This window comes from Kaistia sp. MMO-174, assembly GCF_037147815.1.
In the GTDB taxonomy this organism is placed as follows: Bacteria; Pseudomonadota; Alphaproteobacteria; order Rhizobiales; family Kaistiaceae; genus Kaistia; species Kaistia nematophila.
Genome location: NZ_JBBCUO010000001.1, coordinates 1,028,311 through 1,082,741, shown reverse-complemented (window position 1 = coordinate 1,082,741; position 54,431 = coordinate 1,028,311). Strand labels below are relative to the sequence as shown.

The window sequence follows — 54,431 nt, the reverse complement described above, 5'->3', positions numbered from 1 at the left end:
CAAGACCATCGATCGAGGGCAGCAATCGCAGGTTTTCTTTGAACGAATCCGTCGGCTGGATCACCGTTAAATCCTCTGGATGGCGTTGAAATGCGCGGGCAGGTCTAGCAGGTCCCTGCTTTCGGGCGAAGCCGGGGTACGGCGTTGCGCCCGGATCGTTGCCGATCCTCTGCTCTCACACGAAGCCCGCCACCGAATGGGGGACATAGGCCGCCTCCAGCGCGGCGATCTCGAATTCGTCGAGCCGGACCGACAGCGCCGACGCGGCGTCGTCGAGATGCTGCATCTTCGTCGCGCCGACGATCGGCGCCGTGATCACCGATTTCGACAGCACCCAGGCGAGCGCGATCTGGGCGCGCGGCAGGTCGCGCTGGGCCGCGACATGCGCGACCGCCTCCACCACCAGCTTGTCGGCGTCGGCGGTGCGGGAATAGAGGCCCTTGCCGAATTCGTCGGTCTCGGCGCGCGCCGTCTTCGCATCCCAGTCGCGCGTCAGCCGGCCGCGCGCCAGCGGGCTCCACGGAATGACGCCGATGCCCTCCGAAGCGCAGAGCGGCAGCATCTCGCGCTCCTCCTCGCGGTAGAGCAGATTGACGTAGTCCTGCATCGAGACGAAGCGGGCGAGACCGCGGTTTTCCTGCATCGCCAGCATCTTGGCGAATTGCCAGGCATGCATGGACGAGGCGCCGATGTAGCGCGCCTTGCCCATCTTCACGACCTCGTCCAGCGCCTCGATCGTCTCCTCGATCGGCGTGCCGTAGTCGAAGCGGTGGATCTGGTAGAGATCGACGTAGTCGGTGCCGAGGCGGGTCAGGCTGGCGTCGATCTCGTGCAGGATCGCCTTGCGCGACAGGCCGGCGCCATTCGGGCCCGGGCGCATGCGGCCATGCACCTTGGTGGCGATCACCACCTCCTCGCGCCGGGCGAAATCCTTCAGAGCCTTGCCGACGATCTCCTCGCTGGAGCCGTCGGAATAGACGTTCGCCGTATCGAAGAAATTGATGCCGAGCTCGAGCGCCTTCTTGATGAAGGGGCGGCTCTCGGCCTCCGGCAGGGTCCAGGCGTGGTTGCCGCGCGCGGGGTCGCCATAGCTCATGCAGCCAAGGCAGAGGCGGGAAACTTCGAGGCCGGTGCGACCGAGGCGGGTGTATTCCATGGCGGGCTCCTTCGGCGGCGATCCGATCCGGCGCGGAGGGCGCGCCGGCCGTGGATCGTCAAGGCTGCCACTGTGAACCCAAATCCCCCCGGCGCGCCACCGGTGGTTTCGCCCTCGCGGCATTGAGCCCCACCGAACCATGGATCCCTGCTTTCGCAGGGATGACGACGGAGATTGACGATTTCGAGGGAACAAGGGCGCCGACAGAGGATCGAAATCAGCCACGTCCGCGCCCGGTTCCGAGGGCTTTGCACATCACTGCCCGCAACCAACCCGCCGTCATCCCTGCGAAAGCAGGGATCCATGCAGCCGCGCCATCGCGAACCCCGGCACAAGACGACGCAGTCTGTCGCTGCAGCAGGACCGCCGGCCGCGAACGATCCGCGACCGGCGGGGCGAGGCACAGCCTCAGGCCGCGCGGCGGGCCTCGACGTCGAGGGCGGCGAAGTCCTCGTCGGAAAGCTTGATCGAGGCCGCGGCGGTGTTTTCCTCGAGATGCCTGACGCTGCCCGTGCCCGGAATCGGCAGCATCACCTTCGAGCGCTTCAGGAGCCAGGCGAGCGCCACCTGGCCCGGCGTGGCGCCGAGCTTGCCGGCGATCTTGGTCAGCGCCGAGCCCGGCCGCGCGAGATCGCCGGAGGCGAGCGGCGCCCACGGGATGAAGCCGATATTATTGGCCTCCGCGAAATCGAGCACCGCCTCGCTCTTGCGATCGACGAGGTTGTACTGGTTCTGCACGGTCGTGACCGGGAAGAACTTCTGCGCCGCCTGGATGTCGGCGACGGAAACTTCCGACAGGCCGACATGGCGGATCAGCCCTTCGCGACGCATGTCGGCGATGACCTGGAACTGCTCGTCCTTCGGCACGCGCGGATCGATGCGATGCAGCTGCCAGAGATCGATGCGCTCGACCTTCAGCCGGCGCAGGCTCATCAGCACGCACTGGCGCAGATATTCCGGCCGGCCGACCACCTGCCAGATATTCGGACCATGCCGGGTCAGCGCCCCCTTGGTGGCGATGACGAGCCCCTTGTAGGGATGCAGCACCTCGGCGATCAGGTCTTCGCTGACATAGGGCCCGTAGCTGTCGGCCGTATCGATCAGGTCGATGCCGAGTTCCGGCACGCGCTTCAGCGTCCGCTTCGCCTCGGCGATATCCTTCGGATCGCCCCAGATTCCGTCGCCGGTGATCCGCATGGCGCCGAAGCCGAGCCGGTTGACGGTGAGATCGCCGCCGATCTTGAACTGGCCCGAAGCGGCCGCGTTGATGTCGTTTGGCATGGTGTCGTCCTTCGATGAGGAGACCGGACCGGATCACCCATCGAGGCATGATCGTCCAGCCGGGACCGAAATCCGCCGCGGGGCCGGGAATGGCTGCAAGCCTGGCAGCGGCGCGACGGATACCCCTGGGAAGGGTCCCCGAGAGATGGGCGCGCCGGAACCGAAGTTAAGGGGAACGCCGATCACGGACGCGTGAACGGGTGCCGGAGGCAGGAAGCAAGTCCCTCCCCCAACCCTCTCCCGCAAGCGGGCGAGGGCTTTTCGGCCGGCGTTTTTTTTTCAACGGCGCGGCGTTCATCTACGAAGGACGCCAGCGAACCAGCAAAGGCGCAGGCGCGCGGGAAAGGCTCAGTCGATCCGGGAAAGCGCACAGGCGTGCTCCCTCTCCCGCGCGCGGGAGAGGGTCGGGGTGAGGGTCTTCCCGTCCCTATTCGTTCCAGCTCTTCAGCCCCAGCAGCTTCTCGCCGAGCGGCGTCAGCGTCGCCACTTCGGCGTTGTGCTTTTCCCAGTCGCGCGGGTCGCCCGGGAAGGCGTCGCGATGCGGATGGTCCTGTTCGCGCCAGAGACGGATGCGCTCGGTGCGCTCGGCGAGATTCGCCTCCTCGGCCGGGTGCATGGAAATGTACTGCGCCATGCGGACACGGCCGTCGGAATGGTTGGGCCGCACGCCATGGGCGAGCAGCGAGTTGAAGATCAAGAGATCGCCCGCCTCCATCTCGATATTGGTGATCGAGAGCCCCGCCGTGTCGGGATGCATCGGGTCGCGGTCCTCCGGCTGGGTCTTCACCCAGTCGTCGAAGCCGGCGAAGAGCTCGGGAATGCACTGGAAGCCGCCGACGTCGCCATCCTGCTTCTTCAGGCTCAGCACGCCCTGCACGCCGATCGGCGGGGGAACGAGCGAGGTATCGGCGTCCCAGTGGATAAAGCCGTTCGGGTTGCCCTTCACCTTCTTCGGCGGGTTCAGGTTGGCGCGGTCGATCGTCACCCAGAGATCCTCGCGGTCCCAGATGTCGACGAAGGCGTCATAGACCCGGCGCTCCTGGCGATTGTCCCAGAGATGCTGGTGATTGTAGATCTCCAGCATGCCGGTGCCATTCAGCTCCTTCATGATGTGGTCGCGGCGCTGCGGCGCGTACCAGGTCGCCGGGTCGGCCGGGTCCTTCTCGTCGAAGGCCCAGAGCGTCTCGACCAGCCGCGCGACATTTTCCGCCGGCACGGCCTGACGGACGATGACGTAGCCGCGCGTCACCCAATGCTGCCAGTCGGCCTCGGAGAGCACGCGCAGCGGCAGCGTCTTCACGATGTCCTTCAGCTGCGTTTCCTGATGCGTCGTCGGGTGGCTGTCGCGCTTGATTGCGGTTCCCATTCCAGCGGCCATGGTCATGCACTCTCTCCCTGATCACCCACATCCCTCGCGGATGCTTCTCGAGAAAGACTAGCGATCCCTATGGACGGGTGTTCGCCGATCCCGGCGAAAACTGATACGATTCCAGCGTCAGAAGACCCACGAGATCCAGATGAAGCCATTTCTCGAACGTCTGGCGCTCCCCGACGGCGCATCCTGGGCGACGCTGAACCGGCGCCTCGACGGCGAAATTCCGTTCCAGTGGCATCACCATCCCGAATTCGAGCTGACGATGACGCTGAACTCGCGCGGCCAGCGCTTCATCGGCGACCATATCGGCAGCTATGACGACGGCGACCTCGTGCTGGTCGGGCCCAACCTGCCGCATAGCTGGTGCTCGGCCGCCAAGGTCGAGGAGACGGCGCCGCATGTCGCCCTGGTGATGTGGTTCCTGCCGCAATGGGCGGCGCCGATCGGCGGCGTCTTCACCGAGCTCCGCGCCGTCGCCGCCATGCTGGAGCGGGCCCGGACCGGCCTCAAATTCTCGGACACCGCGGCGGCCGAGGCGCGGCCGCTGATCGAGGCGCTGTTCGGCCTGCCGCCGGACGAGCGGCTGATCCAACTGCTCCGCGTGCTGGCGCTGCTTTCACGCGACGCCGGGGCCGAGCCCCTCGCCTCGCCGCTTGCGGTCGCCGCCGACCAGCCGGCGAACCGGGGCCGGATCGACCGCGTGCTCGACCATGTTCACCGCCGCTATGCCGAGAAGCTGAGCCTGGAGGCGCTCGCCGATATCGCGGCGCTGAGCCCTTCCGGCCTGCACCGGCTGTTCCTGCGCCATACCGGCCAGAGCGTGACGGGCTATCTGGCACGGCTCCGGATCGGCGCCGCCTGCGCGCTGCTCTCCGGCGGCGACAGGCCGATCGCGACCATCGCCGCCGATGTCGGCTACGACTCGCTCGCCAACTTCAACCGCCAGTTCAAGGCGCAGCGCGCCGTGACGCCGAGGCAATACCGGCAGCGGTTCCGGGTCGGGGGATAACGTCCCTCGCCGTCGTCTTCCCGCAGTCCGCCACGACGCGCTCCCGTCATCCCTGCGAAAGCAGGGATTCGTGTGGCGGAGAGATGGAGAGGTTGGCGGGGAACCCGGGAGACCTGGATCCCGGGTCAGGCCCGGGATGACGGCGAGCGTGGGAAAGTCGTTTCGGCAGGCCCGGCCAAGCGTGGCGTACTGGCCAAGAGTGGCGCACTCATCTACCTCTCCCATGGGGAGAGGTCGACGGCCGCAGGCCGGCGGGTGAGAGGTTGAGGCCTCACAGGCAAGATCGCATCCCCTCGCCCGGCTCTTCGAGCCGACCTCTCCCCATGGGAGAGGTGAAGAAGGGGAAAGTACCCCTACCCCTTCGGCTTCTCCGGCTCCGGCAGTTCGCCCGGCCAGGAGACGATGTAGTCCTCGTATTCCTCGACGGGGATGTCGCTTTCGCTGATGGTGCGGCCGGAAGTCGAGATGCCGGCCTCGTGCACCGTCTCCGGGTCGCCGGAGACCAGCGGATGCCACCAGTAGAGGTCACGGCCCTCGGCGATCAGGCGATAGCCGCAGGTCGGCGGCAGCCAGGTCAGCGTCCGCACCGTCTTGGGATCCAGCGGGATGCAGTCCGGCACGAAATCATGCCGGTTCGGATAGTCGCGGCAGCGGCAGCTATCCTCGTCCAGCAGTTCGCAGGCGATCGCCGTCCAGACGATCTCGCCGGTGTCCCAGTCCTCGAGCTTGTTCAGGCAGCAGCGGGCGCAGCCGTCGCAGAGCGACTCCCACTGCTCCGCGCTCATTTCCTCCAGCGTCAGGCGCTTCCAGAACGGCACCGCCTCGGTTTCGGGCGCGGATGCGGCTGCGGCATCCTGTTGCGCGGAGGTCGCAGCGTCGTGTGCGTCCTTTCCTTGCAAGGGCATGGAGATTGCGTATCCTTCGTCGATCGGCGAGAACCGGCCAGGGCTGGGGGCGGTCCGTTCACCGGGCATTCCGAATGGCGCCATATAGTGCCGGAATGCGATGTTTCGACTGCCTTTTAGAACCATTCGACCCCTAATGGAACAGCCCTTGCGCAAGCTTCAGGATCGGATCTCGGGGTGGCTGGGCGGCCTGAAGCCCGGCGAGGCCCCCTCCGCCGGCCCGACCGGCGACGAAGCTCCGACGGAAGCAAGCGCTCCGGCGACGGAAAAGACGGGCGACGCGGCGCCGGATCCTTCGGCGCCGAGGACGCCGTGGCTGCGGCTGATCGAGATCGACGCCTTCATCGATTCCGCGCTCTACCGGATCTGGACCGGGCTCAAGGACGCCGCCGAGGCGCTGTCGCGCTTCGCCCGCCATTTCCGCATGACCGGCTGGCGGCGGGCGCCGTTCGAGATCCTCGGCGACGGCCTGACCATGGCCGCCGGCGGCGCCGTGGTGATGCTGACGCTGGCGCTTCCCGCCTTCGAGGCCACCAAGCAGGACTGGCTGGCGCAATCGGACTATTCCGTCACCTTCCTCGACCGCTACGGCGCCGAGATCGGCAAGCGCGGCGTGCGCCATTCGGAATCCGTACCGCTCGAGGAAATGCCGGACAGCCTGATCAAGGCGACGCTCGCCACCGAAGACCGGCGCTTCTACACGCATTTCGGCATCGACATCATCGGCACGGCGCGCGCGCTGATGGAGAATTTGCGCAACGACGCCGTGCGCCAGGGCGGCTCGTCGATCACCCAGCAGCTGGCGAAGAACCTGTTCCTCTCGAACGAGCGCACGCTCGACCGCAAGATCAAGGAAGCGTTCCTCGCGCTCTATCTGGAGAGCAACCTGTCCAAGCACGACATCCTGCAGCTCTATCTCGACCGCGCCTATATGGGCGGCGGCAATTTCGGCGCGGCGGCGGCGGCCGAATTCTACTTCGGCAAGAAGGTCACCGACATCAACCTGGCCGAGGCGGCGATGCTGTCCGGCCTCTACAAGGCCCCTGCCCGCTACGCGCCGCACATCAACCTGCCGGCGGCGCGCGCCCGCGCCAACGACGTGCTCACCAACATGGTGCAGGCCGGCTTCATGACCGAGGGCCAGGTGATGGGCGCGCGGCGCAAGCCCGCCGACGTCGTCCGCAAGGCCGCCGACACCGCGCCCGACTATTTCCTCGACTGGGCCTTCGACGAGGTCAAGAAGCAGGTGCCGGACGGCGACCGCAGCCTGATCGTCCGCTCGACCGTCGACATGAACCTGCAGAAGACGGCGGACGAGGCGATCGAGGGCGCGCTGCGCGATTCCGGCGAGCGCTACCGCGTCAGCCAGGCGGCGATGGTCGTCGCCGAGCCGGATGGCGCCGTCCGCGCCATGGTCGGCGGCCGCGACTATGGCGAAAGCCAGTTCAACCGCGCCACCGACGCGCTGCGCCAGCCCGGCTCGTCGTTCAAGCCCTTCGTCTACACGACGGCGATCCAGCACGGCTACACGCCGAAGAGCATCGTCGTCGACGCGCCGATCTCGATCGGCAACTGGTCGCCGAAGAACTATGGCGGCCGCTACATGGGCTCGATCCAGCTCACCACGGCGCTGATCCATTCGCTGAACACGGTGGCGGTGCGGCTCGCCGGCGCGGTCGGCCGGCCGGCGATCATCGACCTCGCCCACCGCATGGGCATCACCACCAACATCATCAATTCGAAGTCGCTGCCGCTCGGCGCCACCGACGTGCGCGTGCTCGACATGACCGGCGCCTATGCCGTCTTCGCCAATGGCGGCATGAAGGCGACGCCCTATGCCTTCACGCAGATCCTGAACAGCCAGGGCGAAGTGGTGTTCGACCGCAAGCGCGACGTGCCGCCGCCCGAGCGCGTGCTCGACGAGAAGACCGTCGGCATGATGAACTACATGCTCGGTCAGGTGCCGGAGCGCGGCACCGGCCGCGCCGCCAAGCTGCAGGGCATCAAGACGGCCGGCAAGACCGGCACCACCAACGCCTATCGCGACGCCTGGTTCATGGGCTTCACCGGCAATTATGTCGGCGGCATCTGGTTCGGCAATGACGACTTCACCTCGTCCAACAAGATGACGGGCGGCTCGCTGCCGGCGCAGACCTGGAACCGGGTCATGACCTACGCCCATAACGGCATCGAGTTGAAGCCGATCCCGGGCATCGACGAGCCGGCCTCGGATGGTCCGCGGCCTGCGCCGGCGATTGCCAGCAACGACGCCGACCAGCGGCCGCTGTCGCTTTCCGCCCGGACGACGGAGCGGCTGATCGCGCTGGAAAAGCTGTTCGACACCGCGCCGCCCCTGAAGCCGCAGAACGCCGTCTCCTTCGAATCCGGCGAAACGGTCCGCGCCGCCGCGCTGGAAGGCGACGACACCGCCGCACGCTGACGGACCGGACTGCGCGCCGCCTCTTCCCATGACCACGAACGCCCGCCGCCGGCCGGCGCGGAACCTCCTGGGACCCGGATTCGGTCGCGAAAACGGGAACTTTCCTCTGCGAAATATGACGCAACGTTCGAATCACCGGCGCGAGTCGACCGATTCCAAGGCTCCAGTCGAGCCGGTCGCATGCCCTCCCGATACCCTCCAGCGTTGTTTTGACGGCCTGTTGCATGCAAGCAACAGTGGGTTTAACCCCTTCGCCACAAGCAGAATTGGAGTGACAAATATTCGATTGTTTCAAATGCTTGGGCGTTTTTCGCTAATTCTCACATACTATAGACTCTATGGGGCCGGAGCGACGCTACGGAATGCCGGCCACCTGTGATGCAGCGATGCAACAGCCAATGCGCCGAGGATGCACTACTGCTTGGACATCGGCGGAGCAGACGGGCTTCGCGAAATTCCGGCTCGAGGGGCTAAGCATGAAATTCGTTGTACGCAGCATCACGATGGTTTCGGTTCTGGCGCTCGGCGTTGTTGCCGCCCATGCCGCGGACTTGACCGAGGAACCGGTTCCGGTCGCTCCGGCCGTGTTCAACTGGAACGGCTTCTATGTCGGCGTGCATGCCGGCGCCGCCGTCGGCGACTTCAAGTATCCCTTCGACGCCTATCTGGGCGGCGACTTCACGATCAACGGCGAACTGAAGCAGAGCGCCAGCGGCGCCTTCGGCGGCGCGCAGATCGGCTACAACTGGCAGTTCAACCCGAACTGGGTCCTCGGCGTCGAGGCCGACATCGCGGCCTCCTCTTATGAGGGCAAGGTTTCCGCCGACGTCAACGCCGGCAACTTCAGCGCCAACCTTTCGGCTGGCACCGAGGTCGAATGGTTCGGCACGGTCCGCGGCCGCATCGGCTACGCGATGGACAATGTCCTGCTCTACGGTACGGGCGGCTTCGCCTATGGCGACGTGAAGTCGTCGATCTCGGGCAATATCATCGGAAACATCGATGAATCGACGTCCGACACCGAGTATGGCTGGACCATCGGTGCCGGCCTCGAATACGGCATCACCCAGAACATCACCTTCAAGACCGAATACCTGTATGTCGATCTCGGCAGCCAGACCCTGCTCGACCTCAACGACGGCGACTTCTACGCCCACATCGACTCCGAGACCAAGTTCCACACCCTCAAGGCCGGCCTGAACTACAAGTTCTGATCTGCCTCGACAGGAAGATGCGAAGGGCGGCCGCTTGGCCGCCCTTTTCTTTTTTTGGCGCCGTCTTTGATCGCGCCAACAGGCCCCGCACACGCCGTAACCGGCGCTTCGGCCAGGCCATGCGCCCCTACACCCCCTCCGGTTGTATCGCCGCAGTCCGAAGATCGGCATCGGCGCCGGGCCCGCAATCTCCCTTCGCACCCTTTTCGACCCCGCCGTGAGGCTTTCTCACTCTCGAGACAGCAATATTTCACCACTTTCGCGACCGCAGACCCCAAGGCGTGATAAATCAGCGCGGACAGCCATCACAACCACCGGTTAATTCGAATTTCAAAACACTTCTTGAATTACCTAAGGTAATATCACGCCGGATTTACGATCAAGCATCGAGGTTATTGTTAATCTATATTTATCGCCTCTATTTCATACATGACCTAATGGATCGGTTGTTGCCTGTACGCTACAGACATCGGCGCCGATCCGGGATATTTAACGATCCAGTCGGCATGGAGAGCGACATGAAGAATACCGCACTCGGGCTTTTGATCGCAGTCGGCCTGGCCGGCGCCGCGCAGGCCGCCGACCTGTCGACACCCTACGAACCCGTTCCGCCGCCAGCGCCTGTCTTCAGCTGGACCGGCGTCTATATCGGCGCCCATGGCGGCTACGCCTGGAGCGACTTCACCTCCGAACCCACCGACGCCTATGGCGGCGTGAAGCCGGATGGCTGGTTCGGCGGCGGCCAGGGCGGCTTCAACTACCAATTCTCGAACAACCTCGTGCTCGGCATCGAGGCCGACGCCTCGTTCGGCGACCAGAAGGACGGCATCTCGACCCTGCTCGGCGATCCGACCGAAAACGCATTCGCGCTCGACTACTCGACCAAGATCGACTCGTTCGGCACCGTCCGCGCCCGCGCGGGCTACGCCTTCGACCGCTTCCTGCCCTATGTCACGGGCGGCCTGGCCTGGGCCAATGCCGAACTGGACTTCCACCAGCAGGTAACCGCCGATGGCAGCGTCGTCGTCGACAACAGCGCCTCGGACAAGCAGACCTTCACCGGCTGGGCGCTCGGCGCCGGCCTGGAATATGCCGTGACCAACCATGTCACCGCGAAGGTCGAGTACCTCTATGCCGATCTCGGCTCCAAGGATTTCGATCTCGGCACGCCGGTCCGCGCCGACCTGACGACGCAGACAATCAAGCTCGGCCTGAACTACAAGTTCTGATCAAAGCCGATCGACGCCACCAGGGGCCTCCGCGCAGATCCGCACGGAGGCCCTTTTTCCATTCGCCGCCGTCCGCGCATTCCGAAAGGTCATGCCGGGCAATCTTTGTCGGTTCAAAGGCTTGCGCAGGCGCCCGCTCCTGATTCATTCTGTCGGCCCACTTTCCGCCCGGAGTTCTTCATGGCCGCCGTCGACACCGCAACTTCCGCCGCCCAGGACAAGCGCGCCGCCCGGCTCGACGCCGTGATCGATGCAGCGATCCGCGACGGCGTTATCGTCGGCGCGGTCGTGCTGGTCGCCGAAGACGGCGAGCTCGTCTACCGCCGCACGGCCGGCCATGCGGACCGCGAGGCTGGACGCCGCACGACGGAAGACACGATCTTCCGCCTCGCCTCCGTCACCAAGCCGCTGGTCGCCGCCGCGACGCTCTCGCTCGCCGAGGCCGGCGTCCTTGGCCTGGATGATCCGGTGACGCGCTTCCTGCCCGATTTCCGGCCGAAGCTCGTCGATGGCAGCGAGACGGTCATCACCATCCGCCAGTTGCTCACCCACACCAGCGGCCTGATCTACGGCTACCCGAAGGAAGCCGGCATCTCCGAGGGGCTCGACCAGCCGGGCCGCGGCATGGACGAGAACCTCGCCAGGATCGCCGCCCAGCCGCTTGCCTTCGCGCCAGGCACGTCCTGGTTCTATTCGGTCGGCATCGACGTTCTGGGCGGCCTGCTCGAAAAGGCGACGGGCAAGGCCCTGCCCCAGATCGTCGCAGATCAAGTCACCGGGCCGCTCGGCCTCGCCGACACCGGCTTCCTGCCGAGCGCCCCCGCCCGGCTCTCCGTCGCCTATGCCGATGGCGATCCGCGGCCGATCGTGATGGCGGAATACCAGCCGGTCACCGGACTGGCGATCGAGGGCACGGTCAATTTCGCGCCGTTCCGCAATTTCGATCCGGGCTCGTTCCCCTCGGGCGGCGCCGGCATGTTCGGCACGGCGGGCGACATTCTCGCCTTCCTGGAGGCGATGCGCCGGGGCGGCGCGCCGATCCTTTCGGCGGAAAGCCTGGCGCTGCTGTCGCAGAACGCGATCGGCAAGTTCGACACCGGCGTTCCCGGCCGCGGCTTCAGCCTCGGCTGGTCGATCGCCTGGGATCCGGCCGCCAGCGCCTCGCCCTTCTCGCCGGGCACCTGGCAATGGGGCGGCGTCTACGGACACAACTGGTTCGTCGATCCGGTCCGCAAGCTCTCCGTGGTGTCGTTCTCGAACACGGCGTTCGCCGGCGTCAACGGCCCTTATCCAGACGCCATCCGCGCCGCCGTCTACGGCTGATTTTTTCGGCGCGCCGAACCCGCTTCACCTTCCCATGGGAAGAGGCGAAGGAAGCCAGCCTGCCCTCAGGCGGCCGCTTCCGCCTCGTTGCCGACGCGGCCTTTGGTCACCGCGTCGGGAAGGCCAAAGATCGCGTCGAACGCCCAGTTGAAGACGAACATGTAGATCGGGAAGAAGACGATCAGCGCCGTATCGAGGATCAGTGCCTGGAGAATCGTCATCTCCATCCACCACGCCATCAGCGGAATGAGGAACACCAGCAGCGTGACCTGGAAGCCGACCGCGTGCAGGATGCGGCGGCCGAGCGAGCGCGACCGCGCCGCGCGCCCCGCCTCCCAGCGCTCGAACAGGCTCGTATAGGCAAGGTTGACGGTGATCGCGAGCGCCGAGGTCATCACGGCGAGCGGGCCCGTGTGCGAGGGCGCCGTGCCGGAGAGATAGGCCAGGATGAGGGCGGATATGATGATCCCGCTGATCTCGAAGGACGAGATATAAACCACTCTGCGAAGAACACCCTGCACGACCAAACCTCTTGCAACCCGCCGGACCGCCGGCTCGAGGCGGTGCTTATAGGCGAACTCGCAGACAGGAAAAGTTGCCAGCTATCAGTTTGACTGATAGAAAGCGGTCATGCTCTTCTCCAGCGAGACGATCGCGCTCTTCCTCGCCGTCATCGACCACGGCTCGTTTTCGGCCGCCGCGCGGGCGCTCGGCCGCGTGCCCTCCGCCGTCAGCATGGGGATCGCCAATCTCGAGGCCGAACTCGGCTATGCGCTCTTCCTTCGCGAGGCGCGCCAGGTGCGCCCGACGGCGGCGGCGCTGGCGCTCGTGCCGCATGCCCGCGTCATCGCCGAGCAGCTCGAACAGCTGGCGGCGCATGCGACCGAACTCTCGGACGGGCTGGAGACGCGGCTCGCCATCGGCATCGCCGCCGACATCGACAATGCGCGACTGATGAAGGCCATCTCGGCCGTCTCGGCGCGCCATCCGCTGCTCGCGATCGAGATCACCACGGCACCGCAGGACGATGTCGTCGAGCGCCTGAAATCCGGCCGCGTCGACCTCTGCATCGCCTATGGCGGGCTCGAAACCAGCCAGAAGGAGGACTTTCATTTCATCGGCACCGAAACGCTGGTCGCCGTCGTCTCGACGCGGCACGGCTCGGAGCTGATCGACGTCGAGAGCCTCAAGCTCGACGACCTGTTCCACCACCGGCAGATCCTGATCGCCAGCACGGAGCACCCGATCACCGATTTCCGTCAGCTGATCGCCGGTTCCTACTGGCGCACCGACAGCCTCGCCACCGCCGTCAACATGGTGAAATCAGGACTCGGCTGGTCCAATCTGCCGCTCTCGGTGGCATCGCCGCTCGCCCGCGACGGCGACGTCCGCATCCTGCCCTTCTCGAATGTCGCGAACGGCCTGAAGCTGCCGCTGCATCTGCGCTGGATGCGCCACAACCCGCCCGGCATGGCGGGCCAGGAGCTGGTGGCGCTGCTGAAGGCGGGCTGACGGCCGCCGCTCAATCCCTTCCGGCGGCCGCTCGCCCCATCGCTCAGCGATCGAGCCAGGCGGCGAGCCCGTCCAGCGTCTGCAGGCCGTATTCGACCGCGCCGAAGCCGATGACCACCTTGCGCCGCTCGGGGCTCGGATGAAGCTGGCGGAGCGTCAGCACCGTCTTGCCGTCAGCCTGCTCGTCAAACGTCACCGTGGCGCGGAAGCGGTCGGGGTCGTCCGGCTCGGGCGTGCCGTAGTCGATCACGATCCGCTCGTTCGGCACGATCTCCAGGAAGCGCATCAGGTTCGGGAAACGCTGCTCGCGGCCCTCGAACACGCCCACCATGTCGAACCGCCAGAGCCCGCCTTCGCGGATATCGGCCTCGTGGCTCTCGATGCGAAGCCCGGCCGGGCCATACCATTCGGCCAGGGCCTTCGGGTCCATCCAGGCGGCGAACACCTTTTCGCGCGGATGGTTGAGCAGCTTCACCACGACGATCTCGCGATCGAGCGACCAGGTCCCGAACGGGTCAGCCATGTCTTTCATCGTTCCTCTCCCTTGCTGCCGAGGTAGGTTTCCAGGCGATCGAGCCGCTCGGCCCAGCGCCGGCGCTCCGCCTCCATCCAGTCCGCCGCCTCGTCGAAGCGCGCCGGCACCAGCCGGCACCAGCGGCTGCGGCCGCGCTTCTCGCTGACGATCAACCCGCAATCCTCCAGCACCTTCAGATGCTGGGCGAAGGAGGGCAGCGCCATGTCGAAGGGCTCCGCCAGGGCGCTGACTGCCGCCTCCCCCTCCACCAGCCGCGACACCACGGCGCGGCGGGTCGGGTCGCTCAGAGCATGAAAGGCGAGATCGAGGGGCGTCGAATGGTAAGGCATGTGCCTTAGTAATTCGAAATGGAGCGCCGGTCAAGAACACTGAGGCAGATGCCTTAGTATATGGCGAGCCTGCGTCACGGCGGGATTCGCGCGGCGCGCGTGGAACCAATCGCGCTCGAGACGGTTCAGTCGTGGAAGGCGGCGCCATGCCGGAATGCCCGGCCGCTGGGGAAGCGGCGACCTCGAGGAAACAACCATCATGATGATCTCGCCCAGAATTCGCGCCGCCGCGGTTGCCGTCATCGCGGCCGGGGCCGTCGGCCTTGCGAGCGCCGCCCATGCCGACAGCGGCACGATCCGCTTCTCCGTCTTCAAGGCGGCTTTCTTCGTCGGCGGCTCCGGCGGCGAAGGGACGCTGACCTTCAAGGGCCGCCGCTATCCGGTCTCGATCGCCGGCGTCTCGGGCGGCCTCGCCTTCGGCGCCTCGAAAACCTATTTCCAGGGCACGGTGCGCAACATCCGCCGCGCCAGCGACGTGACCGGCGCCTATGCGGCGGTGGGAGGCGGCGGTGCGGTCGGTCGCGGCGCGCAGATGATCGTCATGACGAACGAAAAGGGCGCCCGGCTCGAGCTCTCCGGCAGGCAGGTCGGTCTGCAGGTCAATGCGGATCTGAGCGGCCTCGCCATCACGGTGAAGTAGGCGCCCCGCCGCCGGCGGATCGGCGATCCGGAACCAAGCAGGCCGGGCGGCGGCAGCGGCCCGGCTCTGCGCGTTGCGCCTGCCGGCCGGGCCGACGCAGGATTGCCGCAGTTCGACGTGCACAATCCCGTGAGCCGGAGTATCATGCCGGCACGAAACACGGGGAATCCGAAATCATGATCACCGACGGTCGGAATGCCGATGCCCGAATGGCGCACGAGATGGCCCTGCTCGGGCGCGAGCCGGGGCTTGCCAGCCGCCGCGCGTTCCTGGTCGGCGCCGCCAGCCTCGGCGCGCTGGGGCTCGCCGGCTGCTCCACCGGCGGCATGAGCGCCGCCGAGGCGCGCCTCGCCTACGGGCCGGTGCCGACCGAGAAGTTCCCGATTCCCGCCACCGACATCAGCAGGCTCGACCCGAAATACTACCGCCGCACGGTACAGTACGCCTCGAAGGAGACGCCCGGCACCATCATCGTCGATCCCGCCAAGCACTATGTCTACCGCGTCGAGGGCGACGGCAAGGCGACCCGCTATGGCGCCAATGTCGGCCGCGACGGCTTCCGCTGGAGCGGCGACGCCTATGTCGGCCGCAAGGCCGAATGGGCGACCTGGACGCCGCCCAAGGAGATGATCGCGCGCCAGCCGGAAGCCGCGAAATATGCCGGCGGCATGCCCGGCGGCCTCGACAACCCGCTCGGCGCCCGCACGCTCTATCTCTACCAGGACGGCAAATACACGCTCTACACGATCTACGCCTCCAGCCATCCCGAATCGATCGGCAAGGGCGTCACCAGCGGCTGCGTCGGCCTTCTGAGCCAGGACATGATCGACCTCTACGACAAGACCCCCGTAGACACCAAGGTCGTTGTCCTGCCGGCCTAGGCCTGACGATCCGGGAGCGCGGCAGCATGGCGGAGGCGCGGGGCGGCATATCGATCCTGGCGTTCGAGCCGCGCCACGCGGCCGCCTTCGCCGCGCTCAACATCGCCTGGCTCGAACGCTTCTTCGCGATCGAGGACAAGGACCGCGAACAGCTCGACGACGCCAAGCCGCGCATCCTCGACAAGGGCGGCGCCATCCTGATCGCCGAGGACGAGACCGGCGCGGCGATCGGCTGCGTCGCGCTCGTCCCGCATGGCGACGCGGAAGTCGAGCTCGCCAAGATGGCGGTCGCCGAGAGCGCGCAGGGGCGCGGCGTCGGCCGCCAGCTGATGGATGCGGCGCTCGCGCTGGCGCGCGAGATGGGCTGCCGCTCGGTCTATCTCGAATCGAACCACGTGCTGGTCCCGGCGGTCACGCTCTAGGAGCGCAGCGGTTTTCGCCATCTCGCGCCGGAGGAACGGCCGGTCTCGCCCTATGCGCGCTGCGACGTCTACATGCGCCGCCGGCTGTAGCGGACGCGGCCGGCCCCGAAGATAGTCAGCCCGAAGGCGGCTGCACGGCGGCGCGGCCGAGCTCGCTCAGCCCGTAAATGCCCCGGCTCTCGCGCACGAACCAGCCATAGACATTGCCCTGCAGGATCCCCGGCGCGCGCGCCACATGCGCCTTCAGCTGCTTCGGGCTCTGCGGCCCCTCGAGCAGCGCCGTGGCGAGAAGGATGCAGTCCTGCCGGTAGGCGGTCATGATCGGTTTTCCACGACCGCCGCCGACCTGCGGATCGCCGACCCGGCGCCGATGCTCGGCAAGCAGCCGCGAGCGCCGCTTCGGGTCGCGGCGCGGCGTCGCCGCAAAGGGCTCCAGGATGACGTCGACGAGACCGGCGGCGGAAACGGCGATCAGCCCGAAGCCCAGGCGGCGGCAGAGATTGCGGAAGCGCGCATCATGCTCGCGCCCCTTGCCCTTGGAGGCGCGCGCCGCGAGCCAGACCTCGTCCGAGATCGCCGCCCGGTTGACGCCCTGCAGCACCAGTTCGAGGTTGAAGGAGAGCTTCATCTCGCAGACGAGGAGGACGGCCGGCTCACCCTCCCGGACGCCGACGAGATCGCAGCCATTGACCTCGCCCTTCACGTCATACCCGGCGTTTTCCAGGAACGCCTTCAGGGGGAGGTAGAGGTCGGTTTCGAGCATGGATGTTGTCTGGGTTCGGGTGTGTGCAGGGTGAGTTAGCTGAGTCCGGCGGGAGGCGCACTGCATCATTAACGATAGACTTGCCTACACTGCTCACAGCGTCACGTCGGGCATCCACCTACCTTGCACATAGTCGCCGGATGGGCTGGGTCGAAAAGCCGCTTGCCGGGACCGTCCGGGATAGGGTGGAAAGTAGCTGCTTTTGGCGGCCGAAGTCGCCAAACCAGAGTGATGCTTGCTGTCGAATCTTGTATGTTTTTGGACCATGACCGAACCGACAAAGACCGCACTCGAAAAAACACAGTATGCGCCGTCGCGTTACATGCGCGACCGCCACCCAGACTTGTTTTCCGACTCGGTATCGGAAGTAGAATACCAGGTGGAGCGGGAGATCCTATCCTACCACCTCGAGACGCTCACCAATCAGAAGGACGAGACCGCATTCGAAAATTTCGCGCAGCGCCTGTGCGAGAAATTCATCGCCCCGAATATGCGTCCTCAAACGGGTCCTGTCGGCGGTGGTGATGGCAAGACCGACGCAGAGACCTATCCTGTGTCCAGTGAGATTTCCGCGCGCTGGTTCGTGCCCGACAACGACAAGGCCGGCGAGCGTAAGGCCTTCGCTTTTAGCGCCAAGAAAGCCTGGCGCCCAAAAATCAAGTCGGACGTTGCGGCCATTGCTGGCACCCAGCGCGACTACGATCAGATCATCTGTGTGACAAACCAGTTCGTCCCCGCAAAAAAGTCGGCCGACCTTCAGGACGAGCTTTTCAAGGAGCACGGCATTCCAGTCACCATTCTAGATCGTACGTGGCTCCTTGACCGTGTCTTCAAACACGACAGCATGGTGATTGCCGTCGAGGAGCTTGGCGTTGGCAAGGGCACAGAGAAGCAATCAAAGAAGCTCGGCCCTAGCGATATCGCCCGTGCGTCAGAACTCGACGCCCTTGAGGCAAATCTCGCCGACGGGTCGCAGTATCAGGGGCAACCTGCAGCGTTGGTAGAAGATGCGCGACGTGCCGCACTTCTGGCTCGAGGATTAGAGCATACGCCAGCAGACGTAAACGGGCGCTTTGACCGCGCACTTCGTCTCGCTCGAGACAAGAATATCAAAAAGCTTGAACTCGCAATTTCCTACGAGTGGGCTTGGACCTCCCATTTCTGGCATGAGGATCACATCCGCACGTCTGAACTTTACGACGATGTCGAACGTCTCGCTCTGGATTCAGACGATGCGAATGACTTGGAGCGCCTGTGCAATCTGCTGCCCTTGATACGCATGAGCGTGCAGACCGGCTCGATGGACGCATCAAAAGGAAAGCTCAAGGCCCGAACCGCAGCACTCAAGACTGCACTGGAAAAAGTGATAGCCCAGACTAATCGTCCGAACAACGCCCTGCATGCTGAAGCCTTGTTGCTGATGATACGCGTCTCCGAAAAAAGCGTTGAGCATCGCGATGACCCGCTTAAGGACATCTGGGTCTCGTTCACGGACGTCATCAGAAGAGCCGAGGGCCTAGGCACGTTCCCTTTCGCGAGCATCGCAGATGCCCTCACCCAAATCGGTGAGTTCATTGCTGACAGCGACGAGTTCGACATGCTGTTCGAGACCATCACCGATGCTCTGGTGGCACGCAGCAGCGAAGGCGAGGCTGCAACGAAAAATGTCCAACGCGCATACCAGAAGCTAGCGAAGGGATTGCCTTACGACGCGATTCGATGGTTCGGCCGTGCTGTCGCTTTGCTCATTAAGGAGGAATATGAGGACGATTTGATCGAAGCTTTGATAGGCGCGGGCTTTGCCTTCGAAGAAGTTGGACTTCCTTGGGCCGCGAGGAATTACACCCTCGCCGCAGTCAGTCAGGAACTCTCGGTCTTCAAAAGATACGGCAGCATGGGTGCACTGCGCGCTTCCGTATTGTCCAGGTACTTTGATACCGAATTCAGACTCGGCCGCGTTCCACAAATACTAAGCGCGCACGAGCTAGAAATGATCGTGCGCAATGCGCAAGCGCGCACGGACGGGCAGCGCCGCCGTCTCGAAAAGGTGCAGGAGGCGCACATGATAAATATCGCTGCGCTGCTTCTGCGAACGCCCTTCGAAGAGTTGAGCGACATCGCTCAACTACCCGACGCGCTCGAACGGCTCGCATTGCCGATGGCGCGCACCGCTCTGCTCTTTCTGATGGGCAATGAAGACATCTTGAGGGCGGAAGGCTGGATTCCGGAACAGGAAACGTCCGAAAGCGCAGAGACATTCATGCGTGACCTGCGCAACTACGCCGTAAAAGCGGAGTATCCCCTCCCAGACTTCGCACTTGGTGAAACTGTCACGTTGTCATCCAACGTGCTAGGATGCCACATCGAGATGGTGTGCGCCAACAATCTTGTCTCCATGGGCATCGGTGAAGCCGTACTCGGATCGCTCGAAGCTTTGCTAGCGACGAGCCTCGATCATCGTATCTTACCTCAAGTAGACCATCTGCAGTTGCGGGTTGTACCTTTTGATGGCACCGCCCTAGCACCTGTTCTGCAGTTCACCGACGTTGATGGCGAACCTGTCGGTACGATCACACATCGCATGGTCATAGATCACAAGACCAATGAGGATGCACTGTCGTTTCCGCGTTGGATGAGGGACGCTGTCCTCGAAATATTTCTTCGCTTTGCTGCCCCTCAAGATGCGGAGTCATGGGGCAAGGCGCTATTTGAAGACGAACGCGCCCTAGATCGAGCACTGACGTTCTCGAACATTCCCATCATGCTCGATAACTTGCACGGTGATCGCGCGCTGCTTTCCCTCGCCGATTGGATCGACCCGGCCGACCCAACGTATGTGGTCAAGCGCACAGAAGCGTGGCCCACCGCGCCGCCTCCCGATCCCATTGAATCGTTCGGCAGCAAACAGCGCGGCGAAGGTCTTGCGCCCAAAGAAATGCGCGATAAGGCCAAAGAGAAGCATACGAAAACGCGCTGGATTTCTCCCATCGACATGCAAAAATGGGAGAAGGCGAAATGGAACGGGACCCTCTTCATGTGGTCCCCTCCCGGTCCCGGCGCGCCGCCTCCCATGCTAGGACTGGCTTATGAAAACCCTTCGGCCGCCATAGACATATTCAAGTCATGGCGTAAGCGGTACGGCGACAACGACGTCAAAGAGGATCTCAAAATTACGATCATTCGTGGCATTTCGGGCGAAAATCCTGCTGCCTATGCTGTGATAGTGAGCCAGAACCCCGATAATATTTCCATTTCTGAAGGACAAACTATCGGCTTCGTTTCACGCATTAATCGTATGTATCCGAAGACTACACAGAACCTGGATCTCTTTCTCGATGATTATGCGCGTCACGGTCAGTACTTTCTGCTTCCTGCTCACCTGCCACACGAGCATGCGCAGCCGAAACCCATTTTCGATCTGCAAATCGGAAAGCACAATCTAACAGTAATTGACGCTTGGGAGATTGGCACCAACGACATGGCCGCCTCAGCTTTGCTTTTGGATGAGCCGCCCTTCATTCCAGCGGACCGGCCGAACGCACCTGTTATCAAGACGCTGGAATGGCTGAAATCCTTGGACATGGGTGGTTTGTCATGAACAGACGGTGTCTTAATTTGGCAGAGGATCGGCCGTAGCGGCTTGGCATAGCCGATAGGCTGGCCGCCTTATGGGACATGGAGAGGACCTTCCGGTTTCCGACATTGGTCGCAAAGCGGTACGTACTTACGCCTCCACCATCCGCTTCCCCCTCACCCACCGCCAAGCCCTGCCATCGAACGCCAGCAGCCCCACGCCGATCAGCGCCATGCCGGCGAGGTGCTTAGGCGCCAGGGTTTCGCCGAGCACCAGCGTGCCGAGCAGGATCGCCGAGACCGGGACCAGCAGCGTCACCAGCGAGGTGTTGGTCGCGCCGGCGCGGGCCAGCAGGCGGAAGAAGATGAGATAGCCGAGCGCGGTCGAGAGCGCCGCGAGCCCAAGAATCGCGCCCCAGACCGGCCAGCCGGGCATGGCGAGCTGCCAGGGACGGTCGAACAGGAGCGCCAGCGGCACCATCATCGTCGTCGCGGCGATCATCTGGCCCGTCGCCGCCGTCATCGGCGCGACGCCGAGGCGCGGCAGATGACGGCCGAGCGCGCCGGAAAAGCCGTAACTGAGGGTCGCCAGCAGGATCGCGAACTCGCCGAGCCCGTGCGACCCGAAATTCCAGAAGACCCGCGGGCCGATCAGCACCGCGACGCCGACGACGCCGATCGCGATGCCGGTGAGTTTTGCGGCCGTCAGCTTCTCGTCACGGGTGAGGAAGTTGACGACCAGCGCGGTCCAGAACGGCGTGGTGGCGTTCAGCACCGCGGCGAGCCCGCTCGGCACCTGGGTCTGGCCCCAGACGATCAGCGAGAACGGGATGACGTTGTTGATCAGCCCCATGCCGAACAGCACGCGCCAGACCCGCCAGCCGGCCGGAAGCGCCCTCCCCGTCATCCGGATCAGCGCGATCAGGATCAGCGCCGCGATGCCGACGCGCAGCGACACGACCGTGAAGGGCGGCAGCGCGTGGCCCGCGACCGAATTGAAGAAGAACGAGCCACCCCAGAGCGCCGAGAGGGTGGCCAGCAGCGCCCAGTCGCCGCGCGTCATCGTCTGGCGGATCGCCGTCGTCATCATCGCCTCGCTGGATTCCTTCGTGCCCCGCCTGCTCTGCCCGCCTTCGGCGCGGCCGGCAACCCGCTTGTTGCGGCGGAAGGGCGCGGGGCGGCGCGCGGGCGCGGCGGAACGCATCAACCCTGCTATCGCCGGCCGTCCGCCCGCGCTATCTTCGCGGCGCTCCGACCTGAGGCCCGTGCTTGCGACTTCTGATCAACCTCGCCATCGCCATCGCCATTGCCGTGATCGTCGGATTCGGCTCGGCCGCGCTCGTGCTCGACCGCGAGAGGCTTTTCGGCGCGGTGACGCGCGGGGCGTGGACGGCGTGGCCGGATACCGGCAGCGCCGACGCCGATCCCTATACCGCCGCCATGCTGGCGCGCACCGGCGAGGTGCCGCTCGGCGCCGGCGAGGGCCTCGCCTTCTCGGCCGATGCCGATGGCGCCGGGGCGCGGCTTACCGGCGGCTGCACCTATCGCATCACCGGCCAGACGCCGCCGGCGCGGCTCTGGACGCTCACCGTCTATGATGCCGACGGCCACCTGATGGACAATCCCGCCCGCCGCACCGCCTTCCATTCGCGCGAGGCGCTGCGGCACGAGGACGGCAGCTTCACCATCTCCGTGTCGCGCGCGGCGCAGCCCGGCAACTGGCTGCCGGTGACGACGACGGAGGGGATCCGGCTGATCCTGCGCCTCTACGACACGCCGCTCGCCGGCGGCGCGCGCGTCGGCGCCGTCGTCATGCCCGAGATCGAGAAGGCGGGCTGCCCATGACGCGCTTCGCCCGGCGGAACTGGATCCGCACGCTGCTCTATGTCCTCGGCGGGCTGCTGCTCGGCGGCATCATCCACATCGCCGTCATCCTGCTCCTGCCGGATTTCGCCAATCGCGACGCCTGGACGTCGCTCGGCCGGTTCGGGCCGGACGGCGCCTTCCATCTTCTGCCGATGTCGGAGCCGGGCACCGAGCCGCTGCCCTATCTCGACCCGCAGATGGCCTATGCCGCCTGCCGCTTCTCGCTGGAGGACGGGCCGGTCCGCATCAAGGCGGCGATGCCGGAGGATTTCTGGTCGATCGCGGTGTTCAACCGGCGCGGCAGCAATGTCTACAGCCTGAACGACCGCTCGGCCGAGCGCGCCGACATCGACCTGGTGATCGCGACGCCGGTGCAGATGGCGCAATTGCGCGAGAACCCGATCGCCGCCCTCGACCAGTCGATCGTCATCGAGGTTCCGATCACGCGGGGCTTCGCGCTGATCCGCAGCTTCGTCGCCGATCCGACGCTGGTCGGCCGCGCCGAGGCGCTGCTCGGCGCCGCCAGCTGCTCGGCGGAACTGCCCTCGGCCGATGCGCCGTCCGCCGCCGATCCCGGCGACGAGAAGCAGTGAGCCCGGACCCACTCGGCTCGACTCGGCGCTGCCCTAACCGCCCCGACCGGGCTTCGGCTGCGGCGCAGCCACGGGTTGCGCCGGCTGCGGCCGCTCCGGGCGCTGGCGATCGATCCGCACGCCCGAGAAGATGATGATCTCGCATGTCCCCTGCTTCGGCAGGCCGGAGCGGACCCGTCTGCGCCGGTCGCCCGAATAGCTCAGGATGGTGCCCATGTGACCTCCTTGGAGGTCCGTCCGGCTGCATCGACGCCCCGATAGCCTGGCGGACGCTCGCATCAACAATAGCACCATTTACCAACCGGCAAGGTTAACGGATCGCTAACAACTTTCCGGCATGATGGATTCGGGCTTGGCGATCGGGGCTACCAACGGGGATTGCGATCGCGTCGACTGCTCTTCAGGTAACGCGTCATCATGCAACCCTCGCATTTTTCGGATGGTCTCATGGCCATGGCCGTGTCGAGTCAGCAAAGTCGCGACGCCGCGCTGCTTCGCGCAACCACCGAGCTGTTCGTGCTCGACAAGACGCACGACCAGGCCGGCATTCGCCGCTTCGAGGAACTGGCGGCGCATTTCCTCGCCAAGGTTTCGGTTGCCGACCGCGCCTTCGTCGCCGAGCGGCTGGCGCGCCACCCGGATACGCCCGGATCGATTTTGCGCATGCTCGGCAAGGACTTGGTCGAGATCGCCTCGCCGATCCTGCGCCATGCGCCGGCGCTAAACCCATTCGATCTCCTCGCCATCATGGCCGCTACCGGCCCGGCGCACTGGCGGATGATGGCCTCGCGCGAGGGCCTCGCGCCGGCGATCGCAGCCGCGCTGCGGATGACCGGCGACGCCGAAACGATCGCCCTGCTGCCGGCCGAAACCAGCCCGATGCCGGAGTTGCCGGCCGCCGCTGCCGGCGCGCCAACAGTCGCGGAGACAGGGCCGGTCACGACGTCCGAGTCCGAGATCTCAGATCCGCCAGAAATCCTGCCGGAACTCGTCGCCGAAGCGACGGTCGCAGCCCCGGAGCCGACGGAATCGGCTCCCGAGCCGGCGAATCACCTCGCCGCGCCTGAGATCTCAGCCCCCCTTTCGGCGTTGGTCGCGGCGCGCGTCCTCACCGCCAGCCTGAGCGCCGAGATGAGCGCGCTCGCCAGCGACGCGCCGCCCGCCCCGGCCTCCGCGCGCAAACCTTTCGAGCCGCAACCCCGCCCGGCAGCCGTCGCGCCGACGCCGGAAGCGACGGCCGCCGCCCCGGTCGCGGCCACCTCCGAGGCCACGCCGCCTCCCGCCGAAGTTGCGCTGCCGGCCGTGCCGGCCGAAGCGCCGGCCGCCACGATGCCGGAAGCCGCGCTCCCGGTCACGGACGAAGCGCCCCCGATTGTCGAACCGGCCGTATCCGACGACCCCGTCGCCGCCTTCCTCCGCCTCGACCGCGAGGGCCGGCTGGCGCGGATCGGTTCGCTGCCGCCCGCGCCGCTGTCGAAGCCGAAGTTTTCCTCGATCCAGATCGACCAGGCCTTCCGCGCCGCACTGAGCCGGGCCCGCCTGCCGATGCTGGCGCGCCAGCACCAGCGCGAGCAGTTGATCGCAGCGCTGGCCGAGGGGCTCCGCCTCGACATCGAACAGGTGACGGCCCTGCTGGACGATCGTTCCGGCGAGGCCCTGATCGTGCTGCTGAAGGCGATCGGCCTTTCCGACAGCGAGGCGCAGCAGGTGATGCTGTTCGCCAATCCGCTGATGCGCGAGGCGGTCGAGGCCTTCTTCCGGCTCTCGGAACTGCTCGCCGGCATCGCACAGCCCGGCGCGAGCCGACTGGTCGGCGAATGGCGCGGCGACGCCGAGCCCGAAGCCGCGCATCAGCCGCATTTCGCCAACGCGCCACGCAGGGATACGCGCCCGGCCGCCCTCGATCAGCCGATCCTTGGCGAACCGGCTCTCCGGACCGAGAAATTCGCCTGAGGCCGATCAGCCCGCCGCAATATCGAGGAAGGACCGCCCCTGGCGATCCTCGGTCTCGACCAGCCAGATATCCGGGTCGAAGCGGGTTTCCGAGGCAATCCGCTGCTGCAGTTCGAGCCGGTCGATCCGTTCGCCGATGCGGGTGAAGAGCCGGTCGGTAGGCCTGCTGTCATCGAAAACCGTCTGTGGCGCCGGGCCATAGAGGTCGACCGTTCCGTCCAGCCAGTCGATCGCGACGAAGATGGCGCCTGCCTCCTCGGCGCCACGCCGGACGACGGCGGCGAATGCGCCCTCGGCGAAGACACGGCGGATATAGGCCGCGACCCAAAAGCCGGATGTTACGCGCATGGGGGGATCGACGCTCTCAAAGCGTGTCCATCGCGCCGATCAGCACCAGCTTGGCGATGACGGCGTCACCAGCCGCGCCGGTCATGGGCAGGCCGTTATCGCGTTCGAAACGGCGGATGGCGCTGGCGGTCTTGCCGCCGCCGCGGCCATCGGTCTCGATCGGACCATAGCCGATCTGGTTCAGCGCCTGCTGGACGCGCTTCATGCGGGCGCGGCCGGCGGGATCCGTGATCGAACCGGTGGAGACCGGATCGGCGATCTCGGCGGCGCGCGGCCGCCCCCTGCGCATCTCGCTGAGCAGGCGCGGGCTCGGCTGCCCCGTCGGGATCAGGCCGATCCGCTTCTCGAAGGCCGAAATCGCCGCCTTGGTCTGCGGTCCCAGAACGCCATCGACGGAGCCATCATAGAAGCCGACATCGAGGAGCGCGCGCTGCGTATCGGCGACGAGATTGCCGACTAGAGAGGCATGGCCCTGCGCAGCTGTGGCGGCCGGCTGCTGCGGTGCGGTGGATGCAGCCGTCGCCGGGGCCTTTGCCGGCGCAGGCGGCGGCGCCGGTTGTGACGCCTGCGTGGCGGCGACACGGCTCTTCGGCAGCGGCATGGAGACCGTCTCGGCAACGGGCGGCGCGGTCGCCGCCGGAGCCGACGCAGCGGCTGCTGCAGGAGCCGGGCTTTCGGCGACGCTGCGGGTCACGAAGAGCGGGTCGGGATGATGCCTGGTCTGCAGGAAAGCGGCGTTGGAGACAATCGAGGTCACGGCGATGGCGATCAGCGCGAAGCCGCCGGCCCGGCCGGGGTTCTCGATGATCTTGTCCGCCAGCCGGCCGATCAGGCTCTCGCTCTCCGGAGCCGGACGGCGCGACCGGTTCGACGGGCGTTTCCGCCTTGCTGGAGCCTCCCGCTCACGCACGCCGACGCTCCCTCTCCTCGAAGACCGTCCCAGCCGGGCGGATGAAGGGGGCCGCCGCATGGCGCGCGGGGCGGATGGGAAGGCGCACGATGGCGCGCGTGCCGCGACCCGTTTCGCTCTCTAGCGCGAAGGTGCCGCCCTGCAGCGCCACCAGGCCCTTGACGACGGAAACGCCGAGCCCGGTGCCCTCGCCGCGACGTTCGGCACAGGCGTCGGCCTGGACGAAGGGCGTACCGATGCGCGGCAGGTCGTTGGCGGCGATGCCGATCCCTGTATCGCGCACCTCGATCACGAGTTCACCCTGCTCCAGCGTGGCGGAAACCGTGACCGTGCCGCCAGCTTCGGTGAACTTCGCGGCGTTGGAAAGCAGGTTGAGCAGGATCTGCCGGCAGGCGCGCCGGTCGGCGACGATCTCGGGCAGGTCGCGATCGATGCGGCGGACGAGCTTGACGCCGCGACCGGCGATCTGCTGCGCCATCATATCGAGCGCGCCGTCGATCACCGGCACGACCGGAAACGGCGCCGCCACGACATCGAACTTGCCCGCCTCGATCTTCGACATGTCCAGCACGCTGTTGACCACCTGCAGCAGGTGCTCGCCGGTGGAATGGATCAGCCGGATATAGTCGCGGTGGCGCGCCATTTCGAACTTGCCGAACAGTTCGCGCTGCAGGATCTCCGAGAAGCCGATGATGGCGTTGAGCGGCGTGCGCAGCTCATGGCTCATATGGGCGAGGAACTGCACCTTGGACTGGTTGGCCTGGTCGGCGGAGGACTGCGCCTCGGCGAAGGCGTCGCGCTGGCTGCGGCTGGCGGTGACGTCGCGCAGGACGGCGACCACCGAGCGCGTGCCCTGCGCCGCATCGAGCGCCGGACGGCAGCGCATCTCGGCCCAGACGAAGCCGGCGGCATCGTCGCCGGCGGTCCGGCGCAGGCGGAACTCGACCTGTCGCGGCTCGCCGGTGCGATCGACCTCGGACAGCGCATGCAGATAGCTCGGCCGGTCGGCGACGTGGACGCGATCGAACAGGCCGTGGCCGATCAGCTCGGCCGGCGAGCAGCCGAGCATGGCGCGCGCGGCAGGCGAGGCGAACTCGACGGCGCCGGAGCCATTGTGGCGGGTGATGAGCTCGGCCGTGTTGTCGGCGAGGATGCGATAGCGCGCCTCGCCGTCGCGGGCGGCGCCCTCGGCGACGCGCTGGACCAGCTCGATGCGCAGCGCCAGGCCGGCGCCATAAAGGATCGCGGCCGCGACCAGGATCGGCGCGAAGGAGACGGGCCCGGCCATCGGCGCGGGGAGCAGGCCGGCCAGCGCCACGAGCGCCAGCCCGGCAAGCGCGCAGACGGAAATCGTGATCGACGCCAGCGTGATCCGGCGCGAACCGGAAAGCGCCGCCTCGGCCGGCACGATCGCCAGCAGCACGAGCGCCGGCGAGCCGAGGCCGCCGGTCAGCATGCCGGCCCAGACGACGAGCCCGGCCAGCGCCACGGCGGAAAGAAGATGAGCCTCGCCATAGCGGCCCGTGCGCGACAGGAAGCCGGCGATCGGCAGCGGCGCGGCCAGCCAGCCGAAGGCAACGGCCGAGGCGAAGGACGGACGGCCGGCCAACGCCAGCCAGATCGGAAACAGCATGAGGACGCCGAGGCCGACGGCCAGATGCGCCGCGATGAACGCGCGATGGCGCGCGGCGAGCAGCGGCTCGTCAGCGACCGAGCTATGGACCAACCCGTCGATGATTCGCCGCAAGGGCTCGAATGAAACCGTCATACACAACACACCAATGACGCTCGTTCCGGCCTTCCGGCCCGCCGGCGCAGGGCCCGACAAGGGCCATCCCGGCAATGTCGGGATCATGGCAGACCCCGCTTAAGGGAACCCTAAGGATAAGCGCCGGACGACGCGATCCGCCGGCCTTAGCAGGGATCCCTGCCACCCGGACGGAGCTGGCCGGCAGGCAGAGATCTAGCGCTGCAGCGGCCAGAACGGCGCCATTCCGAGCATGGGATCCAGGCTGAAAGGCGGCTGCGGCGCGGGGCCCGCCTGCTCCGGCTCGTACTTGGCGCTGTAGGCCGCGCGCAGCGGCTCGACCGCCAGTCGCTCGGCCTCGACGGGGAGGCCCTTCGGCCAGTCCCGCGCGTCGCACCGGTCGATCAGCCAGCGGAGCGCCTTCCGGAGCGAGCGGCCGTCCGCGGCCTCGTAGTTCCAAAGATCGTCGCCGACGCTCTCCGCCAGCCGTGCGATCGCAATCCAGCCGACGAGATTGAGATAGCTGTAGTGGCGGGGGCGCGACCGGGCGAGTTCACGCGGCTGCGACCCGTCCGGCGCGAACTGATGCGGCAGTCGCTCCCGCACACGCCGGAGCGCGGCATTCAGGGCATCGATATCGCCGAGGAAGATGGCGATCGCTGCAATCTGGAGATCGTAGAACGTGCCATGATTGTTGAGCCGGCGGCTGGCATGGCGGCCCTGCGGACTATCCAGCAGCCAGTCGGCGTAGGAGCGGAGCCAGTGGCGGAAGGCGAGGCCGTCTCCGGGAGAGAGCGCCCCGCCCCGCTCCATCAGTCGCACGGCATCGAGAAGCCGGGGCAGGCCGCTGAAATCGAGGATGCCGTAGCCGGTGCTGTCATGGCTGTCATGGCCGTGCACGAACTGCGCGAAGCGCAGATGCGGCGTCATGCGCGTGCGCGGATCTATGAACCAGGTCCGGACCAGGCCGGCGGCGTGATCGAGATATCGCCCGTCGCCGAGCGCCGCCCAGCCGAGGGCCAGCACGATCGAATCATCGAAAAGCTGCTGGACCCGCATCCGGTCGAAGCGCTCGGGCGCGAAGCCCGGCAGGCCGGAGCGAAAGACGTCGTCGCCATCCCGGTTCACATAGGGCAGGCCGTCCGGCGAGGCGGGATCCGGCCACCAATAGCGCGCCAGGCTGAAATAGTCGCGGGCGCCTGCGCCCGGCGCGGGCGCCGGCTTGTCGGCGACGGAACCGGGGCCGCGCGACAGGGCAGCGTCGGCATCCGCCTTCAGCGCCGAGCGCAGCGTGGCGGACGCTTCCGACGCCAATTCGCCGATCTTTGCCTCGTCGTAGAGGCAGAGGCGCTCGGGTTGGACCCGGCTCGCCATGACCTGCCGGTCGAGCCAATCCAGCGCTGCTACGATGGCATCGGCCCGGGCGAGGGCGCGCACGGTCCCCTGCCCGCTCCGCTCCAGGTGCGGCTTGCCGGATTCGAGCCGCCCAACCCATCCGGCAAGGGCGAATCTCCCCGCTTCCGCCGAGCGCGGCGCCATCGGCGCCTCCCACGTATCGGCGAGCCAGCGATCCCAGGGGCCCGGGACGCCAAGGCGCATGAGCAGGTCCACCTTGGGCCGGGTGCCATAGGGGCGCGCCTCGTCGAACACCTCGACCGCGTCGTTCCGGAAGATCAGCTGCGGCTCGTCCTCGGCCGGCCGTTCCATCTGCCCCCGCAGCAGGAGCTCGTTGCTGGAAACCCGCAGCATCGGCACGACGAAATATTTGAGATCGGGCTGCTCCAGGACGGCGCGGCGGATCTCGCGCCAGCCGCTCTCGGTCAGGAAGCAGTTGCCGTCCCAGGGAAGCACCCATCTGGCCAGGCCGCGCCCCTCGCGAAGCGCGAGGTTGCGGCCGCCATTGTTGTTCATGACATAAATGTTCTTCAGCCGCCGCGCATGCACCTCGGCACGCGCCCGCGCCTCCGGGCCCAACGCCTCGTAGGACTTGCTCAGGAAAAAGCCCGGCTCCGCGAAGCCGTCTTCCGCCCAGCCTATGCCGGCATATTCCCCGATATCGAAGGGAATGCGCGTATAGGCCTGGCCGCTGCGCTCGAGCAGGTCGATGATCAGCGCTTCCTCGGCCGGATCGATGATCCGGTTGACGATCCAGCGCTTCCGACAGTCTTCGAGCTCCGGCTCGTGGGCAAGGATCAGCGCGAGATTCGTACGCGTCTGCCCCTTGCGGTGGCGGGGGAAGAGATCGTTGCCGAGGATGCGATAGAGCACGAAATCGTCAGGCCCGTCATGCTGGGCGGCAGGCGGCGGCGCCGATGCGGCGACGGCCGGCATCGAGGCGGCGGCGACAGGCAAAGCGGCGCTCTCCCGCTGTTTGGCGCGCCCGAGCTTCGCCAACAGACGCTTCGGCCGCCAGCGCCGGATTTCGCGCTCGAGCCGGTATATCGGCCGTGTCAGACGCCAGGCCCAACTCGACGACATGGCCTCGATTTCTGCTTGGCTCGGCCTTTTCAACGCGCTCCCCCGGTCAACCGGCGGAGGGTATCGCAAGCGCCGGGGCAAGGGAACGCGGCCCTTCATGGTTACCCACGCATGAACCGGTTCGCTAGAATTTGCCCAACCGCCTGAACGCCACTTTCAGTTGCGCCGCCTAGGATCGACATCGTCACGACGAAACGATCGTGGCGCGGCGATGGGTTCGGAAGGCGGAAGGGCAGATCGATGTTTATCCTCCGGGCGGCTTTCTGGTTTTCGGTCGTGGTCCTGCTGATTCCCGGCGACCCGAGCCACGGCGTGCAGGCCCCGCGCGTCAGCGCGATCGACGCGGTTCTCGCCGCCCGCGGCGCCGTCGCAGACCTCTCCGGCATGTGCGAGCGCCAGCCGGAGGTCTGCAGCCATGGCGGCGCCGCGCTGGCCGCCTTCGGCGCCAAGGCGCGCTATGGCGCGCAGTTCCTCTACAGCGCCATCGACGGGACGCTCGGCGGCCCGGCCCCGGTGCTCCCTGGCGTCGGCGCGACGGGCGGCACGCTGACGCCGGCCGACATGGAGCCGAACTGGCGCGCGCCGCATCCGCGCAAGGCCTGACAATCTTTTCGGCGCCGGCCGTTTCATCCCGCTGCGCGAAACGCTATATGCGGGATGCCATGAACATCACCGCCACGCTCTCGCCCATCGACCGGATTCTCGACGATTTCGCCTTTCTCGACGATTGGGACGATCGCTATCGCTATCTGATCGAGCTCGGCCGCGCCCTCGAACCGCTGCCGCCGGAAGCGCATAACGAGGCCAACCGCGTGCATGGCTGCGCCAGCCAGGTCTGGCTGCAGAAGGACGTGCGCCAGGAAGCAGACGGCCCGCATCTCGACTTCAAGGGCGACAGCGACGCTCTGATCGTGCGCGGCTTGGTCGCCATCGTCATCGCGCTGTTCTCGGGCCGCCCGGCGGCGGAAATCGTCGAGACCGACGCCGAGGCGGTGTTCGAGAAGATCGGCCTGCGCGAGCACCTGACGGCGCAGCGCTCGAACGGCCTGCGCTCCATGGTCAACCGCATCAAGACGGAAGCGGCGGCCGAAGCCGCCGCCTGATCAGCCCGCCTTCGGCTTGAAGTCCTCCGAGCCCCAGTGACGGATGCCGCCGCCAGATGCGCGCCCCTGCGCGCTCGCGGCAAGCCCATAGTGCCTCGCCAGCGCCGAAAGCGCCAGTTGCAGCACCAGCTTGGCGGAGCGCTTCGGCCAGTCTCTTTCGCGCTCGATCTCCTCGATCCGCTTCAGGAAGCAACAGAAATCGACGAGGATGCCGGCGAATTCCGGCCCGGTCGCCGCTAGAGCGCGCTCCACCCGCAATCGCGCCGAAAGCGCCGTCTCCGTCAGGTCGGCCATGCCGCCGGGGCCGCCGCGCCGGCCGCTCGCCACCGCCGCCGACCAATTCGACGTCACGCGCGGCATCAATTGCCCGCGCGTGAAATCCGCCCGCAGCCGCTCGCCGGCGCTGAATGCCGCGTCATCGATCAACGGCCTGCCGTCTCGCCCCTTGCGGCTCCGCAACCAGGCGAGCGGGCTCTCGCCGGCGTCGACGAGCACGGTGTTGCGCGCGCCGTCCTCCTCGAGCGTCCGCCGTTCGCGGCTCTGGTGCTGGCCGGCGAAATCCTCGCCGCCGGCAAGCAGCCGCCGCACCATCGCCCTGCCCGCCGCCGACAGGATATAGCCGGCGCCATCGGCCTCAAGCGCGCCATCGGCGAGCAGCGCCCTGACGCTCGTCGCCTCGACAGCGCCCCGTCGGGCCGTCAGCGGCGAGACAAGGCCGTATCCGTCCGCATCCGGCTCCAGCCTCGCGCCGGCAGTGGCGAGACGACGGGCGAGACGCGCCGCTTCGCGCCTCGCCATCATGCCCTCCCCGCTTGAAAGGTGGCGCGGCAGGCGGCTCGCTCCAGCCTGTCGACGAACTGGTCGATCCGCTCGCTCTCGCGCTGCTCCTCGACGCGACGGCAGGCATGCGCCGCCGTCGTGCGGTCGCGACCGAACAACCGTCCGGCCTCGGTGTAGCTGAGGCCGAGCGCGATATGGGCGATGTAAACAGCAACCTGGCGGGCATGCGCCTCCCGGGCCGTGCCCCGTCCGGCGCCGCACAGCCTCTCGCCATCGACGGCGAGCGCGGAGCCGACAAGGGACACCAGCATCCGCCGCGTGCCTTCCTCGCGGGTGCGCCGCTGCTGGATTTCACGATTTTCAGCCGCTGGGGCCGCTCTTCCCACCATCGGAACCTCCCGTAACGCAATATAGGATTTTAATCCTAGACCACGATAGTCCTATCCGCGAAGGGCGGGGATAGATTTTTTGGATGAGGATCCTCCGCCTTTGGCGGGAGCGGCGACGCGGGGATAGAGGGCCGGCTTATCCCCGCGCGTCGGGGCGGCGGGACAATCGGGGCTCCGAAACCGGAGACGACCATGGCCCGCCCTGCCCGAATTCCAGACGATCCCATCACGAAAGCGCCGATCCGCCACCGCGCCCGCCACGCCGTCGACGCGGCGATCGCGGCCGGCGTCGCGCTCTACCGGCGCCAGACCAGTTTGCCGCGGCTGCTGCCGATGCTGCCGGCCGAACTCGCCGACGAGAGCGAGGCAGCGCGGCGGCGGATCGTCGCCCGGCTCGCCCGCGCGCTCCGGACCGAGCGGATGCGCGGCCGCGCCGGCCACTGGACCTACGACCTCAACCGCCACATCGCCCTGCACCAGGCCTATGAGAGCGAACGTCGGCAATTGCGCCCCTGAAGGATGCACCGCGCAACAAAAAGGGCCCGGCGATGCCGGGCCCTTTGTCATTCGAGCGGATGGCGCGATCAGCGGCGCTTGCGCTGCTGGCCGAGGCCCATCTTCTTCGCCAGTTCCGAACGGGCGGCGGCATAGCTCGGCGCGACCATCGGATAGTCAGCCGGGAGGCCCCACTTCTCGCGGTATTCTTCCGGCGACAGATCGTAATGCGTACGAAGGTGGCGCTTCAGCGACTTGAACTTCTTGCCGTCTTCCAGGCAGACAATATAGTCCGGGAACACCGACTTCTTCGGGTTCACCGCCGGCTTCAGCGGCTCGGGCTCGGGCTCGACGACGCCACCATGAGTACGGTTGAGCGCCTGATAGACTTCGGTGATCAGACCGGGAAGGTCATGCGCCGAAACTGAATTGTTGCTGACATACGCGGAAACGATGTCAGCCGTCAGATCTATCAGATCGCTTCCTGCCGTTTTTTCAATCATGGTCTACCCTAACTTCGGTTGTGTCATAGCAATTCTGTAACGAAGAAATTGAGAGCTTGCAGCTTCGACGGCGCCAGAGCCGGACAAATCCAAGCATCGGCAGTGGCCATCGGCGCGCTAAATCCGTTACTTCGTCGCACCTATATAATTGCGTTTCCGCAAAGACAAGCATTAAGTCGGTGCATTGTTAGGCCGCGGCACATCTTTATGGTCGCGGCGATTCGTCTCGGCCAATATTCCCCTGATCACACGGCCCCGGGCAAATCCCCATTCACAATGCCGCGATCAATACATAGATCGCGAGAAGCGCTGTGGCCCAGAAGGCGATCTTGCCGGTTGGCCAGTTGCCGGCCGCGCCAAGACGCAGGATTGAACGCTGCGAAAAGGAGCCCCAGCTCCGGCGCGCCTCGGCCCGGAAGTCAGCACCCGCCTTGTCAAAAAGCCCCCTAACCCGGCGCCAGCGCGGCGCCGCGCGGTGTGGCAGCTCGCGCCACAACCAGTCGACGTCCAGCGTAAATCCAAGACTGGGGCGAAGTAACGGCAGCAAGAAGGCAAATATGCAACTTGCACCGACTAACATCTGCAACTGGAACAGGATGTGGTCGGCCGCGAGGATCGGCACGCCGGCGATCTCCGGCGCAAGTGTTTCCAGCCATCCCGGGAAGCAACCCGATGCAACCAGCAGAAGACAAAGCGCGCCCATCGCGGCCCGCATCGACCGCGTGGGCTGGATCTCGACCCTCGCGCGCTCCGGCCCGAACAGCGCGAAGAAGGGCAGTTTCAGCCCGATATAAAGGAAGGACCCGGCCGAAACCGCCGTCAGAGCGAACCAGTAGAAACCGGCCTGGTCGGCCGCCAGCGCCGCCATGATCGCCGATTTGCTGACGAAGCCGGCCGTGAGCGGCATGGCGGCGAGCGAGAGGCCGCCGACCAGCATGGCGGCGGCCGTCTCCGGCATGGCGCGCGCGAGCCCGCCGAGCCCGGTCAGGCGCATCTCGCCGGTGGCGCGCAGGATCGAGCCGGCCGCCATCATCAGGAGCGACTTGTAGAGGATGTGCGCCAGGGCGTGCAGGGCCGCTGCGGCGAGCGCCAGCGGCGAACCGATGCCGACGGCGACGACCATGAAGCCGACCTGGCCGACGATCGAATAGGAGAGCAGCTTGCGAATATCGTTTTCGAGCAGGGCGTAGACGAGGCCGTAGACCGCCATGGCGAGGCCGATCCAGAGCAGCGCCGGCTCGCCCGGAAACAGGCGGATCAGCACCAGCACCGCCGCCTTGGTGGTGAAGGCCGAGAGGAACACCGCGCCCGACCAGGACGCCTTCGGATAGGTGTCGGCAACCCAGGCGGAAAGCGGCAGCGCGCCGGCGTTGACGAGGATGCCGGCTAGCATCAGCCAACGGCCGACGCTGTCGGCGCGCATCGCCTGCAGCGACAGGCTGCCGGAACCGGCGATCTCGGCGGCGATGCCGGCGAAGAGCAGTACGCCGCCCAGCACATGGATGAGCGCATAGCGCAGGCCCGCGCGGGCATTTCCGTTCGACCAGATCACCAGCGTCGAGCCGATCGCCAGGATCTCCCAGAACACGAACAGGGTCAGGAGGTCGCCTGAAAAGGCGATGCCCTGCGCCGCGCCGGCATAGACGAGCGCGGCCGCCTTCTCGGTGGCGCTCGGCTGCGTCACGCCATAGAGCGCGCCAGCGAGCGCGGCGATGCCGAAGGCCGTGCCGAAGATGCGCGAAAACCCGTCCGCGGCGATCGGCACGAGATGCAGGCCGAGCCAGTCGACGACCAGCCCCGGCCCGAGCGGCAGCATCCAGACGAGCGCCAGTGCGATCGCCGGTGCGAGCAGGAACAGCGCGTTGCGCAGCGGCTCCTTCAGCAGCGGCAGGATCAGCCCTGCGGCGATCAGGACGAGGGCGGGCGACAGCGGCCCGAAAGTCTCAGTCATCCGCCCGCTCCCCGCGTCGACGCATCAGCCGGCCCCAGCCATGAGCGACCATGACCGCGACCGCCGCGCCGAAGAGGCCGAACCACGCGGCGAAGCCCGGCGTGCCATCGATGCCGAAGCTCGGATGATGGGTGACGAAGCTGTCGGCGACGACCAGGAGCACGAGAGCGACGACGAGGGCGATCAGGATCTTGCGGCGGGTGGCGGTCATGGCTTTCCCCCGGCGTTGGAAAAGCCCCTCACCCCAACCCTCTCCCGCGCGCGGGAGAGGGAGCGCGACTGTGCGTGCTCGTTCAGGCACGTTGCTTCTGAAGCGCGCCGGCGGAAAAGCCCTCGCCCGCTTGCGGGAGAGGGTTGGGTGAGGGTCTTACTGGCAGAAGAACGCATCTCACCCTCCCATGATCATCGAAGCGAGGCGGAACGGAACGCCCGGGCACAGGAAGAGCAACACGGTGCCGGCCGCTGTGACGGTCAGCGCGATCACCATCGCGAGCGGGGCTTCCTGGCGCGGGCCGTTCGCCGGGCGCAGGAAGGCGCGGGTCAGGATCGGCAGAAAATAGGCGGCGTTGAGCACGGTCGAGACGACGATGACGCCGACCGCGAACCGGTTGGTGGCGCCGGTGGCGGCATCGAGGATGAACCACTTGCCGAGGAACCCGGCCGTCGGTGGCAGACCGATCATGGAGAGAGCGCCGATCGCGAAGGCGCCCATCGTCCAGGGCATGCGGCGGCCGATCCCGTCCATCTGGCTGATCTTGGTCACATGCTCCGCCGTGTAGACGGATCCGGCGGCGAAGAAGAGCGTGATCTTCGAGACGGCGTGGGCGGCGATGTGCAAGGCCGCGCCGAGGACGGCGACGGGCGACGCGAGCGCCGCCGCCAGCACGATGTAGGAAAGCTGGCCGATGGTCGAATAGGCCAGCCGGCGCTTCAGATCATCGGCCTGGAGCGCGACGACGGAAGCGACGACGATGGTGAAGCCGGCGACATAGACCAACCATTCGCTGGCGCCGCTGGCGGAGAGCGTCTCGATGCCGAAGACAGAGACGGCCACCTTCAGGATGGTGAAGACGCCCGCCTTGACCACAGCGACGGCATGCAGAAGCGCCGAGACCGGCGTCGGCGCCACCATGGCCGCAGGCAGCCAGCGATGCAGCGGCATCACCGCCGCCTTGGCCGCGCCGAAGACGAACAGGGCGAAGAGCAGCGCCAGCGCGCCGTCGCCGAGCTTGCCGGCGAGAATGCCGCCGGTTCGGAAATCGAGCGTGCCGGCGGCAAGGCCGGTCCAGACGATCGCGGGCAGCAACAGCACCATCGAGGCGCCGACGAGGGTGAGCAGGTAGACCCGCCCTGCCTTCATCGCCGCCGGGCTCTGCTTGTGGGTCACCAACGGATAGGTCGAGAGCGACAGCACTTCGTAGAAGACGAACAGGGTGAACAGGTTGCCGGAAAACGCCAGTCCCATGGTCGCGAAGATGGCGATGGCAAAGCAGGCGTAGAAGATCGTCTGCCGCGGCTCGTCATTGCCGCGCATATAGCCGATCGAATAGAGCGAGTTGACGATCCAGAGCGTCGCGGCGACGGCGGCGAACAGCATGCCGAGCGGATCGATCTTCAGCGCCAGCGAAAGGCCGGGCGCGACGGAAACGAGATGCAGCTCCGGCCGCGCGCCGGAGAGCACATGCGCCAGCAGCGCCATCACCGCGCCGAAGAGCAGCACCGCCGCGGCAAGGGTCGCCGCCTCGCGCAGGTTCGGCCAACGGCCGAGCATGGCGATGGCAAGCGTCGCCAGCGCGGGAATGGCGAGCGCGAGCGCCAGCAGGACGGGATCGTTGGAGAAGGTCATGGCGCCACCCTGAGCAGCGCGCTTGCCGCCGCGCGGGCAAGGCCCGCCGGTCCCTCGGCATCGAGGCCGAGCCAGATGGTGGCGCCGGCGAGCAGCCACATCGGCAGCAGCATTTCAAGCGGCGCCTCGCTGGCCTCGCGCGCGGCTGCGGCCGGCTCGCGGAACCAGACCACCTCGACGATGCGGCCGACATAGAGCACGGCGAGGAAGGAGCTCGCGACGATCAGGATCGCCAGCCAGCCGAGGCCAGCTTCGAACGCGCCGAGGATCAGGTAGTATTTCGACACAAAGCCGCTGGTGCCGGGCACGCCGATCAGGCCGAGGCCGGCGACGGTGAGCGCCGCCGTTGTCCACGGCATGGTGCGGCCGATGCCGGAGAGTTCGTCGAGCTTGGCGGTGCCCGCCTTGAGCACGATGGCGCCGATCGCCATGAAGGCCGCGCCCTTCATCAGCGCGTGGTTGAAGAGATGCAGCAGGCCGCCGGTGACGCCGGTCGGATTGGCGAGCGCGAGGCCGAGCGTGATGTAGCCGACCTGGCCGACCGAGGAGAAGGCGAGGATGCGCTTGACGTCGTTCTGGAAGATGGCGGCGGCCGAGGGGATGAACATCGCCGCGAGCGAGAGCGCCATCAGGATGGTCCCGACCGGGATGCCGCCCGGGCCAGCATCCATGCCGAAGACGGTGAACAGGAAGCGCGCCAGCAGGTAGACCGCCACCTTGGTCGCCGTCGAGGCGAGCAGCACGGAAGCGCTGGAAGGCGCATAGGCATAGGCGTTGGGCAGCCACGCATGCAGCGGGAACAGCGCCAGCTTGAGCGAGATGCCGACGGCGATGAAAGCCTCGGCGACGATCAGCGCGCGCGAGCTCTCGATGGCGCCGATCCGCTCGACGATGAGGCCGAGATTGAGCGTGCCGGTGACGAGATAGATCAGGCCGACGCCGATGACGTAGAAGGTGGCGCCGATCGTGCCGACGATCAGATATTGATAGGCGGCGACCAGCGCCCTGCGGTCGCGGCCGAGCGCAATCAGCGTATAGGTCGAGAGCGACGAGATCTCGAGGAACACGAAGGCGTTGAAGGCGTCGCCCGTCACCGCCATCCCGAGCAGGCCCGCCACGCAGAGCAGCATCATCGTGTAGAACCACGCGACGCGCTCCGGGATGATCTCGGCCAGCACGCTGCGACGCGCGAAGATCATCGTCGCGAAGGCGACGACGCCGACGAGAAGGATGATGAAGGCGTTGACCGCATCGACGCGATATTCGATGCCGAGTTCCGGCGCCCAGCCCCCGATGCGATAGGAGATGACGCCTTCCGCCTGCACGCGCAGCACCAGCGCGACAGAGGTTGCCGCCGTCAGCGCCGAGGCGACGAGGGCGATGAACCAGGCGACGAAGCCGTTGCGCGACAGCGCCGCCAGGATCGCGCCAATAAGCGGCGCAAGGATCAACAGAACCGGTAGGTGGTGAGCGATCATGCCGGCTTCCCGCCCTTGCCGGTCTTGATGGTCCTGCTGGTCTTGCGGCTGGCGGCATTCGCCTTGCCCGAAGCGTCTTCCCTGCCGCTCTCCCTGGGGCCGTCGCGCAGCAGGAGCTCGTCCTCCTCGATCGTGCCGTAAGCCTCCTTGATCCGCACCACCAGCGTCAGGCCGAGCGCCAGCGTCGCGATGCCGACGACGATCGCGGTGAGGATCAGCACATGCGGCAGCGGGTTGGCGTAGACGGAATAGCCGGCGTCGAGGATCGGCGCGGTGCCGCCGAGCAGCTTTCCAGGCAGGATGTAGAGCAGGTAGACCGAGGTCTGGAACAGCGACAGGCCGATCAGCTTCTTGATCAAGTTGCCGCGCGCGATGACCACATAGAGCCCTGCGACCATCAAGAGGATCGTGGCGATCTGGCCGAATTGCAGGATCACGAGCGCCTCCGGCCGGCGAAGGCGTAGAATATCGCGATCATCGTCGAGAAGACGGTGAGAAACACGCCGACCTCGACGAGGAACACGCCCCATTCCTGGCCATGGATGCGGTCATGGGCGAGGTGGTTGTAGTCGAGGAAATTGTCGCCGAGCAGCATGCCGGCGATGCCGACCGCGACATAGATCAGAACGCCGCCGGGGATCAGCACCTCGAGCAGGCCGACCGGGACGATCTTCTGCGCCGGGCCGAGGCCGTTGATCAGGCCATAGAGAATGATCGCGGCCGCCGCGATTACGCCGGCCTGGAAGCCGCCGCCCGGGCCGTAATCGCCGTGGAACTGGACGTAGAGCGCGAAGAGCAGCAGCGGCGCCAGGATGAACTTGGTGGTGACGCGCAGGACGACATCGAGCCGCATCAGTTGCCTCCCTCGCCGCGACGGCGCTTGAGCAGCGCCAGGATGGCGATGCCGGCGGTGAAGACGACCGTGGTCTCGCCCAGCGTGTCGAAGCCGCGATAGCTGGCGAGAACCGCGCTGACGACATTGGCGATGCCCGTCTCGGGCAGCGAGCGGACGAGGTAGTCCGCGCCCTCGCGGTGGATCGGCTGATCGGCGGACCCGAATGGCGGCAGGTCGCTCACGCCCCAGAGCAGCGCGCCGGCCGTGACCAGCGCGACGAAGAGCGGCATGAACTGACGCTGCCGGGCCGGCGCCTCGACGGTATCGGTCAGCCACAGCGCGCCGAGAAAGAAGACGGTCGAGACGCCGGCGCCGACGGCGGCCTCGGTCATCGCGACATCGACCGCGTCGAGAACGATGAAGAGCGTCGCCATCAGCAGGCTGTAGACGCCGAGCAGAACCACGGCGGCAAACAGGCCGCGCACGCGGACGATGCCGAGCGTGACCGCGCCGAGGAGCAGCAGCAGGACGATGGTGACGGCGGTCTCGATCGTCGCGAGTTCGGTCATGGCTTGCCCCGCTTGCGGGAGGAGGTCTTTCGCGCGGGCGCCTTCACGGTGGGCTCGGCTTTCTTGGGCTCGGCCTTCTTGGACTCGCCGTTCTCGGCCAGCACCGGTTTCACGCCGGCCTGGAGAGCGGCGGCGGCGAGCGCATGCGACGCCACCGGCCCCATGAACAGGAGGAAGCCCAGCAGGAAGACGAGCTTCACCGTCACCAGCGTGAAGCCGGCGAGGAACACCATTCCGATCAGCATCAGGCTGACGCCGAGCGTGTCGCCGACCGAGGCGGCGTGCATGCGGGTGAAGAGATCCGGCATCCGGTTCATGCCGATGGCGCCTGCGAGCAGGAAGAACGCACCCGCGAACAGGAACAGCCCGGCCGCGATCTCGCGCAGAAGGTCGATCATCGCTGGTCCGCCTCCGCTTCGGCGCCGAGCGAACCCAGGCGGAAGAACTTCAGCACGGCGAAGATGCCGACATAGTTGAGCAGCGCGTAGGTGAGGCCGAGGTCGAGGAATTCCGGCCGCCCGGTCAGAAAGCCGAACAGGGCGAGCACCAGGATCGCGCCATTGCCGATCGAATTGGCGGCCAGCAGCCGGTCGAAGGTAGTCGGCCCGCGCAGGGCCCGCACTACGACCAGCGCCATGGCGGCCAGCACGGCGAGAAGTGCCGCGGCGATCATTCCGCCCTCCCCTCGAAGCGCTTCACCCGGCGATCCATATCGCCCGCCTCGACGTCGTCGGCGCCGGCGCCGGTCAGCGCATGGACGAGGAAGCGGTCATTCTCGCGGTCGACGGCGACGGTGATGGTGCCGGGCGTCAGCGTGATCGAATTGGCATAGGTCGCGACGCCGACCGGCGTCCGCGCCGACACCTTGGTGTGGAAAAGCCGCGGCGAGATCGGCAGCTTCGGGTCGAGGATGATCTTGGTCACCGTGATCGAGGACTTGACGATCTCGCGCGCCAACCATGGCCAATAGGTCAGGCCGGCGATCACCCGATCGACCGGATGGCCCTCTTCGTCGGCAAAGCCGAGACGCCGGCCCGCCAACGCCAGCAAAACCGAGACGGCGAGCCCGGCAGTCATCAGCCAGACCGTGTAGTGACCCGACAAGAGCAGCCAGAAGACGAACAGGGCAAGCGCAAGACTAGCGGTGCGCAGCATGTAATCGGCTCCTCCTGTTCAGGACATCCTTCGATGTGTGATGGGTGATTCGACGGATGAAGGCAGATAAAGCACGTCGAGACGGCCAGCCCAAGGAAAACCGGACCGCAAACCGACAAGCGCGACAACGTGAACCCGACCAATTGTGAAATCGCTGCGATCGCCTATCTAGATAGGCCAGCTTGTGTTTCACTCGATTGCCATCTGCCGCGCCGGCATTTCGGCCGCAGATCGACAGGAGCGCGCATGACCACGAACACCCGCCCCGAGACTGAAGCCGGACGCAAGAAGGTCGAGAAGACCGATGCCGAGTGGCGCGCCGAGCTGACGCCCGAACAATATGCCGTCACCCGCCAGCAGGCGACCGAGCGCCCGGGCACCGGCCCGTATCTGCACGAGAAGCGCGCCGGGCTCTATACCTGCGTCGCCTGCGGCGCGCCGCTGTTCCGGTCCGAGACCAAGTATGAATCCGGCAGCGGCTGGCCGAGCTTCTACGCGGCGGTCGGCGACGACGCCATTGGCGAGGTGACGGACCGCTCGCATGGCATGGTGCGCACCGAGATCGTCTGCGCCAGCTGCGAGGCGCATCTCGGCCATTTGTTCCCGGACGGCCCGAACCCGACCGGCCTGCGCTATTGCACCAATGGGACGGCGCTGAAGCTGAAGCCGGACGACGGCAGCGAAGGCTGAGCGATATCCACGAGCGCCACCGGCGCCCTTGCAACCGATGCCTCCCCTCCCGGCAGTTTGTGGCCTATGGTGCCGCGACTTCCGGGAGACCCCGCCGCGTCTCGCGCCAATCCGGGTCCGGGCTCGGCAGTTCATTTTCGCCTTTCCGCAGGAGCACTCTCCCTCGTGACCTCGCCCCTCGCCGCCAAGAAGCCTGTGACCTCGACCGTGCACGGCGTCACCCTGACCGATGACTATGCCTGGCTCCGCGCCGACAACTGGCAGGAGGTGATGCGCGACCCGACCCTGCTGTCGCAGGAAATCCGCGACTATCTCGAGGCCGAGAACGCCCATACGGCGACATCCATGGCGGAGACGGACGATCTGCAGGCGAAGCTGTTCGCCGAGATGCGCGGCCGCATCAAGGAAGACGATTCCTCCGTCCCCTCGCCCGATGGCGACTTCGCCTATGCGATGCGCTTCACCGAGGGCGCCGAGCAGCCGCTCGTCGTGCGCACGGCGCGCGACGGCAGCGGGCCGGAGACCATCCTGCTCGATGGCAACCAGATGGCGGCCGGCCGCGCCTATTTCCGGCTCGGCAGCGCCGATCACAGCCCCGATCACAAGCGGCTCGCCTTCGCCTATGACGACAAGGGCTCGGAATATTACACGCTGCATGTGCGCGACATCGAAAGCGGCGCCGATCTCTCCGACGCGATCGAGGCGACGACCGGCGGCGGCGTCTGGGCGGCCGACAGCAACACGCTGTTCTACACCGTGCTGGACGACAACCACCGCCCCTGCCGGATCTATCGCCACGTCGTCGGCACGCCGCAATCCGAGGACGTGCTCGTCTTCGAGGAGAAGGATCCCGGCTTCTTCCTCGGCGTCGGCCAGACGCAGTCCTCGCGCTACATCCTGATCGACAGCCACGACCACGAGACGTCGGAAGTCCATTTGCTCGATGCCGAGGACCCGACCGGCGCGCACCGGCTGATCGCCGAGCGGGTGACGGCGGAGGAATATTCCGTCGATCACAGCGGCGACACGCTCTACATCCTGACCAATGCCGGCGGCGCCGAGGACTTCAAGATCGTCACAGCGCCGGTCGCCTCGCCCGGCCGCGAGAACTGGGTCGACCTCGTGCCGCATGTGCCGGGCACGCTGATCCTCGGCATGACGGTCTACAAGGACTACATGGTCCGGCTCGAGCGCTTCGCCGGCCTGCCGCGGATCATCGTCCGCGCGCTCGCCAGCGGCGAGGAGCACGCGATCGCCTTCGACGAGGAGGCCTATTCGCTCGGCATGGGCGACGGCTACGAGTTCGATACCTCGACGCTGCGCTTCACCTATTCGTCGATGACGACCCCGTCGCGCGTCTATGACTACGACATGGCGACGCGCGAGCGGACGCTGCGCAAGGAGGAGGAAATCCCCTCCGGCCACAACCCGGCCGACTACGTCACCCGCCGGGTGTTCGCCACGGCGGCGGATGGCGAGACGGTGCCGGTGTCGCTGCTCTACCACAAGGACACCAAGCTCGACGGCAGCGCGCCCTGCCTGCTCTATGGCTATGGCGCCTATGGCATCACCATTCCCGCCTCGTTCTCGATCTCGCGGCTGTCGCTGGTCGATCGCGGCTTCGTCTACGCCATCGCCCATATCCGCGGCGGCAAGGACAAGGGCTTCCGCTGGTATGCCGACGGCCGCCGCGAAAAGAAGACCAACACCTTCACCGATTTCATCGCGTCGGGCGAATATCTGGCGAAGGAAGGCTACACGGCGCGCGGCAGGATCGTCGCCTGGGGCGGCTCGGCCGGCGGCATGCTGATGGGCGCCATCGCCAACATGCAGCCGGACCTGTTCGGCGGCATCATCGCCGAGGTCCCCTTCGTCGACGTGCTCAACACCATGCTCGACGACACGCTGCCGCTGACGCCGCCGGAATGGCCGGAATGGGGCAATCCGATCGAGAGCGCCGAGGACTTCGCGACCATTCGCTCCTATTCGCCCTATGACAATGTCGGCGCGCACGCCTATCCGCCGATCCTGGCGATCGGCGGCCTGACCGATCCCCGCGTCACCTATTGGGAACCGGCCAAGTGGGTCGCCAAGCTGCGCGAGAAGAAGACGGGCGACGCCCCGCTGCTGCTCAAGACCAACATGGACGCCGGCCATGGCGGCGCCTCGGGCCGCTTCGACCGGCTGAAGGAGACGGCCTTCTCGACGGCCTTCGCCATCAAGGTCGTCGCCGGCAAGGCGACCGACAACGGCTGATCCCTGCCCGGGATGATTGCGGCGGCGCTTGACTTCAACGGGCGCCGCCGCACCTTTAGAATGGGGTTCCTGGAGGGCATCGCGATGAGACGATTGGCAATGACGGCACTGACAGCGGCGGCACTGGCCGGCACGATCGCCGCCCCCCCGCCGGCCGGCGCGCAGGTCATGTTCGGGCTGAGCTATGGCCAGAATGTTTCGCAGGGCGACTGCAAGGCGCTCGCCAGCAAGATGGGCGCGCGCAAGGTGTGGTTCTCGCGCTTCTCTGGTTCCAAGCCGGATGTCTGGGATCGCGGCCTCGAGCCCGCCTGGGGCGTCGGCTGCTTCCGCACCCAGCAGGAGTGCAAGCGCTGGCTCTACGACACCCAGACCGAGTGGCCGCGACTGATGAACTTCACCCGCTGCGCGCAGGGCCTTCCGGCGCGGTTCTGAGACGCCATGCCTTCCCGCTGAACGGCCCGAGCGCCCGCCGCTCCGGCCGTCCGGTTTTCTTTTCCCTGAATTGACAGATCGAGACGATGCCGAAGACAGCCCTGGCGCTCCGCCATGTCCAGTTCGAGGATCTTGGCGTGTTCGCGCCGGCGCTTGCCGATGCAGGCTTCACCCTCACCTATCGCGATGCCGGCGACGCGGATTTCCTGGCCGGCGACCCGCTCGCGCCCGACCTGCTGGTGGTGCTCGGCGGACCGATCGGCGTCTATGAGGACGAGACCTATCCGTTCCTGAAGGCGGAGCGCGACTTCATCGCCCGCCGCCTTGCGGCCGGACGGCCGACGCTCGGGCTCTGCCTCGGCGCGCAGCTGATGGCGGCGGCGCTCGGCAAGCGGGTGTTTCCGTCCGGCGTCAAGGAGATCGGCTTCGCGCCGGTGACGCTGACGGAGGCCGGTGCGGCCAGTCCGCTGCGCCATCTCGAGGGCGGGCCAGTGCTGCATTGGCACGGCGACACCTATGAGCTGCCGGACGGCGCCGTGCATCTCGCCTCGACGGCTCCCTGCCCGCAGCAGGCCTTTTCGCTCGGCCCCTCCATCCTCGCCCTGCAGTTCCATCCCGAGGCGGATACCGGGCCGCGCTTCGAGCGCTGGCTGATCGGTCACGCGGCCGAGCTGGCCGCCGCCGGCATCGACATCCCGGCGCTGCGCCGCGACGCCGCCGGGCATGGTCCGGCGCTCGCGCGGCGCGCCCACGCGCTGATGCGCGAATGGCTGACGCAGGCCGGCCTCGCCGCCTGATCCCGGCGCCCTGAAAATGAAAAACCCCGGCGCGAGGCCGGGGTTTCCGTGGACCGATCCGGACGCCGGATCAGACAGCCTTCTCGTAGAGCTCCAGGACGTAGTCCCAGTTGATCAGGTTGTCGACGAACGCCTCGAGGTACTTCGGGCGGGCGTTGCGGTAGTCGATGTAATAGGAGTGCTCCCAGACGTCGACGCCGAGGATCGGGGTCGCGCCGTGGACGAGCGGGTTCTCGCCGTTCGGGGTCTTGGAGATGGCGAGCTTGCCATCCTTGACCGCGACCCAGGCCCAGCCGGAGCCGAACTGCGTCGTGCCGGCGGCGATGAAATCGGTGCGGAACTTGTCATAGCCGCCGAGGTCGCTGTCGATCGCCGCCTGCAGCTTGGCCGGGAGCTTCTTGCCGCCGCCGTCCTTCTTCAGCCAGTTCCAGAAATGGAGGTGGTTGTAGTGCTGGCCGGCATTGTTGAAGAGGCCGGCGTTCTTGCCGTAGCTCTCCTTGACGATCTCTTCCAGGCTCTTGCCCTCGAGGCCCGAGTCCTTCAGCAGGTTGTTGCCGTTGGTGACATAGGCCTGGTGATGCTTGTCGTGATGGTACTCGAGGGTTTCCTTCGACATGAAGGGCGCGAGCGCCTCGTAGTCGTACGGCAGCGGCGGAAGTTCGAAAGCCATGGGAGACTCCTATCGACCATGTCGGTGGGGTGGGACTCGTCGGAAAAACGACGTCCCGGCGGGAAGGTTCCGAACGCAACATAGGCAGCGCCGGGTCGTCCGGCAACTCGTCTCCACCCGGATGCACAATCAAAGGTATGCGGTTTTCGATCCGGGCCGGCGGCAGCGAACCCGCGTGCGCCAACACGCTGGAAAGGCGATCATATTTGCGTGACCGCACCGCCTTCCGACTTGCCCCTGTCATCGTTCGTCGCGACAGTTGGAACGATTCCGAACACCACAACGGAGGATTGTCGATGCAATTCAAGATCATACTGGCCGGACTGGCCCTGACGCTGGGAGCCGCGGGCCTCGCCCATGGCGCCGACGACGTCATCGCCCAGCGCCAGGCGCTGATGAAGGACAATGCCGGCGCCGCCAAGACGATCTTCCAGATGGTGCAGGGAAAGACGCCGTATGACGCGGCGGCGGCCCAGGCGGCTTTCGAGAAGATCGCCGCCGACATCAAGACTTTCCCAACCCTGTTCCCGGAGGGCTCGGACCAGGGCAAGACCACCGCCTCGCCGGCGATCTGGCAGGACAAGGCCGGCTTCGAGGCGATCGCCGCGAAAATGGGAGCCGCCGCGACCGCCGGCGCCGCTGCCGCCGCGGGCGGGCTCGATGCCATCAAGGCATCGGCCGGCGAAGTCGGCGCCAGCTGCCAGAGCTGCCACGAGAAATTCCGCATCAAGAAATCCTGACCGTGCGGTTTCGTTCGGCCGCCCTCGTCCTCGTCGCCGCCGCAGCCGTCGCTGCGGCGGCGTTCTGGTTCATGACCGCGCCGCAGCCGCTCAGCGCCGCCGTGCTGCCCGACAAGCCGGGCGACGCGGCCAAGGGCGAGCGGCTGTTCTGGGCGGGCGGCTGCGCGTCGTGCCACGCCGCGCCGGGGGCCGCCGGCGACGATCTGCTCAAGCTTTCCGGCGGGGTGGCGATCACCTCCCCGTTCGGCACCTTCCACGCGCCCAACATCTCGCCGGACAAGGCGCATGGCATCGGCAACTGGAGCACGCTCGATTTCATCAACGCGATGAAGCGGGGCATCGCGCCGGACGGCTCGCACCTCTACCCGGCCTTTCCCTATACCTCGTACCAGCGCATGACCGTGCCGGACCTGCTCGACCTGAAGGCCTATCTCGACACGCTGCCGACCGATGCGACCGCGAACCAGCCGCACGACCTGCCCTTCCCGTTCTCGATCCGGCGCGGCATCGGACTGTGGAAGCTGCTCTATCTCGACGGCGAGACCTTCAAGCCGGACCCGGCCAAGAGCGAGGCGGTCAATCATGGCGCCTATCTGGTCGAGGGGCCCGGCCACTGCAACGAGTGCCACACGCCGCGCACGGCGCTCGGCGGGCTCGACAGGAGCCAGGCGCTCGGCGGCGCGCCGGATCCCTCCGGCAAGGGGCGCGTTCCCGACATCACCTCAGGCCCGGGCGGCCTCGGCGACTGGAGCGCCGGTGACATCGCCAGCGCGCTCGAGACCGGCTTCACGCCGGATTTCGATTCGATCGGCGGCACGATGGCCGAGGTCCAGCGCAACATGGCGAAGCTGCCGGCGGCGGACCGCGAGGCGATCGGCGAATATCTGAAACAGGTGCCGCCGGTGGCAGCGAGCAAGCCCTGAGATTTTTTCCCGCCGAATGTCCGAATCGTCGATCGTCCGACGACATTGTCGTGAAGGACGGGAATGGTCCCGCTTTTCGAACGATACAGGGACGGCCATGCAATACGCTTTGCTCTTCTATGAAACCGAGGCGCAGTTCACCACGCGTGATCACGGCCCCGAGACGCAGGCCTATTGGGGCGCCTGGAAGACTTATGTCGACGAGATCAGCGCGGCCGGCATCGTGCGCGGCGGCGAAGGACTGCTCGGCCCGCAGACCGCGACCTCGCTCCGGATCCGCGGCGGCAGTTCGCAGATCCAGGACGGTCCGTTCGCCGACACGAAGGAGCAGCTCGCCGGCTTCTTCGTGATCGAGGTCGCCGATATCGACGCAGCACTCGGCTGGGCGACGAAGGCGCCGTGCGCGCCCTATGGCGGCGTCGAGGTGCGGCCGACCCTGCCCCGGATGTAAGGGGCCGCACGGGCGGAGAGTTCCCATGGCGACGCAGTCGATCGAACATGCGGTCCGCGAAAGCTATGGCCGCCTTGTCGCCATCCTCTCCGCTCGCGATCGCGACATCGCCGCCGCCGAAGATGCGCTGGCAGATGCGATCGTCGCGGCGCTCGAAAGCTGGCCGGACCAGGGAATACCGGATCAGCCGGAGGCCTGGCTTGTCGCCGTCGCACGCCGGCGCCTGGTCGACCGTGCCCGCCGCAAGGCGACGGGCACGGCGGTGGCGCACTCACTGGCGGTGCTAACCGAGCTCTCCGCCGAAGTCGATCCTGCGATTCCCCATTTTCCGGACGAACGCCTGAAGCTTCTCTTCGTCTGCGCCCATCCGGCGATCGATCCGTCGATGCATGCGGCGCTGATGCTGCAGAGCGTTCTCGGCCTCGATGCCGCGCGCATTGCCGCCGCCTTCGTCATCTCGCCCGATGCCATGGCACGGCGGCTGACGCGCGCCAAGGTGAAGATCCGCGACGCCGGCATCGGCTTCGAACTGCCGGACCAGCGGGACCTCGCCGGGCGCCTCGCGCCCGTTCTCGACGCGATCTACACCGCCTATGGCAGCGGATGGGAAGGCCTGGCCGGCGATGCGCGGCCGGACGATCTGGCGTCGGAAGCGATCTGGCTCGGCCGCATGCTGAACGAACTGCTGCCGGATCAGCCCGAAGCGCTGGGGCTGCTCGCGCTCATGTTGCATCTCGAAGCGCGCCGGGCGGCCCGCCGCAAGCCTGACGACGGCTACGTGCCGCTGGCCGACCAGGATCCCGCTCGCTGGTCGAGCCAATTTTTGAACGAGGCCGAGGCGACGCTGCGGCGCGCCGGGCGATTCGGCCAGACCGGGCGATACCAGCTCGAAGCGGCGATTCAGTCGGCCCATGTCGGCCGCAGGCTCACCGGTGCGCCCGACATGGCGACGATCGCCAGCCTTTACGACGCCCTGTTTCGCCACGCACCCGTGCTTGGCGTCGCCGTCGCCCGCGCGACAGCGACGGCAGAGGCCGACGGTGCCGAAGCCGGGCTCCGTCTCCTTGACGAGATCGAGCCCGCCCGCGTCGCCGCCTATCAGCCCTACTGGGCAGCCCGCGCGGAGCTGCTCGCCCGAGCCGACGCCCCCGAAGCCCGGGACGAGGCGCTCCTCGCCTATGAGCGGGCGATCGACCTCTCGAACGACCCCGCGATCCGCGCCCATCTGGCGACGCGGCGGGTCCGTCTTCTGTCCTAGCGGATCAGCGCTCGGTCGGGCCGATCCATTTCGCCAGTGCCACCGGCTGGTAGTTCTCGTAGCGGTCGAGCAGGGTGACCGGGTTGTCGTCGACGATCAGCATGTCGCGATGCTCGGCGCGCACGAAGCCGGCCTCGACCGTGTGATCGAGGAAGGCGTCCAGCTTCTCGTAGAAATTGGCGACGTCGAGCAGGCCGACCGGCTTCTTGTGATAGCCGAGCTGGCCCCAGGTCCAGATCTCGAACAGTTCCTCCAGCGTGCCGAGGCCGCCGGGAAGCGCCACGAAGCCGGTCGAAAGATCGGCCATCATCTGCTTGCGCTCATGCATCGAGCCGACGACGTGCAATTGCGTCAGGCCGGGATGGGCGATCTCCTTGTCGCGTAGCGCCGTCGGGATGACGCCGATCACCTCGCCGCCGGCCATGAGCGCCGCATCGGCGACCGCTCCCATCAGGCCGACCTTGGAGCCGCCATAGACGAGCGCGGCGCCGCGTTCGGCAATGGCGCGCCCGAGCGCCACCGCCGCCTCGCGATAGTCCGGGCGGAAGCCGGCGCTCGAACCGCAGAAGACGCAGATCTTCACGAAGTGCTCTCCTCGGACAGGGCGGCGAGAATGCGCGCCCAGGAACGGATGCCGCCATGGAACGAGGAGAGATTGTACTTCTCGTTCGGCGAATGGATGCGGTCGTTCTCCTGCGCGAAGCCGACCATCAGCGCGTCGAGGCCGAGCACGGTCTTGAAGTCGCCGGCGACCGGGATCGAGCCGCCGGAGCCGACGACGACGCATTCATGGCCCCATTCGTTGGTCAGCGCCGCGCGCGTCTTCACCAGCGCCGGGTTCTCGGCCGAGAGGCGGATGCCCGGCGAGCCGCCATGCGGCGTGAACTCGACCGTGCAATCGGCCGGCAGCTTCGACTGCACATAGGCGCGGAAGGCGGCGCGGATCTTGTCCGGGTCCTGCTTGTCGACGAGGCGGAAGGAGACCTTGGCGAAGGCCTGCGAGGCGATCACCGTCTTGAAGCCCTTGCCGGTATAGCCGCCGGAGATGCCGTTGACCTCGCAGGTCGGCCGCGCCCAGATCTTCTCCAGCACGCTGCGGTCGACCTCGCCCGCCGGCACGGAAAGACCGACCTCGCCGAGGAACTTCTCGGGATCGAAGCCGAGCGACTGCCACTGCTGGCGGATGCTGTCGGGGATCTCGCCGACGCCGTCATAGAAGCCCGGCAGCGTGACGCGGCCGTTCTCGTCGCGCAGCCCGTCGAGGATCGAGACGAGGACGTGGATCGGATTGCTCGCCGCGCCGCCATACATGCCGGAATGCAGGTCGCGCGAGGCGGCGGTGATGGTGATCTCCTCGCCGACGAGGCCGCGCAGCATGGTGGTGACGGCCGGCGTCTCGGCGTCCCACATGTTCGTGTCGCAGACGAAGGCGAAATCGGCTGCGAGCTCGTCCTTGTTGGCCTTCATGAACGGCACGAGATTGGCGCCGCCCGATTCCTCTTCGCCCTCCAGCAGGATCGAGACGGGGATCGGCAGCTTGCCCGTGACCGCCTTCCAGGCGCGGAACGCCTCGATGAAGGTCATCAGCTGGCCCTTGTCGTCCGAGGTGCCGCGCGCGACGATCTGCTTGGTGCCGTCGGCGGCGGTGACGATGCGCGGCTCAAAGGGCGCGGTTTCCCAGAGATCGAGCGGGTCGACCGGCTGCACGTCGTAGTGGCCATAGAACAGGGCGCGCGGTCCCTTGCCGCCGTCCTGGTGACCGACGACCATCGGATGCCCGGCGGTCGGACGGGCGCTGGCGTCGAAGCCGATCGAAGCGAGGTCGGCGGCGATCATCTCGGCCGCCTCGCGGCAGGCGCCGGCATAGGCGGGATCGGTCGAGATGCTCTCGACGCGGATCAGCTTGAAAAGGCGATCGAGGCTGTTTTCGATATCGGCGTCGATATGGGCGAGGACGTCGGCGAGGCGATCGGACACGAGCGGGCTCCGGGCAATGAGCGCGCGCTGGCACGCGCGAGAAGGGCTCCTGATACGCCTGCATCCCGCAAAAGAAAAGGCAATAGCCGGTGGACACGGCGAACGCCAAAAGACGCATTGCGCGACGCTGTTGCAAAGCCCACCTTAGAAACCGTTCCCACCGCAGGGCCGTCTTCTGGAACAGATGGCCCCTCCCCAGGAAGAGTTGCATGAAGCTGTACTACGCTCCGGGCGCCTGCTCGCTGTCGCCCCATATCGCGCTCCGCGAAGCCGGCCTCCCCTTCACCATGGAAAAGGTGGACCTGCGCGCCAAGACCACGGAAAGCGGCGCCGACTACAAGGCGATCAACCCGCGCGGCTATGTGCCGGCGCTGCAGCTCGACGACGGCCGCGTGGTCGCGGAAGGCCCCGTGATCGTGCAGATGATCGCCGACCTCGCGCCCGGCTCCACGCTCGCGCCCGCCCTCGGCACGCCCGAGCGCTACCAGCTGATGGACTGGCTCGCCTTCATCGCCACCGAGCTGCACAAGGGCTTCAGCCCGTTCTTCAACCCGGCCGTGAACGACGAAGCCAAGCAGAGCTTCCGCCAGCGCCTGGCGCTGCGGCTCGACTATCTGACGAAGGCGCTCGGCGACAAGCCCTACCTGATGGGTGATGATTTCAGCGCCGCCGACGGCTACCTGTTCACGGTGCTGCGCTGGGCCAAGGGGTTCAAGTTCGAGCTCGGCCCGACGCTCGACGCCTATTTCGACCGCGTCGCCGCCCGTCCGGCGGTGAAGGCTGCGCTCGAGGCCGAAGGCCTGCTCGCCGCCGCCTGATCCGGCGCGTCACGCCCCAAAAAGAAATCCCCGGCGTTTCGGCGCCGGGGATTTTTTGTGCCTGCCTTCGGACGATGCACCGCTCAGCGTGGGCGGAGAATGCTGCCGAGGACGCCGCGCACGATCGAACGGCCGACCGAGCCGCCGATCGAGCCGGCGACGCTCTTGCCGATATTGGCGGCGACGTCGCCCGCCACGCGGTTGGTGACGGTGCGCGTCACTTCGCGGGCGACGCGCTGCGTCGCCGTGAAGCGCTCGCCGCGCTTCTTGTTGGTGCCGAGCAGCGAGCCGAGGATGCTGCCGACGTCGAAGCCGCCGGCGGATCCCTGCGCCGGGGCGGCATCGGCTTCGGCCGGGGCATTGGCCTCGGCCTGGCGGCCCAGGATCTCGTAGGCCGACTCGCGGTCGATCGTCTTGTCATAGGCGATGCCGATCGGGCTCGCGGCGATGATCTGACGGCGCTCCGCCTCCGTCACCGGGCCGATGCGCGAGGATGGCGGGCGGATGAAGGTACGTGCGACGATGCTGGGCACGCCCTTCGGCTCCAGCGTCGAGACCAGCGCCTCGCCGACGCCGAGCTGGGTGATGACGTCCATGGTCTTGAAGGCCGGATTGGGCCGGAACGTGTCGGCCGCGACCTTGACCGCCTTCTGGTCGCGCGGCGTGTAGGCGCGCAGCGCATGCTGGACGCGGTTGCCGAGCTGCGACAGTACGCTGTCCGGCACGTCAAGCGGGTTCTGGGTGACGAAATAGACGCCGACGCCCTTCGAACGGATCAGCTTCACCACCTGCTCGACCTTTTCGAGCAAGGCCTTGGGCGCTTCATCGAACAGCAGATGCGCCTCGTCGAAGAAGAAGACGAGACGCGGCTTGGCCGGGTCGCCGACCTCGGGCAGCACCTCGAACAGTTCGGACAGCAGCCAGAGCAGGAAGGTCGCGTAGAGGCGCGGCGAGCTCATGAGCTTGTCGGCGGCGAGCACGTTGACCATGCCGCGACCGTCGATCGTCGTGCGCATCAGGTCGGCGATGTTGAGCGCCGGCTCGCCGAAGAAGGCGTCGCCGCCCTGGTTCTCCAGCACCAGAAGCTGGCGCTGGATCGCCCCGACCGAGGCCTTGGTGACGTTGCCGTACTTCGCCTGGATGGTGTCGGCATTCTCGGCCATGAAGCCGAGCATGGCGCGCAGGTCCTTCAGGTCGAGCAGCAGCAGCCCCTGCTCGTCGGCGACGCGGAAGGCGATGGTGAGCACGCCCTCCTGCGTGTCGTTCAGGTTCATCAGCCGCGCCAGCAGCAGCGGCCCCATCTCGCTCACCGTGGTGCGGATCGGGTGTCCCTGCTGGCCGAACAGATCCCAGAACACTGTCGGGCAGGCGCTGAACTTGTATTCATCCGCGAAACCGATCTCCTCGGCGCGCTTCAGCAGGAAATCCTTCGGCTCGCCCACCTCGGCAATGCCGGAGAGATCGCCCTTCACGTCGGCGCAGAACACCGGCACGCCGGCATCGGAGAAGCCCTGCGCCATCACCTGCAGCGTCACCGTCTTGCCGGTGCCGGTGGCGCCCGTGACCAGTCCATGCCGGTTGGCGAGGCCGAGCAGGAGATATTCCGGCTTGTCGCTTGTCCCGAGATAGATCTTGTCCGCTTCCAGCATCGGCATCGACACATTCCCCACGTCGCCCCTCCGAGGATCGGAAGGCACAATCGACCTTATAGACCCCCGCCCGTGCGGCGCAATCTTCCGGCGACAAGACGGCTTGCCATGACGCAACGTCCGGGCGAACATCCAAGTCTAGACTTCCAGCACTTGGGATTCGCTCAGGAGAGTTCGAGAATGT

General features: G+C 66.8%; 58 protein-coding genes (2 of these 58 only partly in view). 26 read left to right on the top strand and 32 right to left on the bottom strand.

The features are described from left to right. The 4 genes from WFK98_RS04860 to WFK98_RS04845 all read right to left on the bottom strand — a co-directional run. Positions 1-64, bottom strand: the beginning of a protein-coding gene (locus WFK98_RS04860; RefSeq protein WP_336799446.1) for a DUF2322 family protein. 266 nt of this gene lie to the left of the window's left edge; 64 of the gene's 330 nt are visible here — the first part of the coding sequence; it begins with the start codon at positions 62-64; its stop codon lies off the left edge, out of view. Between the two features lie 111 nt (positions 65-175). Next, positions 176-1,156 (bottom strand): aldo/keto reductase, encoded by a 981-nt coding sequence (locus tag WFK98_RS04855; RefSeq protein WP_266341164.1) that lies wholly within the window; start codon positions 1,154-1,156, stop codon positions 176-178. Positions 1,157-1,564: 408 nt separating this feature from the next. Next, positions 1,565-2,437 carry an aldo/keto reductase gene (locus WFK98_RS04850; RefSeq protein WP_336799445.1) on the bottom strand — a complete coding sequence of 291 codons (873 nt, stop codon included), beginning with the start codon at positions 2,435-2,437 and terminating at the stop codon, positions 1,565-1,567. A gap of 427 nt (positions 2,438-2,864) precedes the next feature. Next, complete coding sequence (locus WFK98_RS04845) at positions 2,865-3,803, bottom strand: phytanoyl-CoA dioxygenase family protein (RefSeq protein WP_336799604.1); 939 nt, start codon at positions 3,801-3,803, stop codon at positions 2,865-2,867. A gap of 151 nt (positions 3,804-3,954) precedes the next feature. Here WFK98_RS04845 and WFK98_RS04840 point away from each other — a divergent pair, with 151 nt between their 5' ends. Then, a complete protein-coding gene (locus WFK98_RS04840; protein ID WP_336799444.1) occupies positions 3,955-4,821 on the top strand; it encodes an AraC family transcriptional regulator in 867 nt (288 codons plus the stop codon). A gap of 353 nt (positions 4,822-5,174) precedes the next feature. Here WFK98_RS04840 and WFK98_RS04835 read toward each other — a convergent pair whose 3' ends face one another. Next, a complete protein-coding gene (locus tag WFK98_RS04835; RefSeq protein WP_336799443.1) occupies positions 5,175-5,726 on the bottom strand; it encodes a YcgN family cysteine cluster protein in 552 nt (183 codons plus the stop codon). A gap of 148 nt (positions 5,727-5,874) precedes the next feature. Between WFK98_RS04835 and WFK98_RS04830 the strand changes: the two genes are divergently transcribed. The 4 genes from WFK98_RS04830 to WFK98_RS04815 all read left to right on the top strand — a co-directional run bounded on the left by WFK98_RS04830 (position 5,875) and on the right by WFK98_RS04815 (position 11,932). Beyond that, positions 5,875-8,166: a transglycosylase domain-containing protein gene (locus WFK98_RS04830; RefSeq protein ID WP_442907367.1), complete on the top strand. Its 2,292-nt coding sequence runs from the start codon at positions 5,875-5,877 to the stop codon at positions 8,164-8,166. A gap of 476 nt (positions 8,167-8,642) precedes the next feature. Further along, the gene (locus tag WFK98_RS04825) at positions 8,643-9,380 is read left to right on the top strand and encodes an outer membrane protein (RefSeq protein WP_336799442.1); all 738 of its coding nucleotides are present in this window, start codon (positions 8,643-8,645) and stop codon (positions 9,378-9,380) included. A gap of 518 nt (positions 9,381-9,898) precedes the next feature. After that, positions 9,899-10,609 (top strand): outer membrane protein, encoded by a 711-nt coding sequence (locus tag WFK98_RS04820; RefSeq protein ID WP_336799441.1) that lies wholly within the window; start codon positions 9,899-9,901, stop codon positions 10,607-10,609. Between the two features lie 180 nt (positions 10,610-10,789). Continuing rightward, the gene (locus WFK98_RS04815; protein ID WP_336799440.1) at positions 10,790-11,932 is read left to right on the top strand and encodes a serine hydrolase domain-containing protein; all 1,143 of its coding nucleotides are present in this window, start codon (positions 10,790-10,792) and stop codon (positions 11,930-11,932) included. 65 nt (positions 11,933-11,997) lie between these two features. On the opposite strand, the gene WFK98_RS04810 is transcribed toward WFK98_RS04815, so the two are convergent. After that, positions 11,998-12,453 (bottom strand): PACE efflux transporter, encoded by a 456-nt coding sequence (locus WFK98_RS04810; RefSeq protein ID WP_336799439.1) that lies wholly within the window; start codon positions 12,451-12,453, stop codon positions 11,998-12,000. A 109-nt stretch (positions 12,454-12,562) separates the two neighbouring features. Here WFK98_RS04810 and WFK98_RS04805 point away from each other — a divergent pair, with 109 nt between their 5' ends. Beyond that, a complete protein-coding gene (locus tag WFK98_RS04805) occupies positions 12,563-13,444 on the top strand; it encodes a LysR family transcriptional regulator (protein WP_266341155.1) in 882 nt (293 codons plus the stop codon). A gap of 43 nt (positions 13,445-13,487) precedes the next feature. On the opposite strand, the gene WFK98_RS04800 is transcribed toward WFK98_RS04805, so the two are convergent. Beyond that, on the bottom strand, positions 13,488-13,976 hold the full coding sequence (locus WFK98_RS04800; protein ID WP_266341154.1) for an SRPBCC family protein: 489 nt from the start codon (positions 13,974-13,976) through the stop codon (positions 13,488-13,490). After that, a complete protein-coding gene (locus WFK98_RS04795) occupies positions 13,973-14,308 on the bottom strand; it encodes an ArsR/SmtB family transcription factor (protein ID WP_266341153.1) in 336 nt (111 codons plus the stop codon). Before WFK98_RS04795 ends, WFK98_RS04800 begins: the two co-directional genes overlap by 4 nt. Positions 14,309-14,507: 199 nt before the next feature. Here WFK98_RS04795 and WFK98_RS04790 point away from each other — a divergent pair, with 199 nt between their 5' ends. From WFK98_RS04790 to WFK98_RS04780, 3 genes are all read left to right on the top strand, one after another. Next, positions 14,508-14,948, top strand: a complete 441-nt coding sequence (locus WFK98_RS04790) for a hypothetical protein (protein WP_266341152.1) — start codon at positions 14,508-14,510, stop codon at positions 14,946-14,948. 176 nt (positions 14,949-15,124) lie between these two features. Continuing rightward, positions 15,125-15,829, top strand: coding sequence for a L,D-transpeptidase (locus tag WFK98_RS04785; RefSeq protein WP_336799438.1), 705 nt, complete (start codon positions 15,125-15,127; stop codon positions 15,827-15,829). A 26-nt stretch (positions 15,830-15,855) separates the two neighbouring features. Beyond that, entirely contained in the window at positions 15,856-16,251 is a 396-nt protein-coding gene (locus tag WFK98_RS04780; protein ID WP_336799437.1) for a GNAT family N-acetyltransferase, read from the top strand. A 115-nt stretch (positions 16,252-16,366) separates the two neighbouring features. Here WFK98_RS04780 and WFK98_RS04775 read toward each other — a convergent pair whose 3' ends face one another. Next, a complete protein-coding gene (locus WFK98_RS04775; protein WP_336799436.1) occupies positions 16,367-17,014 on the bottom strand; it encodes a DUF2161 domain-containing phosphodiesterase in 648 nt (215 codons plus the stop codon). 265 nt (positions 17,015-17,279) lie between these two features. Between WFK98_RS04775 and WFK98_RS04770 the strand changes: the two genes are divergently transcribed. Beyond that, positions 17,280-20,612, top strand: a complete 3,333-nt coding sequence (locus tag WFK98_RS04770) for a hypothetical protein (protein WP_336799435.1) — start codon at positions 17,280-17,282, stop codon at positions 20,610-20,612. 126 nt (positions 20,613-20,738) lie between these two features. Here WFK98_RS04770 and WFK98_RS04765 read toward each other — a convergent pair whose 3' ends face one another. Next, positions 20,739-21,674, bottom strand: coding sequence for a DMT family transporter (locus WFK98_RS04765; RefSeq protein ID WP_336799602.1), 936 nt, complete (start codon positions 21,672-21,674; stop codon positions 20,739-20,741). 182 nt (positions 21,675-21,856) lie between these two features. Here WFK98_RS04765 and WFK98_RS04760 point away from each other — a divergent pair, with 182 nt between their 5' ends. After that, entirely contained in the window at positions 21,857-22,432 is a 576-nt protein-coding gene (locus WFK98_RS04760) for a DUF1214 domain-containing protein (RefSeq protein WP_336799434.1), read from the top strand. Beyond that, complete coding sequence (locus WFK98_RS04755) at positions 22,429-23,046, top strand: DUF1254 domain-containing protein (RefSeq protein WP_336799433.1); 618 nt, start codon at positions 22,429-22,431, stop codon at positions 23,044-23,046. Before WFK98_RS04760 ends, WFK98_RS04755 begins: the two co-directional genes overlap by 4 nt. Positions 23,047-23,079: 33 nt before the next feature. On the opposite strand, the gene WFK98_RS04750 is transcribed toward WFK98_RS04755, so the two are convergent. Continuing rightward, the gene (locus tag WFK98_RS04750) at positions 23,080-23,262 is read right to left on the bottom strand and encodes a hypothetical protein (protein ID WP_266341143.1); all 183 of its coding nucleotides are present in this window, start codon (positions 23,260-23,262) and stop codon (positions 23,080-23,082) included. A gap of 231 nt (positions 23,263-23,493) precedes the next feature. Between WFK98_RS04750 and WFK98_RS04745 the strand changes: the two genes are divergently transcribed. Then, positions 23,494-24,999: a DUF2336 domain-containing protein gene (locus tag WFK98_RS04745; RefSeq protein ID WP_336799432.1), complete on the top strand. Its 1,506-nt coding sequence runs from the start codon at positions 23,494-23,496 to the stop codon at positions 24,997-24,999. 6 nt (positions 25,000-25,005) lie between these two features. Here the strand turns inward: WFK98_RS04745 and WFK98_RS04740 are convergent, their stop codons facing one another. The 4 genes from WFK98_RS04740 to WFK98_RS04725 form a co-directional block, all read right to left on the bottom strand. Then, positions 25,006-25,347 (bottom strand): DUF1491 family protein, encoded by a 342-nt coding sequence (locus tag WFK98_RS04740; RefSeq protein WP_266341141.1) that lies wholly within the window; start codon positions 25,345-25,347, stop codon positions 25,006-25,008. A gap of 16 nt (positions 25,348-25,363) precedes the next feature. Beyond that, positions 25,364-26,257: a peptidoglycan-binding domain-containing protein gene (locus WFK98_RS04735; RefSeq protein ID WP_336799431.1), complete on the bottom strand. Its 894-nt coding sequence runs from the start codon at positions 26,255-26,257 to the stop codon at positions 25,364-25,366. Continuing rightward, positions 26,250-28,025, bottom strand: a complete 1,776-nt coding sequence (locus WFK98_RS04730) for a PAS domain-containing sensor histidine kinase (RefSeq protein WP_336799430.1) — start codon at positions 28,023-28,025, stop codon at positions 26,250-26,252. The genes WFK98_RS04735 and WFK98_RS04730 overlap by 8 nt, the downstream gene beginning before the upstream one ends. Positions 28,026-28,220: 195 nt before the next feature. Further along, positions 28,221-30,398, bottom strand: a complete 2,178-nt coding sequence (locus WFK98_RS04725) for an alginate lyase family protein (protein ID WP_336799429.1) — start codon at positions 30,396-30,398, stop codon at positions 28,221-28,223. A gap of 324 nt (positions 30,399-30,722) precedes the next feature. Between WFK98_RS04725 and WFK98_RS04720 the strand changes: the two genes are divergently transcribed. Together WFK98_RS04720 and WFK98_RS04715 are read left to right on the top strand one after the other, a co-directional pair. Continuing rightward, the gene (locus WFK98_RS04720; protein ID WP_266341137.1) at positions 30,723-31,085 is read left to right on the top strand and encodes a DUF5330 domain-containing protein; all 363 of its coding nucleotides are present in this window, start codon (positions 30,723-30,725) and stop codon (positions 31,083-31,085) included. A 47-nt stretch (positions 31,086-31,132) separates the two neighbouring features. Further along, entirely contained in the window at positions 31,133-31,585 is a 453-nt protein-coding gene (locus WFK98_RS04715; RefSeq protein WP_336799428.1) for a SufE family protein, read from the top strand. On the opposite strand, the gene WFK98_RS04710 is transcribed toward WFK98_RS04715, so the two are convergent. Together WFK98_RS04710 and WFK98_RS04705 are read right to left on the bottom strand one after the other, a co-directional pair. Continuing rightward, positions 31,586-32,383, bottom strand: a complete 798-nt coding sequence (locus tag WFK98_RS04710) for a DUF6456 domain-containing protein (protein ID WP_336799427.1) — start codon at positions 32,381-32,383, stop codon at positions 31,586-31,588. It abuts the gene before it with no gap. After that, entirely contained in the window at positions 32,383-32,676 is a 294-nt protein-coding gene (locus tag WFK98_RS04705; protein WP_266341134.1) for a helix-turn-helix domain-containing protein, read from the bottom strand. Before WFK98_RS04705 ends, WFK98_RS04710 begins: the two co-directional genes overlap by 1 nt. Before the next feature lie 270 nt (positions 32,677-32,946). On the opposite strand from WFK98_RS04705, the gene WFK98_RS04700 reads away from it, so the two are divergent. Further along, a complete protein-coding gene (locus WFK98_RS04700) occupies positions 32,947-33,270 on the top strand; it encodes a hypothetical protein (RefSeq protein ID WP_336799426.1) in 324 nt (107 codons plus the stop codon). Positions 33,271-33,338: 68 nt separating this feature from the next. Here WFK98_RS04700 and WFK98_RS04695 read toward each other — a convergent pair whose 3' ends face one another. The 11 genes from WFK98_RS04695 to WFK98_RS04645 form a co-directional block, all read right to left on the bottom strand. Beyond that, complete coding sequence (locus WFK98_RS04695) at positions 33,339-33,752, bottom strand: MucR family transcriptional regulator (protein WP_266341132.1); 414 nt, start codon at positions 33,750-33,752, stop codon at positions 33,339-33,341. Between the two features lie 271 nt (positions 33,753-34,023). Next, a complete protein-coding gene (locus tag WFK98_RS04690) occupies positions 34,024-35,703 on the bottom strand; it encodes a proton-conducting transporter transmembrane domain-containing protein (RefSeq protein ID WP_336799425.1) in 1,680 nt (559 codons plus the stop codon). Beyond that, positions 35,696-35,914, bottom strand: a complete 219-nt coding sequence (locus WFK98_RS04685) for a hypothetical protein (protein ID WP_336799424.1) — start codon at positions 35,912-35,914, stop codon at positions 35,696-35,698. Before WFK98_RS04685 ends, WFK98_RS04690 begins: the two co-directional genes overlap by 8 nt. Positions 35,915-36,091: 177 nt before the next feature. Next, positions 36,092-37,549, bottom strand: coding sequence for a proton-conducting transporter transmembrane domain-containing protein (locus tag WFK98_RS04680; protein ID WP_336799423.1), 1,458 nt, complete (start codon positions 37,547-37,549; stop codon positions 36,092-36,094). Continuing rightward, on the bottom strand, positions 37,546-39,027 hold the full coding sequence (locus WFK98_RS04675) for a monovalent cation/H+ antiporter subunit D family protein (protein ID WP_336799422.1): 1,482 nt from the start codon (positions 39,025-39,027) through the stop codon (positions 37,546-37,548). The genes WFK98_RS04680 and WFK98_RS04675 overlap by 4 nt, the downstream gene beginning before the upstream one ends. Next, a complete protein-coding gene (locus tag WFK98_RS04670; RefSeq protein WP_266341127.1) occupies positions 39,024-39,464 on the bottom strand; it encodes a cation:proton antiporter subunit C in 441 nt (146 codons plus the stop codon). The genes WFK98_RS04675 and WFK98_RS04670 overlap by 4 nt, the downstream gene beginning before the upstream one ends. Then, the gene (locus WFK98_RS04665; protein WP_266341126.1) at positions 39,461-39,880 is read right to left on the bottom strand and encodes a Na(+)/H(+) antiporter subunit B; all 420 of its coding nucleotides are present in this window, start codon (positions 39,878-39,880) and stop codon (positions 39,461-39,463) included. The genes WFK98_RS04670 and WFK98_RS04665 overlap by 4 nt, the downstream gene beginning before the upstream one ends. Continuing rightward, on the bottom strand, positions 39,880-40,431 hold the full coding sequence (locus WFK98_RS04660; RefSeq protein ID WP_336799421.1) for a DUF4040 domain-containing protein: 552 nt from the start codon (positions 40,429-40,431) through the stop codon (positions 39,880-39,882). The genes WFK98_RS04665 and WFK98_RS04660 overlap by 1 nt, the downstream gene beginning before the upstream one ends. Beyond that, the gene (mnhG, locus tag WFK98_RS04655) at positions 40,428-40,829 is read right to left on the bottom strand and encodes a monovalent cation/H(+) antiporter subunit G (protein ID WP_336799420.1); all 402 of its coding nucleotides are present in this window, start codon (positions 40,827-40,829) and stop codon (positions 40,428-40,430) included. The genes WFK98_RS04660 and mnhG overlap by 4 nt, the downstream gene beginning before the upstream one ends. Continuing rightward, the gene (locus WFK98_RS04650; protein ID WP_266341123.1) at positions 40,826-41,104 is read right to left on the bottom strand and encodes a monovalent cation/H+ antiporter complex subunit F; all 279 of its coding nucleotides are present in this window, start codon (positions 41,102-41,104) and stop codon (positions 40,826-40,828) included. The genes mnhG and WFK98_RS04650 overlap by 4 nt, the downstream gene beginning before the upstream one ends. Continuing rightward, complete coding sequence (locus WFK98_RS04645) at positions 41,101-41,586, bottom strand: Na+/H+ antiporter subunit E (protein ID WP_336799419.1); 486 nt, start codon at positions 41,584-41,586, stop codon at positions 41,101-41,103. The genes WFK98_RS04650 and WFK98_RS04645 overlap by 4 nt, the downstream gene beginning before the upstream one ends. 246 nt (positions 41,587-41,832) lie before the next feature. Between WFK98_RS04645 and msrB the strand changes: the two genes are divergently transcribed. The 4 genes from msrB to WFK98_RS04625 all read left to right on the top strand — a co-directional run bounded on the left by msrB (position 41,833) and on the right by WFK98_RS04625 (position 45,761). Then, on the top strand, positions 41,833-42,276 hold the full coding sequence (msrB, locus tag WFK98_RS04640) for a peptide-methionine (R)-S-oxide reductase MsrB (protein WP_266341121.1): 444 nt from the start codon (positions 41,833-41,835) through the stop codon (positions 42,274-42,276). Between the two features lie 165 nt (positions 42,277-42,441). Further along, positions 42,442-44,532: a S9 family peptidase gene (locus WFK98_RS04635; RefSeq protein ID WP_336799418.1), complete on the top strand. Its 2,091-nt coding sequence runs from the start codon at positions 42,442-42,444 to the stop codon at positions 44,530-44,532. 99 nt (positions 44,533-44,631) lie between these two features. Beyond that, positions 44,632-44,964 (top strand): hypothetical protein, encoded by a 333-nt coding sequence (locus tag WFK98_RS04630; protein WP_336799417.1) that lies wholly within the window; start codon positions 44,632-44,634, stop codon positions 44,962-44,964. Between the two features lie 86 nt (positions 44,965-45,050). Further along, complete coding sequence (locus tag WFK98_RS04625) at positions 45,051-45,761, top strand: glutamine amidotransferase (protein ID WP_336799416.1); 711 nt, start codon at positions 45,051-45,053, stop codon at positions 45,759-45,761. A 70-nt stretch (positions 45,762-45,831) separates the two neighbouring features. On the opposite strand, the gene WFK98_RS04620 is transcribed toward WFK98_RS04625, so the two are convergent. Next, complete coding sequence (locus WFK98_RS04620; RefSeq protein WP_266341117.1) at positions 45,832-46,431, bottom strand: superoxide dismutase; 600 nt, start codon at positions 46,429-46,431, stop codon at positions 45,832-45,834. A 296-nt stretch (positions 46,432-46,727) separates the two neighbouring features. Here WFK98_RS04620 and WFK98_RS04615 point away from each other — a divergent pair, with 296 nt between their 5' ends. The 4 genes from WFK98_RS04615 (at position 46,728) to WFK98_RS04600 (ending at position 49,803) form a co-directional block, all read left to right on the top strand. Further along, the gene (locus WFK98_RS04615) at positions 46,728-47,171 is read left to right on the top strand and encodes a c-type cytochrome (protein ID WP_266341116.1); all 444 of its coding nucleotides are present in this window, start codon (positions 46,728-46,730) and stop codon (positions 47,169-47,171) included. Beyond that, positions 47,168-48,094 carry a c-type cytochrome gene (locus tag WFK98_RS04610; RefSeq protein WP_442907374.1) on the top strand — a complete coding sequence of 309 codons (927 nt, stop codon included), beginning with the start codon at positions 47,168-47,170 and terminating at the stop codon, positions 48,092-48,094. The genes WFK98_RS04615 and WFK98_RS04610 overlap by 4 nt, the downstream gene beginning before the upstream one ends. Positions 48,095-48,191: 97 nt before the next feature. Beyond that, on the top strand, positions 48,192-48,545 hold the full coding sequence (locus WFK98_RS04605) for a YciI family protein (protein ID WP_266341114.1): 354 nt from the start codon (positions 48,192-48,194) through the stop codon (positions 48,543-48,545). A 25-nt stretch (positions 48,546-48,570) separates the two neighbouring features. Beyond that, positions 48,571-49,803: an RNA polymerase sigma factor gene (locus WFK98_RS04600; protein WP_336799414.1), complete on the top strand. Its 1,233-nt coding sequence runs from the start codon at positions 48,571-48,573 to the stop codon at positions 49,801-49,803. A 4-nt stretch (positions 49,804-49,807) separates the two neighbouring features. On the opposite strand, the gene WFK98_RS04595 is transcribed toward WFK98_RS04600, so the two are convergent. Continuing rightward, a complete protein-coding gene (locus WFK98_RS04595) occupies positions 49,808-50,386 on the bottom strand; it encodes a TIGR00730 family Rossman fold protein (protein ID WP_336799413.1) in 579 nt (192 codons plus the stop codon). Further along, on the bottom strand, positions 50,383-51,780 hold the full coding sequence (locus WFK98_RS04590; RefSeq protein WP_336799412.1) for a M20/M25/M40 family metallo-hydrolase: 1,398 nt from the start codon (positions 51,778-51,780) through the stop codon (positions 50,383-50,385). The genes WFK98_RS04595 and WFK98_RS04590 overlap by 4 nt, the downstream gene beginning before the upstream one ends. A gap of 209 nt (positions 51,781-51,989) precedes the next feature. Between WFK98_RS04590 and gstA the strand changes: the two genes are divergently transcribed. Then, on the top strand, positions 51,990-52,598 hold the full coding sequence (gene gstA / locus WFK98_RS04585; RefSeq protein WP_266341110.1) for a glutathione transferase GstA: 609 nt from the start codon (positions 51,990-51,992) through the stop codon (positions 52,596-52,598). Positions 52,599-52,681: 83 nt separating this feature from the next. Here the strand turns inward: gstA and WFK98_RS04580 are convergent, their stop codons facing one another. Next, on the bottom strand, positions 52,682-54,247 hold the full coding sequence (locus WFK98_RS04580) for a helicase HerA-like C-terminal domain-containing protein (RefSeq protein ID WP_336799601.1): 1,566 nt from the start codon (positions 54,245-54,247) through the stop codon (positions 52,682-52,684). Between the two features lie 180 nt (positions 54,248-54,427). On the opposite strand from WFK98_RS04580, the gene WFK98_RS04575 reads away from it, so the two are divergent. Continuing rightward, positions 54,428-54,431: the 5' end (the start) of a DUF4332 domain-containing protein gene (locus WFK98_RS04575; protein WP_336799411.1), read on the top strand. Its footprint extends 404 nt past the window's final position; only the first 4 of its 408 coding nucleotides appear in the window; it begins with the start codon at positions 54,428-54,430; its stop codon lies beyond the right edge, outside the window.

What these genes read in the sequence shown, in the direction of transcription:
- WFK98_RS04855 (WP_266341164.1), bottom strand. Translation starts at nt 1,156, where the DNA reads ATGGAATACACCCGCCTCGGTCGCACCGGCCTCGAAGTTTCCCGCCTC.
- WFK98_RS04850 (WP_336799445.1), bottom strand. Translation starts at nt 2,437, where the DNA reads ATGCCAAACGACATCAACGCGGCCGCTTCGGGCCAGTTCAAGATCGGC.
- WFK98_RS04845 (WP_336799604.1), bottom strand. Translation starts at nt 3,803, where the DNA reads ATGGGAACCGCAATCAAGCGCGACAGCCACCCGACGACGCATCAGGAA.
- WFK98_RS04840 (WP_336799444.1), top strand. Translation starts at nt 3,955, where the DNA reads ATGAAGCCATTTCTCGAACGTCTGGCGCTCCCCGACGGCGCATCCTGG.
- WFK98_RS04835 (WP_336799443.1), bottom strand. Translation starts at nt 5,726, where the DNA reads ATGCCCTTGCAAGGAAAGGACGCACACGACGCTGCGACCTCCGCGCAA.
- WFK98_RS04825 (WP_336799442.1), top strand. Translation starts at nt 8,643, where the DNA reads ATGAAATTCGTTGTACGCAGCATCACGATGGTTTCGGTTCTGGCGCTC.
- WFK98_RS04820 (WP_336799441.1), top strand. Translation starts at nt 9,899, where the DNA reads ATGAAGAATACCGCACTCGGGCTTTTGATCGCAGTCGGCCTGGCCGGC.
- WFK98_RS04815 (WP_336799440.1), top strand. Translation starts at nt 10,790, where the DNA reads ATGGCCGCCGTCGACACCGCAACTTCCGCCGCCCAGGACAAGCGCGCC.
- WFK98_RS04805 (WP_266341155.1), top strand. Translation starts at nt 12,563, where the DNA reads ATGCTCTTCTCCAGCGAGACGATCGCGCTCTTCCTCGCCGTCATCGAC.
- WFK98_RS04800 (WP_266341154.1), bottom strand. Translation starts at nt 13,976, where the DNA reads ATGAAAGACATGGCTGACCCGTTCGGGACCTGGTCGCTCGATCGCGAG.
- WFK98_RS04795 (WP_266341153.1), bottom strand. Translation starts at nt 14,308, where the DNA reads ATGCCTTACCATTCGACGCCCCTCGATCTCGCCTTTCATGCTCTGAGC.
- WFK98_RS04790 (WP_266341152.1), top strand. Translation starts at nt 14,508, where the DNA reads ATGATGATCTCGCCCAGAATTCGCGCCGCCGCGGTTGCCGTCATCGCG.
- WFK98_RS04785 (WP_336799438.1), top strand. Translation starts at nt 15,125, where the DNA reads ATGATCACCGACGGTCGGAATGCCGATGCCCGAATGGCGCACGAGATG.
- WFK98_RS04780 (WP_336799437.1), top strand. Translation starts at nt 15,856, where the DNA reads ATGGCGGAGGCGCGGGGCGGCATATCGATCCTGGCGTTCGAGCCGCGC.
- WFK98_RS04775 (WP_336799436.1), bottom strand. Translation starts at nt 17,014, where the DNA reads ATGCTCGAAACCGACCTCTACCTCCCCCTGAAGGCGTTCCTGGAAAAC.
- WFK98_RS04770 (WP_336799435.1), top strand. Translation starts at nt 17,280, where the DNA reads ATGACCGAACCGACAAAGACCGCACTCGAAAAAACACAGTATGCGCCG.
- WFK98_RS04765 (WP_336799602.1), bottom strand. Translation starts at nt 21,674, where the DNA reads ATGACGACGGCGATCCGCCAGACGATGACGCGCGGCGACTGGGCGCTG.
- WFK98_RS04755 (WP_336799433.1), top strand. Translation starts at nt 22,429, where the DNA reads ATGACGCGCTTCGCCCGGCGGAACTGGATCCGCACGCTGCTCTATGTC.
- WFK98_RS04750 (WP_266341143.1), bottom strand. Translation starts at nt 23,262, where the DNA reads ATGGGCACCATCCTGAGCTATTCGGGCGACCGGCGCAGACGGGTCCGC.
- WFK98_RS04745 (WP_336799432.1), top strand. Translation starts at nt 23,494, where the DNA reads ATGGCCATGGCCGTGTCGAGTCAGCAAAGTCGCGACGCCGCGCTGCTT.
- WFK98_RS04740 (WP_266341141.1), bottom strand. Translation starts at nt 25,347, where the DNA reads ATGCGCGTAACATCCGGCTTTTGGGTCGCGGCCTATATCCGCCGTGTC.
- WFK98_RS04730 (WP_336799430.1), bottom strand. Translation starts at nt 28,025, where the DNA reads ATGACGGTTTCATTCGAGCCCTTGCGGCGAATCATCGACGGGTTGGTC.
- WFK98_RS04720 (WP_266341137.1), top strand. Translation starts at nt 30,723, where the DNA reads ATGTTTATCCTCCGGGCGGCTTTCTGGTTTTCGGTCGTGGTCCTGCTG.
- WFK98_RS04715 (WP_336799428.1), top strand. Translation starts at nt 31,133, where the DNA reads ATGCGGGATGCCATGAACATCACCGCCACGCTCTCGCCCATCGACCGG.
- WFK98_RS04710 (WP_336799427.1), bottom strand. Translation starts at nt 32,383, where the DNA reads ATGGCGAGGCGCGAAGCGGCGCGTCTCGCCCGTCGTCTCGCCACTGCC.
- WFK98_RS04705 (WP_266341134.1), bottom strand. Translation starts at nt 32,676, where the DNA reads ATGCTGGTGTCCCTTGTCGGCTCCGCGCTCGCCGTCGATGGCGAGAGG.
- WFK98_RS04700 (WP_336799426.1), top strand. Translation starts at nt 32,947, where the DNA reads ATGGCCCGCCCTGCCCGAATTCCAGACGATCCCATCACGAAAGCGCCG.
- WFK98_RS04695 (WP_266341132.1), bottom strand. Translation starts at nt 33,752, where the DNA reads ATGATTGAAAAAACGGCAGGAAGCGATCTGATAGATCTGACGGCTGAC.
- WFK98_RS04690 (WP_336799425.1), bottom strand. Translation starts at nt 35,703, where the DNA reads ATGACTGAGACTTTCGGGCCGCTGTCGCCCGCCCTCGTCCTGATCGCC.
- WFK98_RS04685 (WP_336799424.1), bottom strand. Translation starts at nt 35,914, where the DNA reads ATGACCGCCACCCGCCGCAAGATCCTGATCGCCCTCGTCGTCGCTCTC.
- WFK98_RS04680 (WP_336799423.1), bottom strand. Translation starts at nt 37,549, where the DNA reads ATGACCTTCTCCAACGATCCCGTCCTGCTGGCGCTCGCGCTCGCCATT.
- WFK98_RS04675 (WP_336799422.1), bottom strand. Translation starts at nt 39,027, where the DNA reads ATGATCGCTCACCACCTACCGGTTCTGTTGATCCTTGCGCCGCTTATT.
- WFK98_RS04665 (WP_266341126.1), bottom strand. Translation starts at nt 39,880, where the DNA reads ATGCGGCTCGATGTCGTCCTGCGCGTCACCACCAAGTTCATCCTGGCG.
- WFK98_RS04660 (WP_336799421.1), bottom strand. Translation starts at nt 40,431, where the DNA reads ATGACCGAACTCGCGACGATCGAGACCGCCGTCACCATCGTCCTGCTG.
- mnhG (WP_336799420.1), bottom strand. Translation starts at nt 40,829, where the DNA reads ATGATCGACCTTCTGCGCGAGATCGCGGCCGGGCTGTTCCTGTTCGCG.
- WFK98_RS04650 (WP_266341123.1), bottom strand. Translation starts at nt 41,104, where the DNA reads ATGATCGCCGCGGCACTTCTCGCCGTGCTGGCCGCCATGGCGCTGGTC.
- WFK98_RS04645 (WP_336799419.1), bottom strand. Translation starts at nt 41,586, where the DNA reads ATGCTGCGCACCGCTAGTCTTGCGCTTGCCCTGTTCGTCTTCTGGCTG.
- msrB (WP_266341121.1), top strand. Translation starts at nt 41,833, where the DNA reads ATGACCACGAACACCCGCCCCGAGACTGAAGCCGGACGCAAGAAGGTC.
- WFK98_RS04630 (WP_336799417.1), top strand. Translation starts at nt 44,632, where the DNA reads ATGACGGCACTGACAGCGGCGGCACTGGCCGGCACGATCGCCGCCCCC.
- WFK98_RS04625 (WP_336799416.1), top strand. Translation starts at nt 45,051, where the DNA reads ATGCCGAAGACAGCCCTGGCGCTCCGCCATGTCCAGTTCGAGGATCTT.
- WFK98_RS04620 (WP_266341117.1), bottom strand. Translation starts at nt 46,431, where the DNA reads ATGGCTTTCGAACTTCCGCCGCTGCCGTACGACTACGAGGCGCTCGCG.
- WFK98_RS04615 (WP_266341116.1), top strand. Translation starts at nt 46,728, where the DNA reads ATGCAATTCAAGATCATACTGGCCGGACTGGCCCTGACGCTGGGAGCC.
- WFK98_RS04605 (WP_266341114.1), top strand. Translation starts at nt 48,192, where the DNA reads ATGCAATACGCTTTGCTCTTCTATGAAACCGAGGCGCAGTTCACCACG.
- WFK98_RS04600 (WP_336799414.1), top strand. Translation starts at nt 48,571, where the DNA reads ATGGCGACGCAGTCGATCGAACATGCGGTCCGCGAAAGCTATGGCCGC.
- gstA (WP_266341110.1), top strand. Translation starts at nt 51,990, where the DNA reads ATGAAGCTGTACTACGCTCCGGGCGCCTGCTCGCTGTCGCCCCATATC.
- WFK98_RS04580 (WP_336799601.1), bottom strand. Translation starts at nt 54,247, where the DNA reads ATGCTGGAAGCGGACAAGATCTATCTCGGGACAAGCGACAAGCCGGAA.